At 49.1% G+C, this 57,671-nt stretch carries 49 protein-coding genes, 1 tRNA gene and 2 rRNA genes (2 of these 52 cut by a window edge); 25 read left to right on the plus strand and 27 right to left on the minus strand.

The annotated features are described in order from the left end of the window. The 9 genes from KMZ15_RS01585 to KMZ15_RS01625 form a co-directional block, all read left to right on the plus strand. Window positions 1-1,954: ribosomal RNA gene (locus tag KMZ15_RS01585) — 23S ribosomal RNA — on the plus strand (it extends 927 nt beyond the left edge of the window). An 88-nt stretch (window positions 1,955-2,042) separates the two neighbouring features. Further along, window positions 2,043-2,156 (plus strand): 5S ribosomal RNA (gene rrf, locus KMZ15_RS01590). Between the two features lie 346 nt (window positions 2,157-2,502). Then, window positions 2,503-3,153: an SCP2 domain-containing protein gene (locus KMZ15_RS01595; RefSeq protein WP_223693463.1), complete on the plus strand. Its 651-nt coding sequence runs from the start codon at window positions 2,503-2,505 to the stop codon at window positions 3,151-3,153. Beyond that, entirely contained in the window at window positions 3,153-4,703 is a 1,551-nt protein-coding gene (gene ubiB / locus KMZ15_RS01600; RefSeq protein ID WP_223693466.1) for a ubiquinone biosynthesis regulatory protein kinase UbiB, read from the plus strand. Before KMZ15_RS01595 ends, ubiB begins: the two co-directional genes overlap by 1 nt. Before the next feature lie 28 nt (window positions 4,704-4,731). Next, on the plus strand, window positions 4,732-5,088 hold the full coding sequence (locus tag KMZ15_RS01605) for an FmdB family zinc ribbon protein (RefSeq protein WP_223693468.1): 357 nt from the start codon (window positions 4,732-4,734) through the stop codon (window positions 5,086-5,088). Then, window positions 5,088-5,726 carry a DUF502 domain-containing protein gene (locus KMZ15_RS01610; protein WP_223694635.1) on the plus strand — a complete coding sequence of 213 codons (639 nt, stop codon included), beginning with the start codon at window positions 5,088-5,090 and terminating at the stop codon, window positions 5,724-5,726. The genes KMZ15_RS01605 and KMZ15_RS01610 overlap by 1 nt, the downstream gene beginning before the upstream one ends. Window positions 5,727-5,835: 109 nt before the next feature. Beyond that, window positions 5,836-7,638 (plus strand): aspartate--tRNA ligase, encoded by a 1,803-nt coding sequence (aspS, locus tag KMZ15_RS01615; protein ID WP_223694637.1) that lies wholly within the window; start codon window positions 5,836-5,838, stop codon window positions 7,636-7,638. Window positions 7,639-7,659: 21 nt separating this feature from the next. Further along, complete coding sequence (nudB, locus tag KMZ15_RS01620; RefSeq protein WP_223693472.1) at window positions 7,660-8,136, plus strand: dihydroneopterin triphosphate diphosphatase; 477 nt, start codon at window positions 7,660-7,662, stop codon at window positions 8,134-8,136. A 37-nt stretch (window positions 8,137-8,173) separates the two neighbouring features. Further along, entirely contained in the window at window positions 8,174-9,958 is a 1,785-nt protein-coding gene (locus KMZ15_RS01625) for an acyl-CoA dehydrogenase C-terminal domain-containing protein (RefSeq protein ID WP_223693474.1), read from the plus strand. A gap of 109 nt (window positions 9,959-10,067) precedes the next feature. Here the strand turns inward: KMZ15_RS01625 and KMZ15_RS01630 are convergent, their stop codons facing one another. Further along, window positions 10,068-11,048 (minus strand): hypothetical protein, encoded by a 981-nt coding sequence (locus tag KMZ15_RS01630; RefSeq protein ID WP_223693477.1) that lies wholly within the window; start codon window positions 11,046-11,048, stop codon window positions 10,068-10,070. 614 nt (window positions 11,049-11,662) lie between these two features. Here KMZ15_RS01630 and KMZ15_RS01635 point away from each other — a divergent pair. Continuing rightward, on the plus strand, window positions 11,663-14,083 hold the full coding sequence (locus KMZ15_RS01635) for a 3-hydroxyacyl-CoA dehydrogenase/enoyl-CoA hydratase family protein (protein ID WP_223693479.1): 2,421 nt from the start codon (window positions 11,663-11,665) through the stop codon (window positions 14,081-14,083). Window positions 14,084-14,096: 13 nt separating this feature from the next. Then, window positions 14,097-15,296, plus strand: coding sequence for an acetyl-CoA C-acyltransferase (locus KMZ15_RS01640; RefSeq protein WP_223693481.1), 1,200 nt, complete (start codon window positions 14,097-14,099; stop codon window positions 15,294-15,296). A gap of 41 nt (window positions 15,297-15,337) precedes the next feature. Here the strand turns inward: KMZ15_RS01640 and KMZ15_RS01645 are convergent, their stop codons facing one another. After that, window positions 15,338-15,736, minus strand: a complete 399-nt coding sequence (locus KMZ15_RS01645; RefSeq protein ID WP_223693483.1) for an acyl-CoA thioesterase — start codon at window positions 15,734-15,736, stop codon at window positions 15,338-15,340. Between the two features lie 187 nt (window positions 15,737-15,923). Here KMZ15_RS01645 and KMZ15_RS01650 point away from each other — a divergent pair, with 187 nt between their 5' ends. From KMZ15_RS01650 to KMZ15_RS01670, 5 genes are all read left to right on the plus strand, one after another. After that, on the plus strand, window positions 15,924-17,207 hold the full coding sequence (locus KMZ15_RS01650; RefSeq protein ID WP_223693485.1) for a Glu/Leu/Phe/Val dehydrogenase: 1,284 nt from the start codon (window positions 15,924-15,926) through the stop codon (window positions 17,205-17,207). 75 nt (window positions 17,208-17,282) lie between these two features. Further along, window positions 17,283-18,188, plus strand: a complete 906-nt coding sequence (locus tag KMZ15_RS01655; protein WP_223693488.1) for a glutamate/aspartate ABC transporter substrate-binding protein — start codon at window positions 17,283-17,285, stop codon at window positions 18,186-18,188. Between the two features lie 178 nt (window positions 18,189-18,366). Continuing rightward, window positions 18,367-19,107 (plus strand): amino acid ABC transporter permease, encoded by a 741-nt coding sequence (locus KMZ15_RS01660; protein ID WP_223693490.1) that lies wholly within the window; start codon window positions 18,367-18,369, stop codon window positions 19,105-19,107. Further along, complete coding sequence (gltK, locus tag KMZ15_RS01665) at window positions 19,107-19,784, plus strand: glutamate/aspartate ABC transporter permease GltK (RefSeq protein ID WP_223693493.1); 678 nt, start codon at window positions 19,107-19,109, stop codon at window positions 19,782-19,784. The genes KMZ15_RS01660 and gltK overlap by 1 nt, the downstream gene beginning before the upstream one ends. Beyond that, entirely contained in the window at window positions 19,781-20,506 is a 726-nt protein-coding gene (locus KMZ15_RS01670; protein ID WP_223693495.1) for an amino acid ABC transporter ATP-binding protein, read from the plus strand. The genes gltK and KMZ15_RS01670 overlap by 4 nt, the downstream gene beginning before the upstream one ends. A gap of 162 nt (window positions 20,507-20,668) precedes the next feature. On the opposite strand, the gene KMZ15_RS01675 is transcribed toward KMZ15_RS01670, so the two are convergent. Continuing rightward, window positions 20,669-21,856, minus strand: a complete 1,188-nt coding sequence (locus KMZ15_RS01675; RefSeq protein ID WP_223693497.1) for an acetylornithine transaminase — start codon at window positions 21,854-21,856, stop codon at window positions 20,669-20,671. 24 nt (window positions 21,857-21,880) lie between these two features. Next, window positions 21,881-22,915, minus strand: a complete 1,035-nt coding sequence (locus tag KMZ15_RS01680; protein WP_223693499.1) for a CDP-6-deoxy-delta-3,4-glucoseen reductase — start codon at window positions 22,913-22,915, stop codon at window positions 21,881-21,883. 56 nt (window positions 22,916-22,971) lie between these two features. Between KMZ15_RS01680 and KMZ15_RS01685 the strand changes: the two genes are divergently transcribed. The 3 genes from KMZ15_RS01685 (at window position 22,972) to KMZ15_RS01695 (ending at window position 24,873) form a co-directional block, all read left to right on the plus strand. Continuing rightward, window positions 22,972-23,895, plus strand: a complete 924-nt coding sequence (locus KMZ15_RS01685) for an NAD-binding protein (RefSeq protein ID WP_223693501.1) — start codon at window positions 22,972-22,974, stop codon at window positions 23,893-23,895. A gap of 61 nt (window positions 23,896-23,956) precedes the next feature. Then, window positions 23,957-24,268, plus strand: coding sequence for a Grx4 family monothiol glutaredoxin (grxD, locus tag KMZ15_RS01690; protein WP_223693504.1), 312 nt, complete (start codon window positions 23,957-23,959; stop codon window positions 24,266-24,268). Window positions 24,269-24,273: 5 nt separating this feature from the next. Further along, window positions 24,274-24,873, plus strand: coding sequence for a UbiX family flavin prenyltransferase (locus KMZ15_RS01695; protein ID WP_223693507.1), 600 nt, complete (start codon window positions 24,274-24,276; stop codon window positions 24,871-24,873). A gap of 117 nt (window positions 24,874-24,990) precedes the next feature. On the opposite strand, the gene KMZ15_RS01700 is transcribed toward KMZ15_RS01695, so the two are convergent. The 4 genes from KMZ15_RS01700 to fdxA form a co-directional block, all read right to left on the minus strand. Next, window positions 24,991-26,511, minus strand: a complete 1,521-nt coding sequence (locus tag KMZ15_RS01700; protein ID WP_223693510.1) for an amino acid permease — start codon at window positions 26,509-26,511, stop codon at window positions 24,991-24,993. Window positions 26,512-26,837: 326 nt separating this feature from the next. Next, window positions 26,838-28,517, minus strand: coding sequence for an IS1634 family transposase (locus KMZ15_RS01705; RefSeq protein ID WP_223691866.1), 1,680 nt, complete (start codon window positions 28,515-28,517; stop codon window positions 26,838-26,840). 259 nt (window positions 28,518-28,776) lie between these two features. After that, window positions 28,777-28,852, minus strand: a tRNA-Asn gene (locus tag KMZ15_RS01710). Between the two features lie 154 nt (window positions 28,853-29,006). Then, window positions 29,007-29,330 (minus strand): ferredoxin FdxA, encoded by a 324-nt coding sequence (gene fdxA, locus KMZ15_RS01715; RefSeq protein ID WP_223693513.1) that lies wholly within the window; start codon window positions 29,328-29,330, stop codon window positions 29,007-29,009. Between the two features lie 163 nt (window positions 29,331-29,493). On the opposite strand from fdxA, the gene KMZ15_RS01720 reads away from it, so the two are divergent. Continuing rightward, window positions 29,494-30,855, plus strand: a complete 1,362-nt coding sequence (locus tag KMZ15_RS01720) for a sodium:proton antiporter (protein ID WP_223693515.1) — start codon at window positions 29,494-29,496, stop codon at window positions 30,853-30,855. A gap of 102 nt (window positions 30,856-30,957) precedes the next feature. Beyond that, window positions 30,958-32,355: a DNA recombination protein RmuC gene (locus tag KMZ15_RS01725; protein ID WP_223694639.1), complete on the plus strand. Its 1,398-nt coding sequence runs from the start codon at window positions 30,958-30,960 to the stop codon at window positions 32,353-32,355. Window positions 32,356-32,357: 2 nt separating this feature from the next. Here the strand turns inward: KMZ15_RS01725 and KMZ15_RS01730 are convergent, their stop codons facing one another. From KMZ15_RS01730 to pyrF, 15 genes are all read right to left on the minus strand, one after another. Next, the gene (locus tag KMZ15_RS01730) at window positions 32,358-32,627 is read right to left on the minus strand and encodes a DUF3566 domain-containing protein (protein WP_223693517.1); all 270 of its coding nucleotides are present in this window, start codon (window positions 32,625-32,627) and stop codon (window positions 32,358-32,360) included. A 66-nt stretch (window positions 32,628-32,693) separates the two neighbouring features. Further along, the gene (prmC, locus tag KMZ15_RS01735; RefSeq protein WP_223693519.1) at window positions 32,694-33,548 is read right to left on the minus strand and encodes a peptide chain release factor N(5)-glutamine methyltransferase; all 855 of its coding nucleotides are present in this window, start codon (window positions 33,546-33,548) and stop codon (window positions 32,694-32,696) included. Then, window positions 33,548-34,630: a peptide chain release factor 1 gene (gene prfA / locus KMZ15_RS01740; protein WP_223693521.1), complete on the minus strand. Its 1,083-nt coding sequence runs from the start codon at window positions 34,628-34,630 to the stop codon at window positions 33,548-33,550. The genes prmC and prfA overlap by 1 nt, the downstream gene beginning before the upstream one ends. A 75-nt stretch (window positions 34,631-34,705) precedes the next feature. Continuing rightward, complete coding sequence (locus KMZ15_RS01745) at window positions 34,706-36,358, minus strand: PhoH family protein (RefSeq protein ID WP_223693524.1); 1,653 nt, start codon at window positions 36,356-36,358, stop codon at window positions 34,706-34,708. 29 nt (window positions 36,359-36,387) lie between these two features. After that, window positions 36,388-36,879: a peroxiredoxin gene (locus KMZ15_RS01750; RefSeq protein ID WP_223693526.1), complete on the minus strand. Its 492-nt coding sequence runs from the start codon at window positions 36,877-36,879 to the stop codon at window positions 36,388-36,390. A 44-nt stretch (window positions 36,880-36,923) separates the two neighbouring features. Further along, window positions 36,924-37,829 carry a polysaccharide deacetylase family protein gene (locus tag KMZ15_RS01755; RefSeq protein WP_223693528.1) on the minus strand — a complete coding sequence of 302 codons (906 nt, stop codon included), beginning with the start codon at window positions 37,827-37,829 and terminating at the stop codon, window positions 36,924-36,926. An 11-nt stretch (window positions 37,830-37,840) separates the two neighbouring features. Continuing rightward, window positions 37,841-38,884: a bifunctional UDP-4-keto-pentose/UDP-xylose synthase gene (locus KMZ15_RS01760; protein ID WP_223693530.1), complete on the minus strand. Its 1,044-nt coding sequence runs from the start codon at window positions 38,882-38,884 to the stop codon at window positions 37,841-37,843. A gap of 51 nt (window positions 38,885-38,935) precedes the next feature. Continuing rightward, on the minus strand, window positions 38,936-39,850 hold the full coding sequence (locus KMZ15_RS01765) for a formyltransferase (protein WP_223693533.1): 915 nt from the start codon (window positions 39,848-39,850) through the stop codon (window positions 38,936-38,938). Beyond that, complete coding sequence (locus KMZ15_RS01770; protein WP_223693536.1) at window positions 39,847-40,812, minus strand: glycosyltransferase; 966 nt, start codon at window positions 40,810-40,812, stop codon at window positions 39,847-39,849. The genes KMZ15_RS01765 and KMZ15_RS01770 overlap by 4 nt, the downstream gene beginning before the upstream one ends. Then, window positions 40,809-41,963, minus strand: coding sequence for a DegT/DnrJ/EryC1/StrS aminotransferase family protein (locus tag KMZ15_RS01775; RefSeq protein WP_223693538.1), 1,155 nt, complete (start codon window positions 41,961-41,963; stop codon window positions 40,809-40,811). The genes KMZ15_RS01770 and KMZ15_RS01775 overlap by 4 nt, the downstream gene beginning before the upstream one ends. 65 nt (window positions 41,964-42,028) lie before the next feature. Further along, window positions 42,029-42,400 (minus strand): SMR family transporter, encoded by a 372-nt coding sequence (locus KMZ15_RS01780; protein ID WP_223693540.1) that lies wholly within the window; start codon window positions 42,398-42,400, stop codon window positions 42,029-42,031. A 189-nt stretch (window positions 42,401-42,589) separates the two neighbouring features. Beyond that, window positions 42,590-43,441, minus strand: a complete 852-nt coding sequence (locus KMZ15_RS01785) for a hypothetical protein (protein ID WP_223693542.1) — start codon at window positions 43,439-43,441, stop codon at window positions 42,590-42,592. A 31-nt stretch (window positions 43,442-43,472) separates the two neighbouring features. Beyond that, the gene (locus tag KMZ15_RS01790) at window positions 43,473-45,155 is read right to left on the minus strand and encodes a glycosyltransferase family 39 protein (protein WP_223693544.1); all 1,683 of its coding nucleotides are present in this window, start codon (window positions 45,153-45,155) and stop codon (window positions 43,473-43,475) included. 102 nt (window positions 45,156-45,257) lie between these two features. Next, window positions 45,258-45,647: an Mth938-like domain-containing protein gene (locus KMZ15_RS01795; RefSeq protein WP_223693547.1), complete on the minus strand. Its 390-nt coding sequence runs from the start codon at window positions 45,645-45,647 to the stop codon at window positions 45,258-45,260. An 89-nt stretch (window positions 45,648-45,736) separates the two neighbouring features. Further along, complete coding sequence (gene pyrF, locus KMZ15_RS01800; RefSeq protein WP_223693550.1) at window positions 45,737-46,549, minus strand: orotidine-5'-phosphate decarboxylase; 813 nt, start codon at window positions 46,547-46,549, stop codon at window positions 45,737-45,739. A gap of 146 nt (window positions 46,550-46,695) precedes the next feature. Here pyrF and KMZ15_RS01805 point away from each other — a divergent pair, with 146 nt between their 5' ends. Next, a complete protein-coding gene (locus KMZ15_RS01805; protein ID WP_258134753.1) occupies window positions 46,696-46,839 on the plus strand; it encodes a hypothetical protein in 144 nt (47 codons plus the stop codon). Between the two features lie 43 nt (window positions 46,840-46,882). On the opposite strand, the gene KMZ15_RS01810 is transcribed toward KMZ15_RS01805, so the two are convergent. Together KMZ15_RS01810 and KMZ15_RS01815 are read right to left on the minus strand one after the other, a co-directional pair. After that, window positions 46,883-47,968 (minus strand): ABC transporter substrate-binding protein, encoded by a 1,086-nt coding sequence (locus KMZ15_RS01810; protein WP_223693552.1) that lies wholly within the window; start codon window positions 47,966-47,968, stop codon window positions 46,883-46,885. A 356-nt stretch (window positions 47,969-48,324) separates the two neighbouring features. Continuing rightward, a complete protein-coding gene (locus KMZ15_RS01815; protein WP_223693554.1) occupies window positions 48,325-49,584 on the minus strand; it encodes a 2-hydroxycarboxylate transporter family protein in 1,260 nt (419 codons plus the stop codon). A gap of 258 nt (window positions 49,585-49,842) precedes the next feature. Between KMZ15_RS01815 and KMZ15_RS01820 the strand changes: the two genes are divergently transcribed. Next, the gene (locus tag KMZ15_RS01820; RefSeq protein ID WP_223693556.1) at window positions 49,843-50,787 is read left to right on the plus strand and encodes a LysR family transcriptional regulator; all 945 of its coding nucleotides are present in this window, start codon (window positions 49,843-49,845) and stop codon (window positions 50,785-50,787) included. A gap of 4 nt (window positions 50,788-50,791) precedes the next feature. On the opposite strand, the gene KMZ15_RS01825 is transcribed toward KMZ15_RS01820, so the two are convergent. Both KMZ15_RS01825 and KMZ15_RS01830 read right to left on the minus strand, forming a co-directional pair. Next, window positions 50,792-52,081 (minus strand): MFS transporter, encoded by a 1,290-nt coding sequence (locus KMZ15_RS01825; RefSeq protein ID WP_223693558.1) that lies wholly within the window; start codon window positions 52,079-52,081, stop codon window positions 50,792-50,794. Between the two features lie 310 nt (window positions 52,082-52,391). Further along, window positions 52,392-53,618 carry an L-fuconate dehydratase gene (locus KMZ15_RS01830; protein ID WP_223693561.1) on the minus strand — a complete coding sequence of 409 codons (1,227 nt, stop codon included), beginning with the start codon at window positions 53,616-53,618 and terminating at the stop codon, window positions 52,392-52,394. Window positions 53,619-54,045: 427 nt separating this feature from the next. On the opposite strand from KMZ15_RS01830, the gene KMZ15_RS01835 reads away from it, so the two are divergent. Both KMZ15_RS01835 and KMZ15_RS01840 read left to right on the plus strand, forming a co-directional pair. Next, window positions 54,046-55,962 (plus strand): ATP-binding cassette domain-containing protein, encoded by a 1,917-nt coding sequence (locus tag KMZ15_RS01835; RefSeq protein ID WP_223693564.1) that lies wholly within the window; start codon window positions 54,046-54,048, stop codon window positions 55,960-55,962. A 128-nt stretch (window positions 55,963-56,090) separates the two neighbouring features. Then, window positions 56,091-57,671, plus strand: partial view of a DNA topoisomerase IV subunit B gene (locus KMZ15_RS01840; RefSeq protein WP_223693567.1) — the 5' portion only. The gene runs 405 nt beyond the window's last position; the window shows 1,581 of its 1,986 coding nt (coding positions 1-1,581); it begins with the start codon at window positions 56,091-56,093; its stop codon lies off the right edge, out of view.

Here is a 57,671-nt window from a genome sequence, read left to right on the forward strand (position 1 = left end):
ATCACGGGAGACAGACGCCGGGTGCTAACGTCCGACGTCAAGAGGGAAACAACCCAGACCGCCAGCTAAGGTCCCCAAGATTGGCTAAGTGGGAAACGAAGTGGGAAGGCTAAAACAGTCAGGAGGTTGGCTTAGAAGCAGCCATCCTTTAAAGAAAGCGTAATAGCTCACTGATCGAGTCGTCCTGCGCGGAAGATGTAACGGGGCTCAAGCCAGTCACCGAAGCTGCGGATGCATAGTAATATGCATGGTAGGAGAGCGTTCTGTAAGCCTGTGAAGGTGTATCGAAAGGTATGCTGGAGGTATCAGAAGTGCGAATGCTGACATGAGTAGCGATAAAGGGGGTGAAAAGCCCCCTCGCCGAAAGCCCAAGGTTTCCTACGCAACGTTCATCGGCGTAGGGTGAGTCGGCCCCTAAGGTGAGGCAGAAATGCGTAGCTGATGGGAAGCAGGTTAATATTCCTGCACCGTCGTTAGATGCGATGGGGGGACGGATCGCTAAAGGTTGTCCGGGTGTTGGATGTCCCGGTCCCTACATTAGAGAAGGCGCTTAGGCAAATCCGGGCGCGGAATTCAAGGATGTGGGGCGAGCAAACGTGAGTTTGCGAAGCAATTGGAAGTGGTTCCAAGAAAAGCCTCTAAGCTTCAGTCTAATGACGACCGTACCGCAAACCGACACAGGTGGGCGAGATGAGTATTCTAAGGCGCTTGAGAGAACTCGGGAGAAGGAACTCGGCAAATTGGTACCGTAACTTCGGGATAAGGTACGCCCTGGTATCTTGACTGGCCTGCGCCAGAAGGGAGAAAGGGTTGCAAAAAATTGGTGGCTGCGACTGTTTAATAAAAACACAGCACTCTGCAAACACGAAAGTGGACGTATAGGGTGTGACGCCTGCCCGGTGCCGGAAGATTAAATGATGGGGTGCAAGCTCTTGATTGAAGTCCCGGTAAACGGCGGCCGTAACTATAACGGTCCTAAGGTAGCGAAATTCCTTGTCGGGTAAGTTCCGACCTGCACGAATGGCGTAACGATGGCCACACTGTCTCCTCCCGAGACTCAGCGAAGTTGAAATGTTTGTGATGATGCAATCTACCCGCGGCTAGACGGAAAGACCCCATGAACCTTTACTGTAGCTTTGTATTGAACTGTGAACCGGTCTGTGTAGGATAGGTGGGAGGCTTTGAAGCGTGAACGCTAGTTTGCGTGGAGCCAACCTTGAAATACCACCCTGGTTTGTTTGCGGTTCTAACCTTGGCCCGTAATCCGGGTCGGGAACAGTGCATGGTGGGCAGTTTGACTGGGGCGGTCTCCTCCCAAAGCGTAACGGAGGAGTACGAAGGTACGCTAGGTACGGTCGGAAATCGTACTGATAGTGCAATGGCATAAGCGTGCTTAACTGTGAGACTGACACGTCGAACAGGTGCGAAAGCAGGTCATAGTGATCCGGTGGTTCTGTATGGAAGGGCCATCGCTCAACGGATAAAAGGTACTCTGGGGATAACAGGCTGATACCGCCCAAGAGTTCATATCGACGGCGGTGTTTGGCACCTCGATGTCGGCTCATCTCATCCTGGGGCTGTAGCCGGTCCCAAGGGTATGGCTGTTCGCCATTTAAAGAGGTACGTGAGCTGGGTTTAAAACGTCGTGAGACAGTTTGGTCCCTATCTGCCGTGGGCGCTGGAAATTTGAGAGGACCTGCTCCTAGTACGAGAGGACCGGAGTGGACGAACCTCTGGTGTACCGGTTGTCACGCCAGTGGCATCGCCGGGTAGCTATGTTCGGAAGAGATAACCGCTGAAAGCATCTAAGCGGGAAACTCGCCTCGAGATGAGATTTCCCGGGAATTCGATTCCCCTGAAGGGTCGTTCGAGACCAGGACGTCGATAGGCTGGGTGTGTACGCACAGTAATGTGCTTAGCTAACCAGTACTAATCGCCCGTGAGGCTTGACCCTATAACTTGTGTGTCTTATCTATTACCTAATTACTTCTTCCCCCCTTTTTGATGAATTGAGATCACTCTCAGTTCTTCTACCCTTTACGCCTGATGACCATAGCGTGTTGGAACCACCCCTTCCCATCTCGAACAGGACCGTGAAACAACTCCACGCCGATGATAGTGCGGATTACCCGTGTGAAAGTAGGACATCGTCAGGCTTCTCTCTTTAAGCAAAAAGCCTCCCAACAAGGGAGGCTTTTTGTGTTTTATACGTTTCCTTTTGATGCGTTTTCCTTTCTATATAATCTCAACAATATTTATCCGCCTTTTTACATTCATCAGACATTCCCTTCACGCGCCACAATCACATTTAGAATAACGCGCGTCTTTTCGGTCTTCAACCTAGAAAATTTAAACGAAATATCGAGTCAATAATTGAGGTTCATCTAGGCTCTTTAAAATTAAGCAGAGGGTTTTCACGGTTAACTTCATGAGTCTCTTAGCCATGGGCTACAATACTGCCTCGGAGTGCGTTTTAAGGTTTGTTATATCGCTTTTTTCTTTATGTCTATCGTTGCACATTCGGTCGCTACTGCCATTAATTACTTGCTAAGCCATGAAGCATGGGCACGTGCGCGCCTGATGCCTTATGCTGGCCGTAAAGCTTGTGTGGCTACGCCGCCGCTGCTGATGGTCCTGACCGTGCAAGGAGATGGACGCGTGAGTGTAGATGAACTAAACGAGCAAATGGCACTCGAAGCGCCACCCTGTGATGTTTCTATTACTTTGCCGTCTGCTGCGCTTTTTGCTTCTTTATTTAAAGGGCGTGCGGCCATGATGAAACAAGTGAAAATAAAGGGCGATGCTGAATTTGCCGCACTCTTGGCACAGCTTGCCGGGCATCTGCGTTGGGAACCTGAAGAGACATTAGCGCAACTGATCGGCGATGCTCCTGCATATCGCCTGATGCGAACGACACGGATGTTGCAGCAGCAGTTACGGAATAGCGGGCGCAATTTGCTTGAAGCTGTGACTGAATATCTGCTTGATGAAGACCCGAAACTGGTGCGCGATGTAATGCTCAATAGTTTTGAAGTGGATATCGTTAACTTGAATGATGATGCGGCCCGTCTTGAAAAACGCGTAATCCAAATTGAGAAAAAAATGAAAGTACGGACGCCAATCGATACGTTCCCTCATAGGGTTTCTAACTAATGCAACTGCTGCGTTCTTGGAAAATTATTTTCACCTGCTTGCGCTTTGGCTTAGACCAAGTTGCGTTGTCGCATTTTAAATATCGCTGGGTCAAATTTACGCTTCGGGTCCTGACTGTAGGGCGTAAATTTGATCTGCCGCGTGGTGTACGCTTGCGGCTTGCGCTTGAGACTCTTGGTCCGATTTTTGTTAAATTCGGACAAATTTTGTCGACGCGGCGTGATTTACTCGCACCCGATATTGCGTATGAACTTGCTAAATTGCAAGACCAGGTGCCGCCCTTTGATTCACAGCGTGCAATCGAACTCATCGAGAAAGCGCTCGGCCAATCAATCGATACTGTTTTTGATCAATTTGAGCGTGTTCCAGTGGCCAGCGCATCTATCGCTCAAGTCCATTTTGCAAAGCTGAAAACCGGTAAACATGCGGGCCAGGAAGTTGCTGTGAAAGTGCTGCGGCCCGGCATGTTAACGGTAATAGAAAGCGATCTTGCATTATTAAATAAACTGGCTCGCTGGATCGAGCGTTTATGGACGGATGGCAAACGGCTTAAGCCGCGCGAAGTGGTCGCCGAAGTCGATAAACACTTACACGATGAGCTTGACCTGATGCGAGAGGCCGCCAATGCAAGCCAGTTGCGGCGCAATTTTGCCGGCAGTGGCTTATTGCTTGTGCCTGAAATGTATTGGGATTTTTGCCGCTCAAATGTGCTGGTGATGGAGCGGATGACCGGGGTGCCAATTAGTCAGGTCGAAAAATTGCGCGCAGCGGGTGTCGATATTCCTAAGCTTGCGCGAGAGGGCGTTGAAATTTTCTTTACGCAAGTTTTTCGGGATGGTTTTTTTCACGCAGATATGCATCCGGGCAATATTCAGGTGAGTCTTGATCGCGCTGATTTCGGACGCTATATCGCGCTTGACTTTGGGATTGTGGGCGCTTTATCTGATTTTGATAAAAATTATTTTGCGCAGAATCTCCTGGCATTTTTTAAGCGTGACTATCATCGCGTTGCCATGCTTCACCTTGAGTCTGGTTGGGTGCCACCCGCGACGCGCGTAGAGGAACTGGAGGGCGCGATTCGTGCAGTCTGTGAGCCTTATTTTGATCGGCCATTAAAAGATCTCTCGCTTGGGCAAGTTTTGTTACGTCTTTTCCAGACATCACGGCGCTTTCACGTAGAAATACAGCCGCAACTGGTATTGCTGCAGAAAACCTTGTTAAATGTCGAAGGACTTGGACGCGAGCTAGATCCAGAGCTTGATTTATGGCAAACCGCAAAACCTTATTTAGAACGTTGGATGAAGGAGCAAATCGGCTGGCGTGGCTGGCTGGAGCGTCTCCAATATGAGACGCCTCAATGGAGTAAAACATTACCGCAACTGCCGCGCCTGGTGCACCAAGTTTTGGCATCAGCGGCTAAGACACCGCAACATACACATACTCATGAGCTTGTGCAGCAGCTATTGATTGAGCAAAAGCGCACAAATCGTTTGTTATGGATAGGGCTGCTGACAGGGGTAGTGGGCCTGACAGCATGCTTTTGGCTATAATCTATACATTAAATACCGAATACACATTATGCCTATTTACGCTTACCTTTGTGAGTCGTGTCATCAGCCCCATGAAGCGCTGCAAAAAGTCAGTGCTGCGCCTTTAACCGAATGTCCTGCTTGTGGACAAGCTACGTTGCGTAAGCAGCTAACCGCGGCCGGCTTTCAATTGAAAGGATCTGGCTGGTATGTCACTGATTTTCGTGATAAAGGCAAAGCTTCTGAAGCCAAGCAAAAAAGTGAAACAAAGCCAAGCGGAGAATCGAGTGAACCTGCTAAGGCGGCGGCTGGCCTAGCCGAAAGTGCAGCCACACCAGCTAGCGTGAGCGCTCCAATTGTAGATAAAGCAACTCAACCTCCACCTGCGTTGACAAAGCCATCATGATGATCAAAAAAGCCGCACTGAAAACTTATTTTTTAACCGGGTTACTGGTTTTAGTTCCACTTGCCATCACGTTATGGCTGCTGGGTTTGGTCATTGGGACTTTGGATCAAACCCTGACCTTATTACCCGAGGCGTGGCGACCGGAGCGCCTGTTGGGCTTTTATCTGCCTGGTATTGGAGCGGTTTTGAGCATAGGCTTTATTTTGAGCGTGGGTATTTTCACGCAAAATTTTATTGGCCAGACTTTAGTTCAATGGTGGGAAGGACTGCTACGCCATATCCCGGTGGTCGGGCCGCTCTATACGAGCGTTAAACAGGTCTCTGATACTCTCTTGTCGAGCAATGGCAATGCGTTTCGCAAAACGCTTTTAATTGAATACCCGCGTAAGGGCGTGTACACAATAGCCTTTCTCACCGGTACCCCGGGCGGAGATATCGTCAATCATATCAAAGGCGATTACGCGAGTGTGTATGTGCCGACCACGCCCAACCCAACTTCGGGCTTTTTTCTTATAGTGCCGCGTGCGGATGTAGTTGAACTTGATATGACAGTTGATGCCGCATTGAAATACATCGTCTCAATGGGGGTGGTTGCGCCACTGGTGCCGCACCACCGTGCAATCGAGCCGACGGTATAAGGCTAGCCATCGCTTAGGGTGAGTCAGCGTTTGATATTTTGCATAAAGTTCAATCTTTTTGCGTAGGCAAAGTGATTTTTGCTTACGTTCCTTTTATTTCTAATATTTCCTGTTGATGAGAACTGAATATTGCGGTTTGTTAACCGAAGCCTGGTTGGGCAAAACCGTTTCACTCTGTGGTTGGGTGCAACGCCGTCGCGATCATGGCGGGGTAATTTTTATTGACCTGCGTGATCGAGAAGGTTTAGTACAGGTCGTTTGTGATCCCGATAGCCCGGCTATGTTTGAAATTGCCGAAAGCATTCGGAACGAATATTGTGTGCAGGTGCACGGCGCTGTGCGGGCTCGGCCTGAAGGGGCAGAAAATACTGACCTTATTAGCGGTAAAATCGAAGTGGTTTGTCAGCAATTGACCGTGCTCAATGCGTCCGCCACACCGCCTTTTCAGTTGGATGACGATACGCTATCGGAGACCACTCGTCTGACCCACCGTGTGCTTGATTTGCGTCGCCCGCAGATGCAGCACAATCTAAAATTGCGCTATCGCGTTGCAATGGAAGTGCGCCGTTATCTTGATGAGCATGGCTTTATCGATATTGAAACCCCAATGCTGACTAAAAGTACACCTGAAGGGGCTCGAGATTATTTAGTGCCTTCACGCGTGCATGCTGGTCATTTCTTTGCACTGCCTCAATCGCCGCAACTTTTTAAGCAGTTGCTAATGGTCGCGGGGTTTGATCGTTACTATCAGATTGTTAAATGCTTTCGTGATGAAGACTTAAGAGCGGATCGTCAGCCTGAATTCACGCAGATTGATTGCGAAACATCGTTTCTAAATGAGCAAGAAATTCGTGATTTATTTGAGGTGATGATCCGTACGGTCTTCAAAAACTCAATTGGGGTTGCGCTCGCTGAGTCATTCCCGGTGATGAGTTATGCTGAAGCAATGCGGCGTTTCGGCTCGGATAAACCTGATTTACGCGTTAAGCTTGAATTCACTGAGTTGACCGATGTGATGAAAGACGTTGATTTTAAAGTTTTCAGCGCACCTGCCAACATGGCCGCGGGCCGCGTGGCCGCTCTCTGTATACCGCAAGGTGGTCAGTTATCGCGCGGCGAAATTGACGGTTACACTGAGTTTGTGCGCATTTATGGAGCGAAAGGGCTCGCTTGGATTAAAGTCAATGAAGCCGCAAAAGGCCGCGAAGGTCTACAAAGTCCGATTGTAAAAAATCTGCATGATGCGGCGTTAGCTGCCATCCTTGAGCGTACGGGTGCGCAAGGCGGTGATTTGATTTTCTTTGGCGCGGATCGTGCAAAGATCGTCAATGATAGTTTGGGTGCCTTGCGGTTAAAAATCGGCTACACCCCTTTTGGCACAGAGAAAGGGTTCTTCGAGCCTGGCTGGCAACCGTTGTGGGTGGTTGATTTTCCGATGTTTGAATATGATGACGAAGCAGCGCGCTGGGTCGCTTGTCACCATCCATTCACTAGTCCAAAAGATGAGCACCTTGATTTATTGGCGACGGACCCAGGCCGTTGTACCGCAAAAGCGTATGATATGGTGATGAATGGCTGGGAGCTGGGAGGGGGCTCGGTGCGGATTCATCGCGAAGAAATCCAGCGCAAAGTCTTCGAGGCATTGGCCATTGATGCGGATGAGGCGCAGCAAAAGTTTGGTTTCTTGCTTGAGGCGTTGCAGTACGGTGCGCCACCACATGGTGGCATTGCGTTTGGCCTAGACCGGGTGGTCACGATGATGGCCGGTGCTGACTCAATTCGAGATGTTATCGCTTTTCCAAAAACGCAACGCGCTCAATGTCTACTGACGCAAGCGCCAAGTGAAGTGGATGAACGCCAGCTACGCGAGTTGCATATCCGGCTGCGCTCGACGGAGACGCTTAAAGCTTAAAGTAAAAAATGCACGCTCAGCATGGACTCTTACAAGCTACCGGAATCTGCACTCATTGTTATCTACACCGCTGAGCTTGAGGTGCTGCTTATCGAGCGTACCGACTACCCAGGTTTCTGGCAGTCGGTGACTGGCTCGAAAGATCATCAGCAAGAAACACTCGATGAAACTGCCAGACGTGAAGTGCTTGAGGAAACGGGTATTGTCATCGGCAGTTCGCCAGTGCCACTTGATGCGTTGGTTAATTGGCACTGGCAAGTTGCATATCCAATTTACCCGATCTGGCGCCATCGCTACGCGAAAGATGTCACGCATAACACCGAGCATTGGTTTGGACTTTTAGTGCCGCGTGATATAGAAATCATACTCGCGCCGCGCGAGCACACCGCTTATACTTGGTTGCCGTATCTCGAGGCCGCTGCACGCTGTTTCTCGCCATCGAATCGGGCCGCAATTTTACAGCTGCCAGCGCGCTCGATGCCAAAAATTTCCATATAATGACTTAATAAATAAGCACTTCATACAGGAGAAAAAAATGGGACAGTACACCGCACCTTTGCGTGATATGCAGTTCGTCTTACATGAATTGCTTGATGTGCAAGCTGAGTTGGCGCATTTGCCCACCCATGCTGGGCTTGATACTGACACCATTGATCAGGTGCTCGCTGAAGCGGGAAAGTTTTGTGAAGAAGTGTTATTTCCGTTGAACCATAGTGGCGATCAACAAGGTTGTCATTATAGCGACGGTGTTGTCACCACTCCTGTAGGATTTAAAGCGGCTTATCAAAATTACATAAAAGCAGGGTGGCCGGCGCTTGCCTGTGACCCTGAGCATGGCGGCCAAGGTTTGCCAATGTTTGTAAATAATGCGCTCTATGAAATGCTTAACGCGGCTAATCAAGCGTGGACGATGTACCCAGGTCTCTCGCATGGCGCTTATGAATGCCTACATGCGCATGGCACGCCAGAGCAGAAAAAAAACTACTTACCCAAGCTGGCTGAAGGGGTTTGGACAGGTACGATGTGTTTGACGGAGCCGCATTGTGGCACAGATCTTGGCCTACTTTATACCAAAGCAGACCCTCAAGTAGATGGTTCATATCGGATCAGCGGCACTAAAATTTTTATTTCGAGCGGTGAGCATGACCTGGCTGAAAACATTATCCATTTGGTGCTTGCGCGCTTGCCAGGTGCACCCGCTGGCACCAAAGGCATTTCTCTATTCGTAGTCCCCAAGTTTGTGCCTGATGCCAATGGTGAGGTGGGTGAGCGTAATGGCGTAAGCTGTGCTTCAATCGAACATAAAATGGGTATTCATGCCAATGCGACCTGTGTCATTAACTTCGATAACGCTCGCGGCTGGTTGGCTGGAGAGCCGCACAAAGGGCTCAATGCGATGTTTGTGATGATGAATGCAGCACGGCTTGGGATTGGTATGCAAGGGCTGGGCCTAACCGAGGTTGCTTATCAAAATTCACTTGCTTATGCGCGGCAGCGGCTGCAAATGCGTGCGTTAAATGGCCCTAAAGCGCCAGATAAACCGGCTGATCCGATCATTGTGCATCCCGATGTACGCCGTATGCTACTCACACAAAAAGCCTATGTCGAAGGCGGTCGCGCTTTTGCATACTGGACTGCGCTTTTAATTGATAAAGAGCGGTCACATCACAATAAAGCAGTGCGGACTGAGTCTGCAGAATTAGTGGCCTTATTGACCCCAATTGTTAAAGCGTTTTTAACCGACAATGCTTGCGAGGCCACTAATTTGGGTATGCAGATATTTGGCGGACATGGCTATATCAGTGAATGGGGCAGCGAGCAATACGTGCGTGATGCGCGGATAGGTACAATTTATGAAGGCACGAATACCATTCAGTCGCTTGATTTACTGGGTCGAAAAGTCTTGGCAGATATGGGTGCTAAGCTGAAGAAATTTGGTGCGTTGGTGCAGGATTTTATTGAGCAAGAAGGGGTTAAGCCAGAAATGCAAGAGTTCGTGAATCCATTAGCCGAGCTCGGCGATAAAGTACAAAAACTCACGATGGAAATTGGCATGAAGGCAATCACTGATCGCGATGAAATAGGGGCTGCAGCCACGCCTTATTTACGCGTTGTGGGCCATTTGATTTTTGCCTACTTTTGGGCGCGCAGCGCTCGGATTGCGCTGGACAAACAAGCGACTGGCGATCCCTTTTATCAAGCTAAGCTTGCTACGGCACGTTTTTATTTTGCCAAACTATTACCCGAAACAGCTTGGCAAATCCGTTCTGCGCGTGCCGGGGCAAAGTCGCTGATGGAGTTGGATGAAGCATGGTTTTAATGATGCGGACTGTTTGGGTTGCTGATATATCCAATAGGCTTTACAGCCTATCGGATGATTGGCGATATTTGCTGGTTAGTTTCGGTGAGATTCGCTTTACAGCATAGCCTTAAAATACCTCGTCAAGCGTTTTCGCCATAAAAATACGTTCGCCCCACTGGCGCAAGGTTTCTACATCTGCTTCGTCTAATTGTTGCTGATACTGTTCAGCTAACACGCCAAATTTGCCTTTTAAAATGCTTTTTAAAAGAGCGAGCAGGGCTTGTCTGCCTTTTTCAAGCCCTTCCTTAAGGCCTTCCCTAAGCCCTTTTTCAAGGCCTTGCTCCATACCGATACGCTCAGCGCTTGTAATATATTCCATCTCAGACTCCTTCTCTAACTGTTTAATTGAACTATTGTAGCGAATTTCAAACTCTTCGGGTAAAGTCAAGATGGCATCAATAAATCGATAAAGATTAAAAATCCTCTCTCGCGCTAAACCTTTTTCGTAAAGAAAACGTGTTAGGCCGTATTTATGCTGGTAACGCGCGTTTGGATCTGTACGTGTTTGCAACGCAGCAAGATGCGCTGCAACCATCATGCCAAAAGGGTTAGCTTGTTCCAGTAAAGCCTTTTCTTGACCTCGATAATCGAGAAGCTTGCTGGTGAGAAACTGGAAGCGATTCACTTGAAAGCCGCACACTTGGATTGAAAAATTTTTAGGATGCCATCCGGTGCGATCATCGGCCAATATCACAAGCGTCAAAGCCCACTGCCCATAACGTTCATGCAAGCGATAAAAGTACTCGAATAGCCTTTGCGAAAAACCTGCTTCATAATTGCCTTGCACTTCAATATGCAACAGCAAAAAACACTCCACTCCATTTTTCAGGCGCACTTTAATCAACTTATCGACTAGACGTTTGCCCACTTTGCTTTCTTGAGTGAAGCGCTGCAATTCTTTATCGAGCGTTTCATAGTTCGCCTCCCAAGCAATTTTCTGAGCTAACTTTTGATAGAAAAATTGCATAAATTCTGGAAAATACGCATTCAATGCATTTTTCCACGCTGCATCAGCATGAAAGGGGGGGTTAGCTAATAGTGTTGTCATGACGATCCTTTCGAATTACAAATACAAATCACTGATGTATAGACAAATGCATCATGAGAGATATACATAACGCTCTTATCATTTGTTTGTCTTCTATAGTTTGAAGTGCTTGAGAAACTGTTGAACTCATGTCCTCAAGCACAGCAAACTGGGAGATATTTGCAACCCTAGCCTGTTGGATTGCGTGAGTTTCTTGGTAGATGATCTGTACTGTACACAATGCATACTTGATTGAATATATGTCAAAAGTTATAGCATCATGCAACGCTGTACACCTCAAAATCTTACAGAATTTTAAGCTCTAGCATAGATAGAAAAATGCTGGATGCGTATTTGATTTCATTAGAAAGGAGGTTGCTTGCGGCGGGTTAGCTATAGATTTAGGTTAGAGTCTCAAGAGGGCTGCGCGTGTGAGAGTGAAACGGTAAAATCTTGCCTTCTCAAGGCTATAAAATAAGCAAGCAACGTGCAGTCCCAGCGACTTGTTTAACGGATGCATCATCCGCGGGTGTAGAAAAGAGTGGACTTGTTGTTGAGTTAAACTGGCTGTCAACGCTATGTTTGACTGAGATAAAGAATTGCAAAAAACTGTACAACCTTTCCGGAGAAAAAACGTGAGTCATTTAAGCATTCGAAAAGTCGCTGTGCTTGGCGCGGGCGTAATGGGGAGCCAGATTGCCGCCCACTTAATCAATGCAAAAGTACCGGTAATACTTTTTGACTTGCCGGCTCAACAAGGACCTAAAAATTCAATTGCACAAAAGGCCATCGAGCATTTGCGCAAACTGAATCCGGCACCGCTTGGGGTGAGCCATGACGCTTCTTATATTGAGCCAGCCAACTACGAGGACGATCTCGCTAAACTCAACGAATGTGACTTGGTGATTGAAGCGATTGCTGAGCGTATTGATTGGAAACATGATTTATACAAAAAAGTAGCGCCGGCCATTCGTCATGATGCAATTTTTGTCTCCAATACTTCGGGGCTGTCGATTAACACGCTTGCTGAAGGCTTAGATGCTGAGCTGAAATTCCGTTTTTGTGGCGTGCATTTCTTTAATCCTCCGCGTTATATGCATTTGGTCGAGCTTATCCCCGCCCAACAGACACGTGCAGGTATTCTAGATGGCCTAGAAAGCTTTCTAACCAGCACCTTAGGCAAGGGTGTCATCCGTGCCAAAGATACGCCGAATTTCATCGCCAATCGGGTCGGTGTTTTTTCTGTGCTAGCCACAATCAAGGAAGCGGAAAAATTTGAGCTAGGTTTTGACCTGGTTGATGATCTTACCGGCCGCCGGCTCGGACGCGCTAAATCAGCGACCTTTCGCACCGCCGATGTGGTGGGTTTAGATACGGTGTCGCATGTGATTAAAACGATGCGAGATAATCTGCTTGATGATCCATTTTTTCCAATTTATAACGAACCTCCCGTGCTTAGCGCATTGGTTGCGCAAGGTGCGCTTGGCCAAAAAAGCGGGGCAGGGTTTTATAAAAAAGAAGGTAAATTAATTAAAGTACTGGACGCTAAACAGGGCGCATATATTGCAAGCGGCGCACGGGCAGATGCTTTAGTTGAGCGTATCTTAAAGCGACCTCCTGCTGAGCGTTTTAAATTGCTGCATGAATCTACCCATCCTCAAGCGCGTTTTTTGTGGGCGATTTTCCGTAATGTTTTCCATTACAGCGCCGTACATCTAGAGCACATTGCGGATAACGCGCGTGATCTTGATTTCGCGGTGCGCTGGGGGTTTGGTTGGAACGAGGGCCCCTTTGAGAGTTGGCAAGCAGCTGGCTGGCGCCAATTGGCCGAATGGGTGCAGGCCGATATTGATGCGGGAGCTGCTTTGTCGAAGGCGCCATTGCCGGCATGGGCGCTAGATGGACTCGTCGCCGAACAGGGGGGCGTGCATAACGCAGCCGGCTCATGGTCGCCTAAAGCGCGTACATTTGTGCCACGTAGCGCGCTCGCAGTCTATACCAAACAGGTATTTCGCGCACCCTTAAACGGAGAGGTTGCGGCCGATCCGCGCACGGCTGGCAAAACGTTGCATGAAAATGAAGCGGTGCGCATATGGGTTGACGCACGTGCTGGTCAGGATGATGTCGCGATTGTTTCGTTTAAGAGCAAGATGAATACAATTGGCCCAGCCGTCTTAGATGGCATAGTACAAGCTATTGAGCTCGCCGAACAAAACCATCGCGGTCTGGTGGTTTGGCAGCCCTCTGCACTGCAAGCGGGGCCGTTCTCAGCTGGGGCAAATTTGGAAGGGTTGGTACCATCGTTGATGGCGGGAGGAGCAAAAAAAGTTGAACCTTTCGTTGCTCAGTTCCAACAAACCATGCAGCGTGTGAAATATGCAGCTGTGCCGGTGGTCCCAGCAATCGCAGGAATTGCACTGGGCGGGGGGTGTGAACTGGTCATGCATGGCGCCAAGCGGGTGGCCTATTTTGAAAGCTATATCGGTCTGGTGGAGGCAGGGGTTGGCTTGCTGCCTGCGGGGGGAGGCTTGAAAGAAGGGGCGTTGCGTGCAGCTGAAACGGCTCGGTGCTTGGGCCAGAGAAATTTGCTTGAATTTCTAGTTAAACCGTTTGAGAATATTGCGCGGGCAAAGGTCTCTAGCTCAGCACTCGAAGCTATTGAGTTTGGCTATCTGTTGCCGTCAGATACGATTGTATTTAATCTGCACGAACTGCTGGCAACAGCTCTCAGCGAAGCGCGCGCATTGGCAAACGCGGGCTGGCGCGCGCCTTTGCCGGTACATGCCATTGCTGTGGCGGGGCGAGCCGGGATTGCCACGATTAAAGCGCAACTGGTGAATCTGCGCGATGGCGGTTTTATTTCAGTTCATGATTTCTTAATTAGCAGCAAAATTGCTGAAGTGCTGTGCGGCGGGGAGGTCGAAATGGGAAGTTTGGTTGATGAAGCGTGGTTGCTTAAACTTGAGCGCGCGGCTTTTGTCGAATTACTGGACATGAAGAAGACACAAGAACGGATTATAGGGATGCTGCAAACGGGTAAGCCTGTGCGTAATTGATGGAGTGAAAAAAATGAATAAACAAGTGCAAGACGCCTATATCGTTGCCGCTAACCGTACACCCATTGGCAAAGCGCCGCGTGGGATATTCAGGAATACGCGGCCAGAAGAATTATTGATTCACGCCATACGAGCGGTGGTGGCGCAAGTCCCCGAGCTTGATCTACACGTCATTGAAGATGTGATGATTGGCTGTGCGTTTCCAGAAGCTGAACAAGGGCTGAATATCGCGCGTGTCAGCGCATTGTTGGCAGGGTTGCCAGTCAGTGTAGGAGGTGTAACGGTGAACCGTTATTGTGCTTCTGGCGTAACTGCACTTGCCATGGCCGCAGATCGCATCCGCGTCGGTGAGGCGGAGGCATTGATTGCCGGCGGTGTGGAATCGATGAGCATGGTGCCGATGATGGGCAATACTCCATCCGTTTCGCCGCATATCTTTGAACGAGATGAACATCTTGGGCTGGCGTACGGCATGGGGTTGACGGCTGAAAGAGTTGCGCAACGCTGGAACATTAAACGCGATGCGCAGGACCTTTTTTCATTTGCATCTCATCAAAAAGCATTGCAGGCGCAAGCTGCCGGCGAATTCAATGACGAAGTGGCGCCGTTTGAGGTGATCGAGCGTTTCCCAGACCTTAATCGGCGCGAGCTTGATTTAAGAAAGCAACTCACGTCGCAGGATGAGGGGCCTCGTGCCGATACTTCGCTTGAGGCGCTTGCTAAGCTGAAACCCGTGTTTGCGAATGGTGGTTCAGTCACGGCTGGAAATAGCTCGCAAATGTCAGATGGCGCTGCTGCGCTGCTGGTGGTTTCGGAAAAAATACTTAAGCAATTCAATCTCACTCCGCTGGCGCGTTTTGTGAGTTTTGCGGTGCGGGGCGTACCGCCCGAGATTATGGGGATCGGCCCGAGAGAAGCCATTCCGGCTGCTTTAAAAGCAGCGGGGCTTAAGCAGGACCAACTCGACTGGATTGAGTTGAACGAGGCATTTGCTGCACAATCGCTGGCCGTCATAGAGGAGCTTAAGCTTGATCCTAAAAAAGTGAATCCACTCGGCGGGGCGATAGCGTTAGGTCATCCATTGGGCGCCACGGGTGCAATTCGCGCTACCACGGTTGTGCATGCACTGCGCCGACACTCCCTTAAATACGGTATGGTCACCATGTGCGTGGGCGCGGGCATGGGTGCCGCGGGCATTCTCGAGCGAGTTTGAGTGGATTTGCTGTGATCAAGCTCGAGCGAGCTTGTGATCACTCAATCTGGTGCTGGCAATGCGCGCGGTCGGCGGTCGCTATCTGTGGCGACATAGATGAGCGTAGCTTCTGCTACTTTGAAAATCTCTTCCGCAAAATTGAGCCGCTGCGCGTACACTTCGACCGATACCGTGACCGAGGTGTTGCCAGTTTTGGCGATGTCTGCGTAAAAGCTAAGCAAATCGTCAACAAACACCGGTTGCTTAAAAACCAAGGAATTGATGGCTACAGTGACCACCTGGCCTTGTGCGCGGCGCGTCGCTGGAATCGAGCCGGCAATATTCACTTGCTCCATAATCCAGCTGCCGAATATGTCACCATGTATAGTCGCGTTAGAAGATTGTGGCACCACGCGTAAAGCGAGGGTTTTGCCATGTGGGAGGTGAGGGAGTGAATGCATGTTTTATTTCCGTTGTTATTTACACTAATGTTTCAGTTTTCGGACTTAGTTTTCGCGTACTTCGGATAAATAGTCAATCATTCTGAGACAATATCAAAATTTTGAGCGTAAGCCGCAACTAAAGCGCAAGGTTTATAAACTTTTTTTTAACCAGCGCGCAACTTTTTTCCGGGGATTGAGGAAGTTTATGTCGCAACATCATGTATTACCATCTTACCTTCGGCAAGATGAACTTGGCCCATGGGGCACTTATTTACAACAGATTGACCGCGTTACACCTTATCTAGGTTCATTGTCGCGCTGGATCGAAACCCTTAAGCGGCCTAAGCGCGCGCTGATCGTTGATGTGCCTATCGAGCTTGATAATGGCACCGTTGCCCATTTTGAAGGGTATCGCGTGCAGCACAATACTTCAAGAGGTCCTGGCAAGGGCGGGTTACGCTACCACCAAGACGTGACGCTATCTGAAGTGATGGCGCTGTCTGCCTGGATGTCGATCAAGAATGCGGCAGTGAATGTCCCATACGGCGGCGCAAAAGGCGGAATCCGGGTTGATCCGCGGAGACTTTCACGCGGTGAACTCGAGCGGATGACCCGTCGCTACACCAGTGAAATCAATTTCATTATTGGTCCTAACACGGATATTCCAGCGCCTGATGTCAACACTAATGAGCAAGTGATGGCATGGATGATGGATACGTATTCGATGAATCAAGGACGTACCGCAACGGGTGTGGTAACAGGCAAGCCGATTGCGCTAGGCGGCAGTCTTGGGCGTAAAGAAGCGACTGCCCGCGGGGTTTTCGTCGTAGCCTGCGAGAGTGCGCGCCAAATTGGTTTGGACATCGCTGGAGCACGGATTGCAATTCAAGGTTTTGGTAACGTTGGCGGGATTGCTGCGCGGCTTTTTTCTGACGCGGGCGCCAAAATCATAGCAGTGCAAGACCATACGGGTACTCTTTACCGGCCGGCCGGGATTGAAGTGCTTAAATTGCTTGAACACGTTGCTCAAACGGGCGGCATTGTGGGTTTCACAGGCGCCGAGCCGCTGGCTGCGGATGAATTTTGGGGGCTTGAAACCGATATTTTGATTCCGGCTGCACTAGAAGGTCAAATCACTGAAAAAAATGCACCACGGATTCGCACTAGGATTGTGGTCGAAGGCGCAAATGGGCCAACGACACCGTTGGCTGACGATATTCTGAACGAGCATGGCATTCTTGTGATTCCTGACGTCATCGCAAATGCAGGTGGGGTGACCGTTTCATACTTTGAATGGGTGCAGGACTTCTCCAGTTTTTTCTGGAGCGAAGACGAAATTAATCACCGTCTTGAGCGTGTGATGCGTGAGGCGTTCGCATCTATATGGCAAGTTGCGCTTGAACACAAGGTCTCTGTGCGTACAGCGGCTTATATTGTTGCATGTACAAGAATTTTAATGGCCAGGGAGATGCGTGGACTGTATCCTTGAGATATATTTAAACTTTTTGCTTTATAAATAAACCATTTGGGATATATAATCTATTTTTCAGAAGGGGAACTTAGTATGAAGTTTAAAAAAATAGTAACGGCATTGATGACGGCAGGTACGCTAACGTTCTCTTATGCACAGGCGCAGAGTGCTAGTACGACGGGCACTTTGCAAAAAATTAGGGATACGGGCACGGTTTCATTGGGACATAGGGAATCGTCCATTCCTTTTTCCTATTATGCCGAGAACCAGCGGGTGGTGGGCTATGCGCACGAATACGCGATGCAGATTGTTAAGGCAATTGAGCAAGAGCTTAATAAACCGCATCTAGATGTGAAACTCACGCCGATCACGTCTCAAAACCGGATTCCATTGCTGCAAAACGGTACGATTGACCTTGAATGCGGTTCCACCACAAACAATCTTGAGCGGCAGCAGCAAGCTGCATTTTCCAACACGATTTTTGTCGTAAACACGCGGCTGCTCACACGTGTTGATTCAGGTGTCAAGGATTTTGCTGATTTGAAGGGTAAGACGGTAGCGACCACAGCGGGTACTACCTCTGAACGCATTTTGCGCGCAATGAATCAAGCAAAGAAGCTCGGCATGAATATCATTAGCGCAAAAGATCATAGCGAGGCGTTCTTGATGTTAGAAACGGGCCGTGCAGTAGCGTTTATGATAGATGATGCGTTACTTGCCGGAGAGCGTGCTAAAGCAAAAGACCCTAGCAAGTTTGTGATTGTGGGTACGCCGCAATCACAAGAAGCCTATGGTTGTATGTTGCGCAAAAATGACCCGGCATTCAAAAAGTTGGTTGATGACACCATTGCTAAACTGCAAACGTCAGGCGAAGCCATTAAGATTTATCAAAAATGGTTTCAAAAACCCATTCCTCCTCGCAATCTAAATTTGAGCTTCCCGCAAAGCGAAGAACTCAAAGCATTGTTCAAGAGTCCGAATGATCAGGCGAAAGGTTAAGCCAGTGTGTTCGTATAGTGGCTGGCAACCATCACTGCCCTACCCGTTATGAGACTTATCAGCAATGGTGGTGCTGCGTTCGAGAGGGCCTCGGACGCAGCTGGGAAAGTTAGGCCTGATAGTATGAAACAGGAAAAGAACTGTCTTAAAGTACTGTTTCTATAGCAATCTAAGGGTTATGAGTTATCAATGGAATTGGGGCATTTTGCTAAGTGCTGTGTCCACCGGCGAGCTAACGACGTATCTCGGTTGGTTCATTGATGGCCTGAAGGTCACTGTTACGCTCTCTTTAGCGGCCTGGATCATCGCGCTTATCGCTGGTTCTCTATTTGGCATATTGCGCACGTTACCCAATAAATGGTTAGCCAGCATCGGCGCTATTTACGTCGCGGTATTTCGCAACATCCCCTTGCTTGTGCAATTTTTTATCTGGTATTTTGTGCTGCCAGAGCTTGTGTCTCCGTCACTGGGCACTTGGTTCAAAGGATTGCCGCCCTCGATTCAATTTTTTTCGTCAGCGGTGATTTGCCTTGGCTTATTTACCGGCGCGCGGATTTGCGAGCAGGTGAGAACAGGTATTCATGCCCTGCCGCCCGGCCAAAAAAATGCTGCCCTCGCGCTCGGGTTTACACTGCCGCAAACCTATCGCTATGTTTTAGTACCGAATGCGTATCGAATTATTGTGCCGCCTTTAACGTCTGAATTTTTGAATATTTTTAAGAATTCAGCGGTTGCTGCCACCATTGGTTTACTCGAACTTTCTGCACAAGCGCGCCAACTCAGTGATTATACAGCGCATATCTACGAGTCTTTCATTGTAGTGACCGCTTCTTATGCTCTGATTAATGCGACCGTAATGCTTTTTATGCTTTGGGTTGAAAGGACCTCCAGGTTGCCAGGTCAAATTGGAGGGAAATAATGTATCAATTTAATTGGAGCGGAATTGCATCTTCTCTGCCTACCTTAGCGCAGGGCATGCTCATCACAGTCCAAATCACAGTCGCAGCTGTTATTGTTGGCATTGTTTGGGGAACCATCCTGGCGTTATTGAGACTTTCACCAATCAAGCCGCTTGCTTGGTTTGCGCAACTATACGTGACGATTTTCCGCTCGATTCCGTTAGTGATGGTGCTTTTATGGTTTTTCCTATTGGTGCCGCAATTGCTCAAATCTTTGCTTGATTTGCCGCCTGATATCGATATCCGCTTTGCTTCAGCAATTATTGCATTTTCTTTGTTTGAGGCGGCTTATTATTCGGAAATCATTCGCGCGGGCATTCAGAGTGTCCCGCGTGGGCAGGTCTATGCGGCTAATGCGCTCGGTATGACCTCTATGCAATCGATGCGTCTAGTGGTTTTGCCCCAGGCTTTTCGTGCCATGGTGCCGTTACTCTTAACGCAGGGCATTGTACTCTTTCAGGATACGGCTTTGGTCTATGTCATCGGCCTGGCAGATTTTTTCCGCACGGCGACCAATATTGGTGAACGCGATGGGCAACTGGTTGAGATGGTGCTCTTTGCGGGGGCATGTTATTTTGTTATTTGCTTGTTTGCCTCCACTCTCGTCGGGCGTTTTCAAAAAAGGTATGCAAGATGATTTCTCTTAAAAGCGTTTCTAAATGGTATGGTCCATTTCAGGTGCTAACTGATTGTAGTACTGAAGTGAATCAGGGCGAGGTCGTGGTGGTATGCGGACCCTCTGGCTCTGGCAAATCGACCCTGATTAAAACGGTTAATGGCCTTGAGCCATTCCAACAAGGTGAGATTTGGCTTGATGGTCAGTCAGTGAGAGCCAAGGAAACCAAGTTGTCTAAACTACGGGCCAAAGTCGGCATGGTTTTTCAGCATTTTGAACTGTTTCCACATTTATCGATCACGGAGAATCTAACGCTGGCACAGGTTAAGGTGCTCGGCCGCAGTGCAGAGGAGGCTAGGGCAAAAGGCATGAAGTTGCTGCAGCGAGTTGGCCTGAGCGCACATGCGGATAAATATCCGGGACAGCTATCGGGCGGTCAGCAACAGCGGGTGGCGATTGCTCGTGCGCTCTCCATGGACCCCATTGCGATGTTGTTTGATGAACCGACTTCCGCGCTTGATCCAGAGATGATCAATGAGGTGCTTGATGTGATGGTTGAGCTTGCACGTGAAGGGATGACCATGATGTGCGTCACGCACGAAATGGGATTTGCCAAAAAAGTTGCCCACCGCGTGATCTTTATGGACAAGGGCGCTATTGTTGAAGATGTGCCTAAAGAAGAATTCTTTGAACACCCAAAATCAGAGCGCACAAAGGAATTTTTAGCGAAGATTTTGCATTGAACTTAAACGTGTTTGCCCTATCACTTTGGGTCTATATTTAATTTGATCTGACATTTATATAGCGCAGGCATGATTCGCCAAGAAATAAAATGGCTGCGCTGACGAATGGCCCTTTATGCTCAGAGATTAGAAGGGCGGAAAATGATGCTGGCTGATCTCATTTTAAACAATTGAATCAAGCACTTTACGTAGCATCACAAGCATCAAATCAATTTCATCTTTAGTGACATTAAGCGCTGGCATAAAGCGTATTAGGTTAGGCCGCGGGGCATTGAGCAAAAGGCCTGCTGGCTCGAGTTCCCGAGCTTTTTCAACGATTTCATGACCAATCTCTTTACCCAGCAATAGTGCACGTAGCAGGCCCTCGCCGCGTTCGCCGGCAAAACCATACTCATTAGATAATTTCAGCAAGGCGTCACTAAAATAAGCAGCGCGTTCGCGCACGCCAGCCAAAAAATCCGCTTGACTGATATGTTCAAGTATAGCAACGCCTACAGCGCACATAAGAGGGTTGCCATTATAGGTGCCGCCCTGTTCTCCAGCCTCGAAACAAGCGACTTCATCACGCGCCAACAGCGCGGCAAGTGGCACACCGCCGCCGATGCCTTTACCTAATGTCATGATATCGGGTTCAATATCTGACCATTGGTAGGCAAAGAGTTGGCCGGTACGACCGCAGCCAGTTTGTACCTCATCGACAATTAACAGCAGATGGTGTTTTTGCGTGAGGGCGCGCAATTGCTGCATAAATTCGCGCGTGGCGCCAATCACGCCGGCTTCACCCTGCACGGGCTCTAGCATGATGGCAACGGTCTTGTCATGAATACAACGTGCAACCGATGCAATATCGTTGAGCTCAGCTTTTGGAAAGCCCGCTACTTGCGGAGCGTACATGGTGTCCCAGCCGGGTTTGCCGCTAGCAGACATGGTCGCCAATGTCCGGCCATGGAAGCTATGATTAAACGTGATAATTTCGTATGCGCCGTTTTTAAATTTACGCCCCCATTTGCGGGCTAATTTGATTGCGCCCTCATTCGCTTCAGCGCCGCTATTGGCAAAAAATACTTTCTGAAAGCAGCTAAAATCAGTCAGCAAGCCGGCAAGTTGCGCCGAGGGTGCGTTATAAAATGCTGGGCCTGGATTAATTAAGCTTTGCGCTTGTGTGGTGAGCGCGTGGATCATTGTTTTATGGCTATGGCCTAAGCAGTTCACGGCCCAACCTTGAATAAAATCGAGATAACGCTTACCTTCGCTATCGTATAACCAAGCGCCTTCGCCACGCGTAAAAACAAGCTCAGGCCGGTTAGTGATGGTCATCAGCGACTGCGTGGGGTAGTCATTAAAATGCATCTTCAAATTCCATTAAACACTGAGTTATGCGACTGGGTTCGCCAAATCTACTTCGCTGGTAAACGCATCGGCGTAAAACGCATCTTGAGGTAGGCGATGATGCGCGGTGAAATCGCGCAAAGCGCTTTCAACCATTACCGGTGCGCCGCACGCATAAACTTCATAGGCGGATAAATCGGGCAGATCTGCCACCACTGCCTGATGCACAAAGCCAGTTCGTCCGTGCCAATTGTCTTCGGCTGCCGGCTCGGATAAAACCGGCACAAAAGAAAAATTGGGCAGCGTATTGGCCCATTGCTGAGCCAGCTCAGCCAGATACAGATCTTGGCTACGGCGTGCGCCCCAATAGAGCGTGACGGGTCGCTCGATGCGCTTAAATATCATATGCTCGACGATCGCTTTGAGCGGAGCAAAGCCCGTGCCTGAGGCGAGTAAAATGATCGGCCGGGTGGTCTCTTCGCGTAAAAAGAAAGTCCCCAGCGGCCCCTCGAAGCGCAGCATATCGCGCTCCTTCATGGCGGTGAAAACATGATCAGTAAACACCCCTCCTGGCATGTGGCGAATATGTAATTCAAGCGGCCCATCATGATGCGGCGGTGTGGCAATTGAGTAGCTGCGCCGCTTACCGTCTTTTAAAATAAATTCAATATACTGGCCGGCGAAATACTGCAACTGCTGATTCGCCGGTAATTGCAAGCGCATAATCATGACATCATCAGCAATCCGCTCAAGCGCGTTGACGCGACAGGGGAGTTTTCTAGCCGGCATATCGGTTGCGCCAGCTACTTCACGCACTTCAAGTTCGAGGTCAGATTTGGGCGCCGAGCAACAAAAAAGCGCCATGCCTCGTAATTTTTCGTCATTGGACAAAGCTGAGGCTGAATGCGTTGCTTGTTCGATTTCGCCGCACAGCACTGTGCCTTTGCACGAACCGCACGCGCCGTTTTTACACCCATATGGCAAGCCAATGCCTTGCCGTAAGGCTGCTGCGAGCACGGGTTCATTAGGTTCTACTTGAAATTGCCGGCCGCTGGGCCGAAGAGTAATATTAAATGCCATAAAAAGACTGAATGTAACGAAACATTTCTAAGACCCGAATATATAATGATGCCACAATGATTCCAACCCGCAAACTTAAGCGTAAGCGAATTCTCATTATCGGCTGTGGCGATATTGGCTTGCGTTGCGCTAAGTTACTGTTGCCGCGCTACCGTGTGTTGGCCCTAACCCGTCACGCTGAGCGTTGCGTTAGTCTGCGCGCAATGGGTATTGTGCCTATCGTCGGTGACCTTGATCAACGTTCGAGTCTAAAGCGTCTTGCTGGCTTGGCAGATACCGTGCTGCAGCTAGCGCCACCCTTGCCACAAGGTAACGGTGACCCGCGTACGCGTTTCTTGCTGAGTGCCTTGGGCCGCTCATTGGCGCCGCCGGTATGGATTTATGCCAGCACAACCGGCGTTTATGGTGATTGCGACGGAGCACTGGTTGCTGAAACCCGGCCAGCGCAACCGGCCAATGCACGCTCGCTCAGGCGTATTTCAGCAGAGACTCAGCTGCGTGCAGCAGGCGCGCGCGCTGTGTTATCACTGCGTATTGTTCGCATTCCTGGCATCTATGCCGATAATCGGTTACCGCTTGCGCGCTTACAAAAAGGCATGTTCGCTCTTAATACCGAAGAAGACGTGTATACCAATCACATTCATGCTGATGATCTTGCGATGATTGTGTTGCGGATAAAGCGGCTTGGTTGCCCGCAGCGGATTATACACGCGGTGGATGATACGCAAATGAAATTAGGTGACTACTTTGATCTAGTGGCGGATGCGCACGGGTTGCCACGGCCTGCGCGGGTATCAAGCGCCCAAGCGCAGCAGTTGTTGGAACCCGGATTGCTGTCATTTATGCGTGAATCACGCCGCTTAATGAATACTAGGCTTAAAATAGAATTAGGTTATCAACTGCATTACCCGACGGTGCAGCATTTTCTGCTAGAACATATCAGCAATTCTTTTGCCGGCGGCAAACCCGAATCACGCTGATCTTTGCAGAATCGGCTATCATACTAAATTACTACTAGACTTATCATTCAGTACACTTCCTATGGATACTCAGCAGCATATCAAACAACTTGTCACCGAACATCCGGTGGTTCTTTTTATGAAAGGGAGCGCACAATTTCCAATGTGTGGCTTCTCTGGCCGTGCAGTACAGATACTTAAAGCATGCGGTGTTAGCCGTTTACATACAGTCGATGTCTTACGCGACGAAGCAATTCGGCAAGGCATCAAAGAATATTCGGATTGGCCGACGATTCCGCAGCTCTATGTCAATGGTGAATTTGTTGGCGGTTCGGACATTCTGGTAGAGATGTACCAGTCAGGTGAATTGCAACAATTATTCACAGCTGAATAGAGCTAGTGCTTAATACGGCATCTAACGCTACGTCGCGTCGCCTAGTCGTCGCCATAACAGGGGCTACGGGGGCGCTCTATGGCGTGCGTATTCTCCAAACAATACGTCGTATTGGCGGCGTCCAAACTCATTTGATTGTATCCAACGCAGGTTGGCTGAGCATTACGCATGAATTAGAACTGACCAAACCTGATCTAAACGCGCTGGCCGATGTGGTTCATAATATACGTGATGTGGGTGCCAGTATCGCGAGCGGATCATTTGCGACAGAGGGCATGATTGTTGCACCGTGTTCAATGAAAACGTTAGCAAGCATTGCTCATGGTTTTTCCGATAATTTAATTACCCGCGCGGCTGACGTGACTCTGAAAGAGCGCCGTCGTCTCTTGTTACTCGTGCGCGAAGCACCATTCAATTTGGCGCACCTACGCAATATGACGGCAGTAACTGAAATGGGTGGCGTGATTTTTCCGCCACTGCCGGCACTCTACAATAAGCCCACTACGCTTGATGAAATGGTTGACCATACCGTTGGACGGGTACTCAGTTTACTGGGTTTTGAGTCAACGCTAGCCCCAAGCTGGTCTGGCATACGTAACGCATAATACCTATCCGAACTTTTCAATAAAACTCAAAACCCTGGATTTTCTATTGACCGGGAAGAGGTCTATATAGGCTAGCGTTTACGGCAGCCTTAACAGGCTGCCATGCGTTATAGTGGCTTAGATTGAGTCAATCTCTGTAGGTTTATTTTCCAAACGGCGACGCAGGACACTATTGCGCTTACCATAACTAAAATAAATGATGAGCCCTAACGCCATCCAGATAAATAGCCGCATCCAGGTATCCGCAGGCAAACCCGCCATTAAAAATAGCGCGGCCAATGCTCCGCCTGGCGCTACTAGATAAACGGCTGGGGTTTTAAATACACGTTTGAGTTCTGGCTGGGTAATGCGCAGTACGAGCACCCCGACACAAACAATTAGAAAAGCAAATAGCGTACCAATACTCACTAATTCACTCACTAAATTAATCGGCAGTAGGCCAGCTAGCGTCATCACCACTGCGCCGGTAATCAGCGTTGTGATATAGGGGGTATGGAAACGCGGATGGATTTTCTTAGCAAAGCTTGGCAGTAAGCCATCTTTTGCTATCGTTTGAAAAATGCGCGGTTGGCTCATCAGTAAGACCAAGAGCACTGAGGTCAGCCCAAAAATCGCTCCAAGTTTGACCAGTGGCGATAACCATGGCATACCCAGCGCATCAATCCCTACAGCAATTGGATCAGGCACACTTAATTGGTCATAACGGACCACCCCGGTTAGAACATAAGCGACCAGTACATAGAGTGTGGTACAGATGACGAGCGAAGTCAGCAGTCCGAGCGGCAGATTACGGCGTGGATTTTTGGTCTCCTGCGCAACACAGGAAACCGAATCAAAACCAATATAAGCAAAAAATACCACGGCTGCACCGCGTAGCATGCCGCTCCAACCAAACTCTCCTGCTTGGCCGCTATTTGGTGGCATGAAATCACCATTAGGGTTAGCGGGCGTTATCCAGTTTGCGGTATCGACCAAGGCAAAGCCCGCCACGATAAAGGCGAGAATAATGGCTACCTTCACCACCACCATAATACTATTGACCCGTGCCGACTCTCGAATGCCAAAAATGAGCAGGAGTGTCATCAGGGCGACGACCAGAATGGCAGGCAAGTTGATCAGTGCGCCAGTATGTGTCCAGCCGGTTGCACTATCAAAGGCGAGCGGTGCTCTAGATAACACATCAGGAATATGAATGCCTAATGAATGCAGAAACCCTACGACATAACCTGACCAGCCAATGGCTACGGTAGTCGCGCCTAAACAATATTCGAGAATCAGATCCCAGCCGATGAGCCAGGCGATAAATTCACCCATGGTGGCGTAGGCATATGTATAAGCGCTACCTGCCACAGGCACCGTTGAAGCCATTTCTGCATAGCACAGGCCAGAAAAAGCGCAGACGATTGCCCCTAAAATAAAGGACAACATGATCGCTGGCCCAGCATGCGTTGCCGCTGCATGACCTGTCAATACAAAAATGCCGGCGCCGACAATGCAGCCAATACCGAGCATGGTTAAATCGAATCCAGATAAAGCTCGTTTTGGATAATGCGAGCTGCCACTGACTGCGTTGTCGTCACCCAAGGCTGCTTCAGCCTCTAACATGGCGATCGACTTTTTATTCCATAAAGTTTTCATTAAATTAGGCTAAAAGAATACTTTTGTGAGCGCTGTTTCTCTTGTGTAAAAAGGCGGATTAGAGATGATGGTTCTAACTCTATCCTAGACGATCAAATATTATACTGTATTGATTTCTCGATAGCCGGGCAAATGTTATTGCATGCTCTTGGCTTGTTAGAGTCTGACAGTGACCCGGTTTGACGAAAGCAGTTGTCAGGTCAGATTCAGTTGTTCAGTATCGATATTTGATCGAGCGCGCGGGGCTGCTGGGGGTCGACAAAGAAAATTTTCAACCTCAAAATTTGCGGGCTAAAGCAGGGATAGATACAGAAGCCGACATTCCGCTACTCCCTTTCCTCAATCTGATAGATTTTACAAGCGGTATCGCCAAACAACCGGATAATCTTGATTCTGACGTCATTAAGGTTGGAAACGGCTTCATGGATTAACGCGCGTTGATGATCGAAGATACGCACCAACGCAACGCCTTCCATTAACTGGAATATCCATCGCAAGGTAGGTGTACTGGTGGGTTTGCCCAGTTGATTGGGTAAGGTGTCAGCATAGGCCTCGAGCTTTGCACGCACTTGAAATTGTGCGAGGTTGTAGACCATGAGGCATAAGGTCATCACCATCATCAATGCAGCGATACGCTGTGGCGATTTTAAAAAGAGCGTATCCGCTAGGAAGTCAGGATTTTTCAAAAACCGAAAGCCATTCTCAACCGTTTGCTGAGCTTTGTAGTCGGCGAGAATGCGCTTGTCGGGGTAACCCTGCTTGTCACCCTCGTTGGTGGCCAGGATGAAACGCCCTTTAGTTTGCAGTAGCTTCTGGATCGCTTCGTCATTGCGCTGGATCTGAACCTGGATTTGATACCCCATACATTGTTTTGTTTCTCCCTTCTTGGGACGACCTGCTTTCTCATACTTTTCTACTGGCGCAACAGTCGGGGCCAAGATGAATAGCGGGTGCGACTTCTGTTCTCGCCTGAATGTTTTATGCGCGTCGGCTTCACACGCAAACAGCTCGGTGCTGAATTGTTTCATTTGTTTTTGCAGCGCTTGTTCTTGTTTGGTCAGGCGCTTTTGGAGAGACTGTGCTTCGCGTTGGTATGCCTGTTCTGAGAAGACGAGTAACCAGCGTTGTTGGATGCCGGCATAATCCATATCGAATGATGCATGTCGATAGCCGTCTTCCTGTTCACTCCAAGCTATTTCTTGCGTTGATTTGCTCACTAACTCCCGAGCTTCCAGGATTGTTTCTGGTACACGTGATACCCAAATGGTGTGCTCCATCTTTTTGAGGTTTTCAGCTGTGTAAAGCGCCGAATCGGCCACCCAACGCAGCGTACGGGTGCAATCAATTTCTTGGCGAAATGCATTGATGCGTTCTATTGTTTCTGGCAACACCGTCTTGTCTGAGGCGTTGCCATCGCAAGGCATCATCCATAACGGAATGCCTGAACCGCCTGCCACCGCCAATGACAGCACGACTTGTTTCAAATCAGGGCGATGGTCTTTGGAGTACCCATGAGTCACAGTAATTTCAACCGCCTCGCCTGCGTCCTCTCTTTGTTCGCTAACTCCCTCATCGCTTGCATATTTGCCATGCACAGAAAAACTCGTCGTATCCACATGCACCAACTCATCAAGAAGGTCATGTTCCAGTGCAATCTCAAAGGCCACTTCCCCGAATAGCTTGCTCGGCCCATACTGCGCTATCGCGTCCAATGCGTCTCCCAACGCATCATCATTCAAATGCCTGGCCTCAATCCCAGACCCTAATAAAGCTTCTAATGGTTTGCTTTCAAAAAACTGTGGCGTCAGATACAGTCGACGGTTCGTAAATCCCAGTCCATTCAGAATCATCGCAACGCAGGCTGTGCCATAGCTGACAATTCGCCCAGGGTGGCTAGTCAAATGCTTATCTATCCGCTGAGCAAGTTGCAAGTCCTGGCATTTCGATGCAACCAAGCCATGATGATCTAGTACATGTGTGATGATTGCTGGTGCACTTTGACCCATATTCCGCCCTCTGAAAAATCAAATGGCTATCTCAACATGATGTAAAGTGAAATTCAAGTTTTTTTGAAGGGGAGGTGGCGGAATGTCGGCAGAAGTAGGAAGCGGGAGAAATATTCGTGAGGTGCGAGCCCTAGGCCGTAGTAATGTTGCAATGGCAGAGCATTATGTGCGAAAGCGTGGGATGGTAGTAAAGTCTACAAAATAAATTTTTGTAGAACAAAAAGAGAGCAGCAAAAACTGCTGTAAGCCATAAGGTTTATGGCTCCCCGACCAGGGCTCGAACCTGGGACCTGCGGATTAACAGTCCGTCGCTCTACCGACTGAGCTATCGAGGAATAAAGAACCCGCTATTCTATTGATGGGTTCAGAAATTGTCAACTAAAACCCTGCAATTTAAGTGCAATAAGTTTCAACCTCAGTCTAATTTATGACGTTACATAATGACTACGAGCGAAGTGCAATGCCACTTATCTAGCGTGATTGCGCGTTTTATCGCTCGAGCAAGTCCAATTTATTGGGTTTATCTTTCCAATCATCCGCATCGGACAGCGGGGCTTTTGTTTTGGTAATGCTTGGCCAGTGCTTAGCGAGTTCTGCATTCAGCTCGATGAATTGCTGCTGTTCCCCAGGCAGGTCTTCTTCTGCGTAAATTGCGTTGGCTGGACACTCAGCAACACATACTGCGCAATCAATGCATTCTTCAGGATCGATCGCAAGAAAATTAGGTCCCTCACGGAAGCAATCGACCGGACACACATCAACGCAATCGGTATAGCGGCATTTGATACAATTTTCAGTTACTACATGAGTCATGCAACCCATCTCCTTGCAAAAAGAATAATGTCTTAAAGCTATTCAATCAATACAATGGCTAAAATTTATTGGTTCGCGCTCAATCTTAGCAGATTGGTAGAGCACGCCAGTATAATCTTTGTTTTAGTGTGGTTAAGTTATGAACGATTCTTCACCGTAAAACATGATTGATATTTCATCCTCTGCGCCCGTATTGTCTGGTGAGTGGAGCATACCGTTTGCCGGTATGCTCCTGTCGATTGCATTTTTGCCACTCCTCACCCCCGTTTTGTGGCACCGGCATTTTGGTAAAGTTGCTGCATTTTGGACCCTGGCATTTATTGTGCCTTATGCAGCTATATTTGGCGTACGCGCGGCCAGTCAGAGTGTCGTGCATGCCCTGGTTGCCGAATATATACCTTTTATTATATTGCTAGCGGCCCTTTATACCGTGGCTGGTGGTATTTGTGTGCGTGGTAATTTACACGGCTCACCGCGGATGAATACAGCGCTCCTGGCGCTTGGTACCGCGCTGGCTAGCTTTATGGGCACTACGGGGGCCGCGATGCTGTTGATTCGCCCCTTGCTGCGCGCTAACGATAATCGCCGGCATGTTGCGCACATTGTCATATTTTTTATATTCTTGGTCGCTAATGTGGGAGGCTCGCTCACGCCGCTTGGTGATCCGCCATTGTTCCTTGGTTTTCTGAATGGCGTCGGTTTTTTTTGGACGACGGCCCATCTCATTAAACCCATGTTGTTTGTCACCCTTTTATTGTTGGTGTTGTTCTACTTGCTTGAGCGGTATTACTTCTACCAGCGTGAAGAAGAGCGCTCGCTTTTTCTGGACCCGACACCTGATTCAGCTTCGCTTTCAATCGATGGCAAAATTAATTTTATATTGCTTGCGTTGATGCTTGGGCTGGTATTCATGAGCGGTGTTTGGAAGCCTGGTATCACTTTTAACCTCTTGGGTACGCCGGTTGCATTGCAAAATCTATTGCGTGATGCACTTTTGCTGATGGTGATTTTAGCTTCCTTGCGCTATACCCCAAAGTCAGCACGCGTGGGTAATGCCTTTGTGTGGGCGCCTATTACGGAAGTCGCAAAACTTTTTGCGAGCATATTTGTGACGATTGCACCGGTTATTGCGATTTTGCGCGCGGGTCAGACGGGTGCATTTGGTTTTGTCACGCGGCTGGTCAACGATGAGCAGGGACAGGCTATGAATGCAATGTACTTTTGGGTCACTGGGCTGCTGTCGTCTTTTCTTGATAATGCACCGACTTACTTGGTGCTATTTAATACGGCCGGCGGCGACGCCGCTCATCTGATGCAGGAAGGGGCCTCAACCTTAGCGGCCATTTCCGCCGGTGCAGTTTTTATGGGGGCGTATACCTATATTGGCAATGCCCCAAACTTTATGATCAAATCAATCGCTCAATCATCTGGCGTGCGCATGCCAAGCTTTTTAGGTTATATGGTTTGGTCAGGTGCTGTGCTGACGCCCATTTTTGCTCTAACGACATTACTTTTTTTCTGTTGAAACGATCAACTTTCACTTTATGCAGGTCAATATTTCCCGATGTCAATATTAATATTTGCGATTGCTGGTATAGGATTCGCCCTCGTGCTGATCGTTGTGTTGATGCTTTTTATGCGGCTCAGCATACGTGCTCAGTTGATCGCATTGCGCACGCGGCTGGACGATATATATAATGCACAATCCCATGCTAGTGAGTGCCTTGAGCGCGAATTACGTAGCGATGTGACTGAAACTGCACGCATGACGCGCGTAGAGTTAAATACGGGACTCGCTCAATTCCAGCAAAGTTTGTCTGCACAGTTGACCAGTATTGCTACCTTGCAAAACAATCAAATCGATTCTTTTGGGCAACAGCTCGCAAAGCTGACCGCGAGCAATACCACTCAGCTTGAAGCCATGCGATACAGCGTGCAGCAACAGGCCCAGCAGGCGCGTGAGGAACAAGGCGTAGCTCTTAAACGCTTTAGCGATACGCTTAATCAGCAGTTGTCACAACTCTCTGAAGAAAATAGCCGCCGCATCACCGAAATGCGCGCCACGCTTGAGCAAAAATTAAAAGATATCGAAACAAATAACGCGTTAAAGCTTGATGAAATGCGTCATGTGGTTGATGAAAAATTACACGCTACCCTTGAGCAGCGGTTAGGCGAGTCGTTCAAGCTGGTTGGCGAACAGCTTGAACAAGTGTATCGCGGGCTTGGTGAAATGCAAACGCTTGCAACCGGCGTTGGCGATCTGAAAAAAGTTCTGACCAATGTGAAAACACGCGGTACTTGGGGTGAAGTGCAGCTTGGCGCATTGCTTGAGCAGGTATTAACTCCTGAGCAATATGCTAAGAATGTGGTCACGGTGCCTGGTAGCAGTGAGCACGTGGAGTTTGCGCTACGCTTACCTGGCCGTTACGATAACGTAGCGGATGCGAGCGGTCTGACTACGCCGGTTTGGTTGCCGATTGATGCAAAATTTCCTCGTGCCGATTATGAGCGTTTAATCGATGCTCAAGAGTTCGCAGATCCGGTGGCACTTGAAGAAGCATCGCGCGCATTGGATGTATGCGTGCGCCAAGCGGCGCGAACGATTGCGCAAAAATACCTTGCGCCACCGCATACAACTGATTTTGGCATACTTTTTCTGCCGACAGAAGGACTCTATGCGGAAGTGCTGCGCCGTCCAGGGCTAAGCGATGCTTTACAGCGCGACTACCGGATCACTGTTGCGGGGCCTACTACCTTGACGGCATTACTGAACAGCTTGCAAATGGGGTTTCGTACCTTGGCCATAGAAAAGCGTTCGAGTGAGGTGTGGCGAGTGTTGGGGGCAGTGAAAACTGAATTTATGAAGTTTGGCGAAGTTTTGGCCAAGACGAAGTCACAATTAGAAACGGTCACGCGTTCAATTGAGGCGGCTGAAACACGTACCCGTGTTATGCATAAACAGCTACGTACGGTTGAGGCGCTACCGAGCGAGTCTGCGGCTCAGTTGTTGATGGACACTGAGTAAGCTTAGGCACTGATGTCATCCAGCGTGATCTCAATGCCGCCAACATACGAGGATACCCAGTTATAGATTTGGCACGCGAGCCATAAGAGCACAAAACCAACGGCAGCATTGATTAATAGTGCGCTAAGGAGCGTACTTATTTCAAATACGCCATAGCGCATGTAAGCTATTACCGCGCCCAATAAGACAATCGGTACCGAGAAAGTCAAGTAAATCAGGATCAAAGCTTTTGCAGCTTGGCCCGGTGCAATATAGGAGATTTGCTTTTTCATAGGGTATTTTGTCATATCAGGAAACTCCCCTTTAGGTTGAGAATTTTTTATATATTACCGAAATTTTTAGGCTTTGAGGCCGCCACTGGCCCGCTCGATTTGAGCCAGATCGCGCACTGAGCGAACCGTGCTAAAACCGTGCGCAATGAGTTGGATGCGTATCGCAGCCGCTTGATCATAGCCGTGCTCAAGCCATAGCATACCGTCGTTTGTAAGCCAGGCGCTGGCTTGGGCGATGATTGTGTGCAGGGCGGTGAGGCCGTTTGCTTGATCGGTCAGGGCCTGTCGAGGTTCAAAGCGTAGATCGCCTTGGGTTAAATGTGGGTCGTGAGCGGCGATATAGGGAGGATTGCTGACAATAACATTAAAACGCTCATGCTGTGGCAGCGCTTTATACCAGTCGCCAGCTGCAAAATGGAGAGGGCCGCCCGGCCGGTCAACGGGCAATAGGTGGTGGGCATTCCATTGGGCAATGGTCAGCGCTGCGTCTGAGCGGTCCGTGGCCGTGATGATCGCATCAGGCCGTTGGTGCGCAATGGCAATCGCAATCGCGCCGCTGCCGGTACCTAAATCGAGCACCCGTGGCGCATCGATTGATGCAATCGCGGCCAGGGCTAACTCAACCAGTAATTCTGTTTCTGGGCGTGGAATAAGCACCGCCGGGGTGATGCGAAAGTTCAATCCAAAGAATTCCCGCTGCTCAATGAGCTGTGCGATAGGTTCGCCGGCGATGCGGCGTTCTTCAAGTGCATGAAAGGCCACCACTTGGTCCACTAGCAGTCTCTGAGAGGCCCGCGTGATCAGTTCAGTGCGTTGCCAGCCAAGCACGTGAGCCAACAGGACACGTGCATCAATCGCATCAAGCGGCGACGCGCGTAGGAGTTGGCCTGGGGTGGTTGCCGGCGGGATTTTGGGCGGCATTAATTGGCGTCTCCCAGCGCGGCGAGCAAATCTGCCTGATGTTCGCTAATCAGCGTGTTAATGAGATCATCCAGATCCCCATCCATCAACGCTTCAAGTTTATGGAGCGTTAGATTAACCCGGTGATCGGTCATTCTGCCCTGTGGGAAATTATACGTGCGAATGCGTTCTGAGCGATCTCCCGAGCCAATCAAGCGCTTGCGCGTTGCCGCCTCTTTTGCTTGCTGCTCATGGTAGCGTTGGTCCTGAATGCGCGCAGCGAGCACTTTTAGGGCGCGGTCCTTATTTTTATGTTGTGAACGATCATCCTGGCACTCAACGACAATCCCGCTTGGTAGATGCGTGATGCGGACTGCTGAATCGGTTTTATTAATGTGCTGGCCGCCGGCGCCCGATGCGCGGTAAGTATCGATGCGTAGGTCAGCGGGATTGATTTCAACTTCGCCTAAGTCGTCGGCTTCTGGCATGACCGCTACCGTACAAGCAGAGGTGTGAATTCGTCCCTGCGCCTCGGTTTCTGGCACGCGTTGCACGCGATGTCCACCCGATTCAAATTTCAAACGTGAATAAGCGCCTTGACCGATGATCCGGATAATGACTTCTTTATAGCCTCCCAGTTCGGAGGGGTTTTCAGAGATGACTTCGACTTGCCAGCGTTTGCGTTCTGCATAGCGCAGATACATGCGCAGCAGCGTGCCAGCAAACAGCGCACTTTCATCACCGCCGGCTCCTGCGCGAAGTTCCAGAAAAATATTGCGCTCGTCGTTAGGGTCTTTAGGCAAGAGCATGGTTTGCAGTTCTGCCTCAAGCTGCGCCATGCGTGAGCGAGCATTGTGCAACTCGTCTTCAGCAAATGAGCGCATAGTCGCGTCCGCGAGCATTTCTTGCGCGGTTTGTTCATCAGTTAGGGCATGCTGCCATTGTGCATAATGTTCAACTAATGGCGCTAGCTCGGCATGCTCGCGCGTGAGTTTTCGGTATTGATCAAGGTCCGAAGTCACGCCTTCTTTGCTGAGTAATTGGTTTAATTCCTTAAGCCGCTGCGAGAGCTGCTCAAGTTTGTACTGCATACTTTGTTTCATAAAAATTAGGTGAGGGCAAGCGGGTGGTTTTTTATCATGAGGCTTTTATCTGCTTGGGTATCTCAATAAAATTGTTTAAAGGATTTCCGACGCATGGTCCGCTAGGCGAGATCGTTCGCCGCGTGCGAGCGTAACGTGACCGTTATGTTGCCAGCCTTTGAAGCGATCTACGACATAAGTCATGCCAGAACTGCCTTCAGTCAGATAAGGGGTGTCAATTTGTGCGATATTGCCTAGGCAAACAATTTTGGTGCCGGGTCCGGCGCGGGTGATGAGCGTTTTCATCTGCTTGGGCGTTAAATTTTGTGCTTCATCAATGATCAGGTATTTGCTGACAAAAGTGCGTCCCCGCATAAAACTCATACTCTTAAATTTTAGTCGTGAACGAATCAGATCTTGAGTTGCTGCTCGGCCCCATTCGCCCACACTGCTATCTGTTTTCTGGAGAACTTCCAGGTTGTCGTCAAAGGCGCCCATCCAGGGCAGCATTTTTTCTTCTTCAGTGCCTGGCAAAAAACCAATATCCTCACCTACTGGCACGGTCGCCCGGGTAACGATAATTTCGTTATAACGCTTGTCATCAAGCACCTGCACTAAACCCGCTGCCAGCGCGATTAAAGTCTTACCCGTACCTGCTTGACCTAACAAGGTGACAAAATCAACGTCTGGGTCCATCAGCAAATTTAAGGCAAAGTTTTGTTCGCGGTTGCGTGCCGTGATGCCCCACACATTATTTTTATAATGGTTATAGTCGCGCAAGGTTTGTAAAAGCGCAGTTTTGCCATTAATTTCACGTACCTGTGCGTGTAACCCTAGTTCGCCGTTATTGGGCTCAAAATAAACAAATTGGTTAATGAGGAATGATGCGCATTGTGGGCCGGTGATTCTGTAAAGCGTGGTGCCGGTCTTCGTATCTTGCCAGCTTTCCATGCCTTTACCATGGGTGCTCCAAAAGTCAGGCGCCAGCGCCAACATGCCGGAATACAGAAGATCTTTGTCTTCAAGCACCTGATCATTGAAATAATCTTCAGCCGGTAAGCCAAGTGCATGCGCTTTAATACGCATGTTGATGTCTTTTGACACCAAGATAACCTGTTGCTCAGGATGCTTATTTTGTAGAGCATAGACAACGCTAAGGATCTGATTATCTGCCTTACCAGGGGGTAAACCATCAATTGGGGCAAAGGGTTGCAGCTGCGTTTGGAAAAAAAGATGGCCGCCGGCTTCACGATGTCCAAGGCGTGCCAAAGGGATACCGGTAGTGAGCAAATTACTGGCATTGGCGACCAATGCGTCGAGCGTGCGGCTTGCTTGACGCGCGTTGCGGGCGACTTCCGACATGCCTTTTTTGTGGTCATCAAGCTCTTCGAGCGTCATCATTGGCAGATAAATGTCGTGCTCTTCGAAGCGAAATAGGCTTGAAGGATCGTGCATTAAGACATTGGTATCCAGCACAAAAAGTTTACGAGCAAGATTGGCTGACGTTTGCTGATGAGCCGGCTGAGCGCCACGCGTGCGGCGGCGGGGCGGCGTGTTGGCGGCAAGAGGCGCCGGCGTGCTGTTTGGGGGCCGTGGCACAGAGGCAACACTGGGCGCAGGCGCCGCTTTTTCTTTTTGGGGCTGTTTTACCGTATCTTTTTGGGGTTGTTTTACAGTACGAGCCTTGGCTTGATACGTGTCAAGCGGTAATTGGCTACCAAGTTTGGTTGGCGCGGTCGGCAAAGGCATGGTCTTCCTTGATATTCAGTACATAGATTTTACGCTTTTGCGAGCGCTTGCACAGCGTGTAATACTTCCTCAACGTGTCCCGGTACTTTGACGCCGCGCCATAAGTGGCGCAAGATGCCTTGCGTATCGAGCAAGAAGGTCGAGCGTTCGATGCCTCGCACTTCTTTACCATACATGTTTTTGAGCTTAATGACGTCAAACAGCGAGCAGAGTTCTTCTTGCGCATCTGAAATCAAGATAAAGGGCAAATTGTGCTGGGTTTTAAAATTCTGATGAGATTTTAAGCTGTCACGAGAAATGCCGATAATTTCGGTGTTTGCTTGGCTAAATTGGGCATAAGCATCCCGGAAATCCTGACTCTCGGTGGTACAGCCTGGGGTGTTGTCTTTAGGATAAAAGTACAGCACCAGATTTTTCCCACGTAGGCTGCTGAGCGAGAGTTCGCCGTCTAATCCGGTTAAGGTACTGCTAATAGCGGCTGCACTGAATTCTGGCACGGCTTGATGAAGAGCGACGGACATCAAAATTCTCCTGTTTTTACGTTGCGATAAGACAACAGTTTGGGTTAGGGCTGCACAATCAATTCGCCAGAGCGTCCAGGGACTTCCCCCCAACTGACAGGGTGCAAGGGTAATCTATCGAGCTTAAGCGTTGCATAATAATCAGCCAAGGCAACTAATGAGTGGCCTTGTGCGCGCCAACCAGCAAGCAGTTCGGCAAAAGCCGGCGCGAGTTTTTGCCCTTCTAATTCTGCATGTAGGGTGAAGACTTGAGCCGTATCCTGACCGGCTTGTTCTGGCTCAGTCAGCGCGAGCAATTGGCGCACGACTTCAGCCGCGCTGGCACCATTGACCCCTAATTTCTCATCGAAGGTGGGCAAGGTTGTTGGCAGTTGGACATGGGCTAGCGGCTGGCCACCCAGCGTTGGCCGGTATGGACTGTGGCCGCGGCCGTCGGACGCATAGGCCATCTGCCAAGCGTCAATTTGGGCAAAAGCAGATTCATTCATTTGCCAGCCGGCGGCGCCGTGAGTCGCTGGCGCTGAGCCAAAAATTTCTATAAAGCGCGCGTAGCTTTTTTGCATCTGGGCTAGCGTCCAGTCACGTTCGCGCTGACGCACATTGTCTTGCCAGCGGACATGATCCCAGGTGTGAATGCCACATTCAAAACCAGCATCGCGCACGGCGCGCATTTCAGCTGCTGCTCGGCGGCCAATATCTGGGCCGGGTAACAATACGCCATACAAGAGGGTTTTTAAACCATAGTGTTCGAGCACTGAAGTGCGTGATACTTTTTTTAAAAAGCCTGGGCGTAGCGCCCGACGCAATGCCCAGCCGGTATGATCCGGACCCAGGCTAAACAAGAAGGTCGCCCGCGCGTTAGCGCGCTCTAATAAACGAGCGAGCGCTGGCACGCCTTCACGCGTGCCGCGCAACGTATCAACGTCGATTTTGAGGGCGATCTGAGCCACTGAACGGTCAACTAGGCAGTTAGAGTGTGTGCTTCGGCAGCATGGCTGCGGTAGGCGTTGAAAATTTTGCGCAAGGCCGCATCCATGCCAATGGTGGGCTTCCAGTTAAGTTCAGCGCTGGTGTTATCAATGCTTGGCACGCGATTTTGTACATCTTGATAGCCGTCGCCATAGTATGCGCCTGACGAAGTTTCAACCAGCTTGACTTGCTCTGCGTTAGCCGCGTATTCGGGAAACTCAGCGGCGAGTTTGAGCATCATCTGCGCGAGTTCTCGCACTGAGAAATTGTTCTTAGGGTTGCCAATATTGTAGATTTTGCCAAGCGCCACGTCGGCCGGGTTCTCAATCATGCGCACGAGGGCGTCAATGCCATCATCAATATCCGTAAAAGCACGTTTTTGCAGGCCGCCATCGACTAGATTGATGGCCTCGCCACGCAAGATATGGCCGAGGAATTGAGTCACCACGCGTGAGCTACCTTCTTTCTGGGTGTGGATTGAGTCGAGTCCAGGGCCAATCCAGTTGAACGGCCGAAACAAAGTAAAGCGCAATCCTTCTTGCATACCGTAGGCCCAAATCACACGATCCATCAATTGCTTTGAGCAAGCATAGATCCACCGTGGTTTATTAATTGGACCATAGGTGAGAGCTGAGCTTTGCGGATCGAATTCGCTGTCCGCGCACATGCCATAGACTTCTGAGGTTGACGGAAAGACGAGATGTTTGCCGTATTTAACGGCTGAGCGAACGATGGGTAAATTGGCTTCAAAATCCAGCTCAAATACACGCAATGGCTGTTTGACATAAGTCGCAGGCGTAGCAATCGCAACCAGCGGCAGAATCACGTCGCATTTGCGGATATGGTATTCAACCCATTCTTTATTGATCGTGATATCGCCTTCAAAGAAATGCATTCTCTCGTGTTGAGTGAGATCCCCCAGGCGATCCGCCTGCATATCCATACCAAACACTTCCCAATCGGTTGTGCTGAGAATACGCTTAGATAAATGATGGCCAATGAAGCCATTGACACCCAAAATGAGAACTTTTTTCATGAAATCAAAAACAAGAAATATGGAGAGGCATCTAAAGAGAGCATCCGTAGGCTAAGTATTCGTCATCTCTGTGAGCTCAGCCGAGCTAATAGAGCGTCCTTGGTGCTGCAAATCGTGAATAGCAATAGCACGGCCATCGCCGCATATGCCAAATAGCGTATTATCCACTATCTGTAGGCCTGGCGGCAAATCAGGGCAGGTTAACTGATCAACTGCGACGAGCCGGGCGCGGGCAATGACGAGGCGTTTGCCATTTATTTCAGTAAAGGCGCCAGGGTAAGGCGGGGCCACCGCGCGAATTAAATTATAGACCGTCTGTGCGGGCTGGCGCCAGTCGATACGCCCGTCTTCGGGTTTACGGGCGCCGAAATAACTGCCATTGGCGAGAATGTTTGGCAGCCGAGGCGCTGTGCCTGAAAGTAATGCCGGTAAACTATTCCATAGCGTTTGCTCGGCGGCAACGGTGACTTTATCGAAGACTTGGGCTGCGGTGTCATCCGGTAAGATAGGCACAGCCGTTTGGGCCACGATCGCGCCCGCGTCAGGTTTGGCGGTCATTTCATGTAGTGTCGCGCCAGTTTGCGTTTCACCCTGCACGATGGCCCAGTTGACGGGTACGCGGCCGCGATATTTCGGTAAAAGTGAGCCATGCATATTAAATGCGCCTTGGCGCGCCAGTGCCAGCAGTTCAGGGCTTAGCATCTGCCGATAATAAAAAGAAAAAATAAAATCGGCGTTGGCGGCGCGTACCGCTGCGAGTAGTTCGTTGGCATGTCCATCTGTGGGCATGAGAGTGGGCAGTCGGTGTTCGGCTGCGAGCGCAGCAACGCTGTCAAACCAGATATTTTCAGCCGGATTATCTTGATGCGTTACGACCAAGGCCACTTCCACGCCGCGCGCCAGCAACACTTGCAAACAACGCACCCCAACTTGATGATAGGCGAAGACAACAGCGCGCACGGTCATGATTGGCTAGGGGTTGTATGCGTATGATGGTTCGTTTCAAGCATGGTTTGGACCAAATAACGCGGCCGTGCGCGCACTTGTTGATAGATGCGCCCGATATATTCGCCAAGCAACCCCAACGCAAGAATAATCACCCCAAATAGAAAGAACGTAATCGCAAATAGCGTGAATACGCCTTGTACTTCCGCGCCAACGATGAAGCGGCGCACCATCAGCAAGATAAAGAGTGCGGCCGAACCCAGCGACAGGAAGATGCCGATGAATGATAGCCATTGCAATGGCGCCACCGAGAAACCTGTGACTAGATCGAAATTAAGCCGCATCAGGCTATAAAATGAATATTTCGATGTGCCAGCAAAGCGCTCTTCATGCGCTACTTCGATTTCTACCGGGCGTTGTGCAAAAGTATAAGCGAGGGCCGGGATAAAAGTATTCAACTCACCGCAGCGATTAATGGTATCGACAATATGGCGGCTATAGGCGCGCATCATGCACCCTTGATCTGTCATGCGGATATGCGTGATACGCTCGCGCAGTTGATTCATCGCGCGTGAGGCTTTACGGCGCCACAGGCTATCTTGCCGCTGATGGCGGATAGTGCCAACATAATCGTGGCCTTCGCGCATTTTTTGCACGAGCTTGCCGATTTCTTCTGGCGGATTTTGTAAATCGGCATCAAGTGTCACAATGATTTCACCGCGCGCAGCCTCAAAGCCAGCAAGTATGGCCATATGCTGTCCATAGTTGCCGTTGAGTAAAATCACGCGCGTGTTATCGGGCTGTGCGCGAAACTGGTCAGCGAGTAAGGCTGCCGACTGATCTTGGCTGCCATCGTTCACAAAAATGACTTCATAGGGTAGCGCGAGCGCGTCCAGGGCTTTATATAGACGATCAAATAATGCGCTAAGCCCAGCTTCTTCGTTATAAACCGGGATAACAACGGATAATTCAGGTGTTTTCATGTGACTGGATGAGATGAATATTGTTCGCAAATTTCATTAACTGCGGCCACGACCCGTTTGACCTCATGCCGCGGCATGGATGGAAAAAGAGGCAAGGTCACAATTCCAGCGCCAATGCGCTCGGCATGTGGAAACATATTAACGGTGAAACCGCGTGCTCGATACAATTTGAAAAGGTGAATCGCGGGATAGTGCACGCCGCTGCCAATGCCTCGTGCGTGTAGTTCAGCCATAAAGCCAGCACGGTCAAGTGTGAGCGCTGACAGCGGCAGCACAATCTGAAACATATGCCAATTGGTATGCTCAAAATCATAGGGCGGTAACTCTACGCCGAGCGCCACTGCCGCCCCGTTAGCAAAGTGTTCAAAATACTCTCGAGCGAGCTCGCGCCGCTGCTCGGTAAAGCGTGCTAAATGCGGCATTTGTCCCAGGCCGACACGGGCGGCGACATCGCTCAGATTAAATTTGCCGCCAAGGACATCAACCTCCATGCCGTCAAAGCCGCTACGGGTCACGCCCTGTAGGCGGTACTTCTGTGCTAAAGATGCTTCGGCCTCATCATTGAGCACTAACGCGCCGCCTTCAATTGAAGTCAGATTTTTATTCGCATGAAAACTAAAGGACACCAAATCACCCATGGCGCCAATGCGTTGGCCGCCCCAGCTTGAGCCAAGCGCTTGAGCGGCGTCTTCAATCACCCGCAGCCCGTGTGCGCGCGCAATCGCGTATAGCCGATCCATATCGACTGGCAGCCCGGCGAGGTAAACTGGCATGAGCGCTTTAGTACGGGGCGTGATTGCTTGTTCGAGCAAATTAAGGTCAAGGTTGCGCGTGAGCGGGTCGATATCAACAAAAACAGGTGTTGCGCCAACTTCGATAATCGTATTACTGGTCGCCACCCAGGAGAGCGGAGTTGTGATGACTTCGTCACCTGGGCCTACTCCTGCGATGCGCAAGCCGATTGCAAGTGTTGCGGTGCCAGAATTGAAAGTCCGTACCGGACGTCCGCCGACATAATCGGATAAGGCTGCCTCAAAAGCGAGATTTTGGGGGCCAGTTGTAATCCAGCCGCTGCGCAAAACATCGGCAACGCCAGCGATTGTTTCTTCATCGATCGTTGGGCGAGTAAAAGGCAGAAACTCCTGACTCATCAAGATATCCTTTACGAATTAAGTAATGGGGCGTAGTGAGTAATGATCATTGCGTAGCCGGCGCATTAACCGCGTGCGAGGACATAAACGCCAAGCAAAATGATGCCTGTACCTACTAAGCGCTGTAACGTCAGCGTCTCACCGAAGAAATAAGCGGCCAGCAGTGCATTCAACACATAGCCAAGCGATAACATTGGATAGGCGATTGACACATCAACTCGTGATAAGCCAACGATCCACACTACGAGGCTGAAAGCATAACAGACCAGGCCGCCGATAATAGGCCATTGCGCCATCAACTGTAGCCCGACGGGTACAATATTTGCTCGGCTGAACTCGAATGGGCTGACGGCATTGACGCCGGCTTTAAGTAAGAGTTGGGCGCTGGTGTTGAGTAACACGCCGCCTAAAATGCAGGATAAAGCGATTCGATTCATGCGCAGGATTCAGGAAAAGGATTAAAGTCGGATTCTAATCCTTTTCTGAGGCAACGCGAGACGGTCGAAAGCAGATCAAGCAATGTGGCTGCATATTGCGCCGTACCTTGGTAATCAGTCTAAGGCTCATAATCATGCCATTACCTGGCTGCTCAGTATTCATTGCTAAAGCGGGCAGGGAGAGCACTCTTAGCTTGGATCTTGAAGAACGGCTGCAAAAAGTTTTTCAAAAGCGCTAGGGTTTGCATGCAATGCTTTTTTCGCTTGCTGAATTTCTGCTAAATCGAAGCCAACAATAGAGACAACACTCTCATTGCTCCCTATCATTTCCACTAGTCGATCGGTAAGATCGGTGTTTGAAAGAATTTCTGGGACTTGCGATTCACGACCCAATTTATACCCATTTTTTTTCGATAATGCGAAGAAATGGTCAGTCTGATGCACAATTAGGCTTTCATAGCCTTTAAAGTCGGATGAATCGTTTTTATTAAATGGTGTTAGAGCTAATGGGAGTTTTAGTTTGTAGACTTGATTGACTATGTCAATGACACGCATTACTTCTTTGAGCTCTCCTAGAATGCCATGGTGTTCTTTATATTCATGGAAATTCATTCTGTTAGCATCTTCCAATCTAGACTCATTGAATTCTTTTTCCAATTCCTTTAATTTGGCTTCTTTGTCTTTAGTCGATTTGTAAAACTTCAAAAATGCCTGGTACTGTTTTTCTGTAATATAGTGAGATTTGAATGCTCTAGCTTTAGCCGCTTTAGATTGTTCACTGTTATTAGGAGTTTTATCGTTCTTGGCAGCATAAATAAGCATCATATATTTTTCATAAGCCTCCGGTGTGATGAAAATTTCACCTAAAGCTTTATTGACTGCATCGATAGCGCAGTTGTTTCTGTTGGTTATATCTTCAAAGTAGGAGGGTGTTGTGATCTCAGAGTGTTGCGCTTCCCCTTCCCCAGCGCCACCTCCACCCCCACAAGCAACAATAAATAGTTGAAAAAATATTATTAAAGAAGATTTAAGGATTTTCATAAAAACCTCATCAGATCTAATCTATTTATCGTTATGCTGGCTTAGCAATAATCACGCGATGCGGATCACGCGCGATCACTCGCATTGGCACTCCGCGCGCAGCAAGTGACTCATAAAGTGACACAGGCAATAATGCAAACGCGTACCGCTCTTGTTGCCAGCGTTGAATCCAGAGTTCGAGTGTGGCTACCCATTTGTGCGGTTCTTGCTCAATGCCAAAACGTAGTTCATCTGGATGCTCAACCATGATCATGGTGCGGCGTAAATAAAACGGCATCGTGTGATCGAGCATCGTGACCGAATAAAACGGCGTATTAGCCGGCGCTTTTAAGAACTCGGCTTGTACGGTGCTGGCGAGTGGGGCGCCAGAGCTTATCCGGCCGAACACGTCATGGGCGTTGCCGGCAATGGTGGTGGCCGCTAACCAGCCGCAGGCATAAACGAATAGTGCCTGCATGGTTGCTGAGGGTTTATTGCGCGCGTTAATCCATGCAGATAGAGCAATGCCGATCAAGGCGGCGGCGAGCGCGAGGTAAACCCAGCTTTGATAATTGCGATAAAGTGCATTTTCGGCTGGTGTACTGCCTAAATGGCCCAAATATAATGCGCCGGCGCAGCCAAATATAATGAGTACGGTTTGGCCGATCAGATGACGGCGCCATTGCGTTTTCTCAATCAAAGGTAAATAGCGGCCAAGCAAAAGTGCTATCGCAGGCGCGATTGGCAAGATGTAGGAAATCAGCTTTGAATGCGAAGCACTAAAGAAAACAAAAATGAAAGTTGACCAAACCAGCAGCAGTTTGACTGGCGAGAAACCATTCGACTGCGGTGAGGATTTTAGTGCATGCCGTACACTTTGCCAAAGGATTGATAGCCATGGCAAAAAACCAATCATGAGCACTGGTACGAAATAATAAAATGCCCCAGGGCGGTTCTGTTCGGGTGTTAAGTAGCGGCGAAATTGCTGAACAATAAAGAAAAACTCGAAAAATGCAGGATGGCGTTGTTGAATCAGCACGAACCATGGCACTGTAATGGCCGCAAAGATCAAGCCGCCGCTTATCAAATGAAGCCGCTTCCAGAGGGCCCAATCGCGCGTGATTAGGGTATATAAAACGAGTACCGCACTGGGTAAGACCGCGCCAATTAATCCCTTACTTAATACCGCCAGTGCGATTGACGCCCAGCACAACCACATCCAATTGCGCATCGCAGTGGCTGAAATCCCTGGACGCTGCGCTAGCAATAACGCACATAAACCCGCTTGCATCCAAAATGCTAACCCCATGTCAAGCACATTGAAATGCCCAAGCAAATTCCAATAGGGCGCTGAGGCAAGTGCAAGTGCTGCAAAAAATCCCGCGCGCGCGCCAAAAATGCGTGCGCCAGTAAACCCTGCTAACAGCACGCCGCTAAAGCCACACAATGCTGTGTACAGGCGCGCTTGCCAATCGCCAATGCCGAACCAAGCGAACGTCGCGGCGTTAAACCAAGTTTGCAGTGGCGGTTTCTCAAAATAGAGGTAACCATTGTAGCGTGGCGTGACCCAATCGCCGCTTACTAACATTTCCCGCGCTATCTCGGCATAACGACCCTCATCGGACGGCACCAAATGGCGGATATTTAATTGCATAAACCAGATCAGTGCGAAGAGGACGCACAACACAAGCAAAGTCGTGCGGGAGAAGGGCTGTGATGAAGAAGTGTCATGCATAAATATATACGCGTAAGGGAGTTAGGATTTGGCTGTCTGAATATGTCGGCTTTTATTGTGTCTCATCGCGCGTTCACTGTAGGACTTACCTTGGCAAGCATCTTAAATCATTTCAATCAGCAGCGCGGCAACGACTTGGCGGCCTTCGGCAACTAAAATATTATAAGTACGGCAGGCTGCATAAAGATCCATCGTTTCAACGCCAATTCTGCGGGCCGTAAGTGTACGAATGAGTTCAGCGGAGGGGAAACGCAACTGTGCGCCACTGCCAAAAATGACGATCTCAATCTCTTCGGCAGGCGCCGCGGTCGTTAACATGCTGAAATGCTCGTTACTTAAGGCGCTGAATGACGATACTGGCCAGGTTTGTACAGGCGTTTTAGGCTGTACCAGTACGCTATGAGTGTAACGTTCTCGATTAATCTCAACGTATCCTGCACCATAGGCGGTGATAGTATTGTGCACCGATGATGGGTCTGGGTGTAATTTCAAGACGATATTTCCGAAAAGCCTAAAAAAATAAATACGAGCTACAATTTGTCTAAAGGTGCCAATGTGAAACGCCATTTAGGCGAGGCTGGTTAACGATATAGATTGATTGCATCACGCGTTTCCCGTGCAGCTTTGCCCGCTGCTGCCGCAAAATCATTGCCATTACTGGCATATAAGATTGCGCGTGAGGAATTGATTAACATACCCAAACCCTGTGCAGTACGCCCAGCTTTGATTGTGGCAGCGATATCGCCGCCTTGCGCGCCTATGCCTGGAATGAGCAATGGCATGTCGCCAACAATCTTGCGTACAGTGGCGATTTCATTAGGAAAAGTAGCGCCCACCACCAAACCAATCTGGCCGTTTGTATTCCATTTCTGGCTCGCATATTCGGCGACAATTTGATAAAGCGGGCGTCCATTGCTTTCAAGAAACTGTAAATCGGAGCCGCCTGGATTAGAGGTCCGGCAGAGCACAATGACGCCTTTATCTTGATAGGCGAGGTAAGGCTCAATCGAATCGAAACCCATATAAGGATTCACTGTAACTGCGTCTGCTTGATAGCGCTCAAAGGCTTCGCGTGCATATTGCTCAGCCGTACTACCGATGTCGCCGCGCTTTGCATCAAGAATGACTGGTAAACCAGGATATTCGGCGTGAATATACGCAATGAGCTGCTCGAGCTGAGCTTCGGCACGGTGCGCGGCAAAATAAGCAATTTGTGGCTTGAAGGCACACGCATAAGTAGCGCTTGCATCGACAATCGTGCGGCAAAATTCAAAAATCTTATCGGAGCTTCTCGTGAATGGAGCTGGAAAACGTGCCGGCTCGGGGTCAAGGCCGATACAGAGTAGCGAATCAGTGCGTTGCCAAGCGTGAGTTAGGGTTTGAATAAAGGACATAGCAAAAAGCTCTGGCGATTGCGTAGAAAAAATAATGGTTGCATACCAATATAAATTGGTTGTTAATTAACCTAATCAGTTAATTTGGTGGGTTGTGAGAAAACATGGCACAGGTGTTAAATTTAAACAAACTTAGGGAAATTGTAATGGCTATTGCTTTATTTGACACGTTAAAGTTTTGTAAGCGCTTGAAAGAAGCGGGGTTCCGAGTGCTCAAGCTCATTGGGTTGGCTATTGCGCAGAGTGGATTTTTAGCTGGCATATTGAAGTTTTGGCCGGCTAGTTTTTAGCCTATACAGAAAATTTTGCGGATATGTTTATGTTCGCAAAAGTTCAGGTGAGCAGCCAGTCGTCAAAACGCGTAATGACTTCCGCTTGGTGTTTCAGCCAATATGAACCATTATTATATAAACCTCGCTTGAGGCTGTCTGGAGATATTTGCAGTAACTTAGCGTGCTTAGGGTGAATATATTTAAGAGCATCAGGTTGAGTGGGCGTGATGGCGTAGGGTGCAAGTAGCGCTTGTCGCTTTGGATGTGAAGCAAATTGAATGAATTGACGACATAGTTCGGCGTGAGGTGTTCCCTTCAAAATGGCCCAACTCTCACAACTATAAATATGTTGATCCCATGCAATCGCAACGGGTGCGCCAGCGTCAATAATCGACTGCGCGCGGGCGGCCCAAACAGAGGTTAAATCTATCTCACCGGACTTTAGCATCTGCTCAGTCTGAGCTCCGCTTGTCCACCAGGCTGCAATGTGTGGTTTGATTTTTTCAAGGCTTTGAAATGCCTGTTCGAGATTGCATGGGTAGACTGTATTTGGATTGACGCCAGCAGCCATCAATGCTTGTTCAATGGTGTCAAAAGGATGCTTGCGAAGACTGCGCCGGCCAGGGAAATTCTGCACATCCCATAGATCCTTCCAGGATTGCGGCGGCTGGCGTTGCTTGAAGGCATCTGTACGGTAGGCAAGCACAGTGCTATATATATTTATCCCAACACCATGCGGCAGGATAAAGTGCGGCGGAATCGACGAAATGACAGGATCGTTTTTAAATTCATGCGGCTCTAAATAAGGTGTGTCAGCGGTTAATGACAAAATGGAGAACCGGCTGATAGCGGCCATATCCCATAGATAGCGCTTGGATTCGACCATTGTCCGAATCTGTGCGATAGGCTCGGCAAGTGATGAAACACTGACAATTTTAATGCCGGTTGCTTTTGTAAAAGGCTCGTAAAACGCTTTTTTATAGATCTCTGTGAAAATTCCTCCTGCATCGCGTATGACAATTTCCTTTGAGGTTACTCGAGATGCGGTCCAAATAAATGGAGCGGCAATGACCGCTGCGCCAAACGTCGCGGCTTTCATGACTTTGCGACGATGCAGGCTTTGGAGTGGGCTCTTATTATTAACCATATGTGTATTCTTAATGCGTGGCTGAGAATTCGGTAGCAGGCTGTATTTAAAGGCGCTGGGCGGCTGAGTTAAAGTGTAATCCTTGCGCCAGTTTTTAATAGAAGTGTGAGCCTCATGTCAGGTCAAGGACCTTTGATCATTGAGGCCTTCAACTTGAAGGTGCTGATTAAAGCTTACGGTTAAGCAAGCCGTTTGGTTTAACTGGTTGTGTAAAGGCTAGCCCTAAAAAAGGGGGCATTCGCTGCGAGCACTCAAAAATTCTGGTTTGATATTTTATCGTCTTGACTCGGTTTTGAGCAATCATTAAACGATTTTTGAGTGCTGGTATAGCGCAGCATTGTGTATGCAGATAGTCATTAACTTAAATTGCTTAACAACAAGAGAGCGATGGTAATGGTAAGCGCGCCTCCCAGCCGAGTCGCCATTTGCGCGAATGGCATAAGCTCTAGGCGATTAGCCGAAGTCAGAATGGCCACATCGCCAATGCCGCCCATGCCACTGTGGCACGCATTGAGAATCGCTCCTTCAATCGGGTATAGGCCCACCCAGCGGCCTACAAAAAAACCAACCGTAGTGAGGGTCAACACAGTCACAACAATAGTGATGATATTCGCTAAATTAAAAGCCGCTACTAAATCACTCCAGGGAGTAATGGTGACTCCAATCGCAAAAAGTAGAGGGTACGTGACGGTCGTCGAGAAAAAGCGGTAAACTGAGCGTGCGCCATCCTCTAATTTTGGAGAAACCGCATAAGTCAACTTAGCGAGCACTGCCAGAAAGAGCATCGTGACCGGAGCGGGTAAGCCAATCAGTTTATGTGTGAGGATACCTAAGATATAGAGCGTAATCGCGATCATGCCGGCTGCGGCAATATTTTCGACCGAGGCTAAACTTGTATTGTTTTGTTTTAATAATCCGCCATCATCGGCGGCATGCAAACGCCCATTGCCGGTATAACCGGGGCGGCGTTTACCGAGTTGGTTAAGCAAGCCAGCGCAGATAATGGCGGTTAAATTGCCGAGCATCACCGCAGGTAAAACCTGGGCAAAGAGCTGCTGTTGGGGCAGATTCATAATATCGGCATAACCTAGGGTAAGAGGAATCGCCCCTTCACCGATACCGCCAGCCATGATAGGGATGACAATATAAAAGAAAGTACGGTGTGCGTCCAGGCCGAAGGCCATGCCAGTGAGGGTACCTAGGATAGCCGCGGCAACTGAGCCGGCGGCAAGAGGGATAAAGATTTTAGCGAAACCTTTTACGATGGTTAAGCGGTTCATACTAAGAATACTGCCAACGACTACGGAGGCGATAAATAGGTACAGGATGTTGGTGGATTGCCAGAAATCGTTGATTGAGCTGACTAACTCGCCGGGCAAGAGTTTGTAGTAAACGAGGCAAGAAGGTAAAAATGTAGTGACAATGACGGGGCCGCCGATTCGGCGTAGAACAGGAATGCGGGCGCCCAATTCGGCACAAGTAAAGCCGAATACGGTGAGTACCGCGATCATGACCGAAATATCGTTTGGAATTTTGTTTAAAGCAAGCAGAACGCTCAGGCAAACAATGATGAGGCAATATACCGGCAGTGGGACAATACCGACGCGCTGTTCCATACAGTGGTGCCAACTGTCCGACCAGGATTTTTTGCTAGACCGGAGCAATTTTGATGCAGAGACACTAGTTAAGGAAGTATGTTGCATGTATGCGTCCCCTCGTAGGTGCTGCCTATTTTTTTTAACACCCTAATTTAAAAAATTTTAAGTTTTAGTTAACTTCAAGTTTCACACTGTAATTAGATAAATGTTATCAGTCTAATGATTTTTTCTTTAAGTCTGATTCCATTTTGTTATCAAAATTTCTGAGAAATAAATATGCGTACTGCCTCACTCACTTTCCAGGCGCTTAGCAAGCAACTCAAATTTCGGCATTTGATGTTGCTCGATGCCTTGGCGCACACGAAAAATATGCGTTTAGCTGCGGAGCAAATGAATGTGACGCAACCAGCGGCCACTAAAACTTTGCATGATCTCGAAGAGTTAATGGGGGCTTCGTTATTTGATAGATTGCCGCGCGAGATGCGGCCAACTGAATTGGGCGCATTGGTCATTAGCTATGCCCGGCGTGCGCTTAATGATCTCGAAAGATTTGTGAATGAAATCAATGTGAGGAAAGAGGGAGGTTACGGCCATCTCGTCATTGGAGCTATCCCTGCTTCATTTGGTAATATTGTGACCGCTGCCATCAAAGCTATCAAACAACGGCGCCCATTACTAACCATTAAGCTTTTTGAGCAAAGTAGTGATCAATTACTTATTGGGCTTGAGCAGAAAAAATTCGATTTCATTATTGGGCGTTTCACCGAAAACCGACAGAAAGAGATTTTTAATTTTGAGAGCCTTATTGATGAGACGCTGTGGGTTGTTGTCAATGGACAACATCCGCTTCTTAAGAAAAAGAAATTGAGCATAAATGAATTGGGAGATTGGCCATGGATTTTGCAGCCTGCTTCTAGTCCATCTCGTCAGCTGATGGAGGAAAGCTTCTCGCAAGCCGGTATGGCTATGCCAGCGAATCTGACTGAAACACCTTCGGCTTTCCCGATGCTGCAACTTTTACAGTCTAGTGAGATGGTTACCTTACAGCCGCGCTCAGCGGTGAGTGAATATGTTAAACGCGGAATATTAGGGCGCTTGCCGATCAAATTTGATCGTAAACTGAGCCCTTATGGGATAATCACTCACAAAGAAGATATCATGTCTGGCAGCGCACAGGAGTTTATTGTTACGCTGCATGAAATCGTGCGTAAAATGCATTAAGCACTTAGTTATTTTTGCTCACAATGGGGCTGATTAACAATAATACGCCAATGACTCCGGCAATGGCTAAGGCCAACAGGCCAGCACGTTGGCTTTCGAGTAGTATTTCAACTGCTGTTTTGAGATTTGGCGCAAGGAACCCGCCGAGGTTGCCTAGTGCATTAATCAGTGCAATCCCCCCTGCTGAAGGGATACCGCCAAGGTAGCGAGTGGGCAGGGTCCAGAATAGCGGTTGCACTGCAACAAAACCAGATACTGCAATGCAGGAAGCAATTAATGCCAGGATCAGGTTTGTGCTGAAAATTAAAGTTGTAATTCCCAGTACCATCATGATTAGCATACCAATAGCGAACTGCTGATGGCAATTAGTACGATCGGCGTATCTTATTGCAAAATACATCACGATGACCGCACATAACCAGGGAATTGCGGTTAGCAAACCGACTGCGGTACCAACGTTCGAATCGAGTAAACTGGCAATGTGTGTTGGTAGATAGAAAATAATGCCGTATACATTGAGTTGGATAATAGAATAAATGAGCGCCAACCGCAGTACGCGCATATCAGTGAATGCTGAAAATAATGTTTTTGGGCCAGACAAGAGTTTTTGTTGATTTTCATGCGCAAGTTTACTTTCAAGCACTTCTTTCTCGGCCTCAGTCAACCATTTTGCCTTGTGCGGTCGATCGACAAGATAAAAAAATGCAATCACGCCGATTACTACGGCAGCGAATCCTTCAACAAGGAACATCCATTGCCAGTTTTTGAGCCCAAACACATGACCCATGTCTAGTAACATTCCTGATATAGGGCTGCCAAATAGTAATGCGAGTGGTAATCCGAAATAGTAAATACTGAGTGCCCGCCCACGCTGTTGTGCAGGAAACCAATAGGTTAAATACAGGATCACGCCAGGAAAAAATCCCGCTTCTGCTACCCCGAGCATGAAGCGTAATGCGTAAAAAGTCATTTCATTCTGGACAAACATCATTGCGGCTGACACAAAACCCCAGACCACCATAATGCGGCTTAGCCATAAACGCGCGCCAACGCGATGCAAAATTAAATTACTCGGGATTTCAAAACAGGCGTAGCCGATGAAGAAAATACTTGCACCAAAGGCAAAAGCAGCGTTACTGATACCAACGTCGGCTTGCAATACATTTTTGACAAATCCAACGTTAGAGCGATCGATGATAGCAATTGCAAACATCAGAGCAACAAAAGGAACAAGCCTCATGCGGCTCTTTGCAATGGCGCTGGCTAAATGCTCGCCGTTATTTTTGTGGATCATTTTTACCCCTTTTACTAATTTTCCCGGAGGAAGGGAAGTCTCTATTTTTTACTGCTAATGCTACAGTCGACTGCTTCTAGCAAATCATTAACAATAGTTAATATAGATGATCTTACGTTTTTTGTTGTATTTTTCTTGGTGAGGGAGTCGTTATGCCGACCCGCTGAGCAACCCAGGCTGTTGCAAAGGGAGTCAGAATATAGGAAGCTGAAGCATGATGATCTCCTGATATCAACTTATAAAATAGCTAGCATCAAAACGATTAATTCGGTCTAAATTGGGGTGGGGGTCATCGCCGTGCTTTGTAGAATCACTTCTTCCATTCCGCCCCTTGCGGAAACTCAAAGCGATTAAGTGACTCTGTATGCATGGTGATGCTATAACCGGGTTTTTCTGGTGGCATATAATGCCCATTCTTGATTGCAACCGGCTCGATGAAATGCTCATGCAGGTGGTCTACATACTCTAGCATACGATTTTCGAGCGAGGCAGACACCCCGATGTAGTCAAATATTGAGATGTGTTGCACGTATTCACATAGCCCCACGCCACCCGCATGTGGACAGACTGGGACGCCAAATTTCGCAGCCATCAGAAGCACAATAAGTACTTCATTTAAACCGCCAAGCCGTGCTGCGTCAACCTGGCAGAAATCGATTGCACCGGCTTGTAACAATTGCTTAAACATTACGCGATTATGTGCATGTTCACCAGTGGCTACGCCAATGGGTGCAATGTTAGCGCGAATTCGAGCATGGCCGAGAATGTCATCCGGGCTAGTTGGCTCTTCAATCCACCATGGTTTAAATTCAGCTAAGCGACGCATATTCATAATAGCTTCATCGACATCCCACACTTGATTTGCATCCATCATGAGCGTACGTTGCCAGCCGATTTCTTCTCGTAACATACGTGCCCGTTTAATGTCTTCCTCAATGTCACCGCCGACTTTTTGTTTAAAATGTCTCCAGCCTTGTGCTATACCTTCACGTGCAAGATGACGTGTTTTTTCTTCAGAATAGCCAAGCCATCCGGCTGATGTTGTATAGGCTGGATAGCCGTTTTCACGCATTTCGCGTTCACGCGCAGCGCGGGTAGGGGCGTGGCGTTGCAGTATTGCCAACGCCTCGTCAGGTGTTATGGCATCTGTTACGAAGCGGAAGTCTAGACAGCGAATAAGCTCTTCCGGGCTTAGGTCCATTAATAATTTCCATACGGGTTTGCCTTGTGATTTAGCCCATAGATCCCATACAGCGTTAACCACGGCAGCTGTTGCAAGATGGATTGCGCCTTTTTCGGGCCCGATCCAACGTAGCTGGCTGTCGCTTGTGGTGATATGCCGCCAGAATTTGCCCATATTCGCTGTGATTTCTTCTAGTGTCAGTCCAACTATGAGCGGAGCGAGGGATTTGACGGCCGCCACGCAAATCTCATTGCCTCGGCCAATGGTGAACGTTAGCCCATGCCCTTCGAGACCTGCAGGACTATCCGTCTTAAGCACCACATAAGTCGCAGAATAGTCAGGAGCCTTATTCATGGCATCGGAGCCATCAAGCTCACGGGAAGTTGGGAAGCGAATGTCTCGGACGATAAGATTGTTGATGGTCGTATTGATAGCCGCACCTTTGAATCAGAAAACTAAAAAATTTCGCGCCTTTTGCGCCCAGCTGAAAAAGTACTAAGTGACTTTTCTTTTAAGCTGCTACGATAGCGCGCTGAGCATACATTGATGGCTTCAAACGTATGGGTGCCATATAAAATATGGTAACACGAGATCCTAATGGTTTTTATTAAAGACTTAACAGAGCGTATAGACATTGGCCCTGTACGTCATGGCTGCGGTGCTTTTCATGGTGGCTCTGCTCACGCTGATGGTGCCAGCGAAGCTGGTTAATCGCTAACAAACTTAGACCTGAGGAAAAGGCGGGCGGTACAATGTCTGTTTTATTGGAATTACCGCTGCTATGTCGCTCTTTTCTATTACCGGTGCGCAACTTGCGTTTGGCCATGTTGCGCTGCTGGACCGTACAGATTTCTCAATTGAAACTAATGAGCGCGTTGGCCTGATCGGTCGCAATGGGGCCGGTAAATCGTCGTTGCTGAAAATCGTAGCGCAGCTTATTGTGCCTGATGATGGTGTGAGCGCGCGGCAGCAGGGTCTAGTCACGGCGTATGTGCCGCAAGAACCTGTCTTCGCCGATGGCGAAACGGTGTTTGAGGCAGTGGCCTCAGGGCTTGCCGCTGGCCGTGCGTTGCTTGACGAATTTAATACTGTGACTGCGCAGTTGGCCGAAACACATGAACCGAGCCAATATGATGCACTGCTGGTGCAAATGACAAACCTGCAAGCCAAACTGGATGCAGCGGATACATGGCAGTGGTCTGCGCGGGTTGAGACTCTTTTGACTCAGTTGGCGTTGGATGGCAATGCGCTTGTGCAGACGCTCTCGGGAGGCGGGCAAAAACGCGTCGCGCTGGGTGCGGCGCTGGTGGCGCGCCCTGATTTATTATTGCTTGATGAGCCAACGAATCATCTTGATTTTGACGGCATGCGCTGGCTTGAAGAATTACTAATTTCACAACGCGCCAGTGTCTTGTTCATTACCCATGATCGGTCTTTTCTTGATCGGGTGGCGACCCGCATTGTTGAATTGGATCGCGGCCGCTTACTCTCTTTTCCAGGTAATTTTGGTGCTTATCAGGTCCAAAAAGCACAGCAGCTAGAAGTTGAGCGCATCGAGAACGCAAAATTCGACAAACTACTTGCGCAGGAAGAGGTTTGGATTCGTAAAGGGGTTGAGGCGCGTCGCACGCGTAGCGTAAGCCGGATTGGGCGCTTAGTTGAAATGCGCACAGAACGCTCCCAGCGGCGCTCAGTGCAAGGCAATCTCAAACTGAATGCCAGCCAAGCAGAAAAGTCAGGCAAGTTGGTGGCGGAACTCAATGAAGTGTCAAAGAGCTATGACGCGCGTGTGCTGATTAAAGACTTTTCAGTGACAGTGACGCGCAGCGACAGGATTGGTTTAATAGGTCCGAACGGGGCCGGCAAAACAACGCTATTGAAGCTTATCCTTGGTACTGTGCCACCAGATCAAGGCCAGGCGCGTACCGGCACCCAGTTACATATTGCGTATTTTGATCAGATGAGAGCGCGACTCGATCCTGAGCAAACCCTGCTTGAGACAATTAGCCCAGGCAGTGAGTGGGTCGAGATCAATGGGAAAAAAAAGCATGTAATGAGTTACCTAGGTGATTTTCTATTTGCGCCTGAGCGCGCGCGCTCACCTGTAAAGTCCCTATCAGGCGGCGAACGTAACCGGCTGTTGCTGGCACAGCTTTTTGCCCGCCCATCGAATGTGCTCGTATTGGATGAGCCGACTAATGATCTGGACATTCCGGCGCTTGAGTTGCTTGAGGAATTACTCGCCGAGTATGATGGCACGGTGTTATTGGTGAGTCACGACCGGACTTTTCTCGACAATGTTGTAACCTCAGTCATTGTGGCTGAAGGGGGCGGCAAGTGGCGCGAATATGTGGGCAGTTTTACAGATTGGCAGATTCAACATGCGCGCGCAGCGCAAAGTGCACCAGCCGGAGCGACCAAGAATACGGGTACTCCCGCATCCAAAGACCGTGCGGCAGATCGTCCTATACAGCGTGCGCTTAAACTGTCTTACAAGCAGCAACAAGAGTTGAGTGCCTTGCCTGCTAAGATCGCTGCGCTTGAAGCCGAACAAAAGGCAATCAATGAACAACTTGTAGAAGGCTCGATTTTTATGCAAGATGCGCAACAAGGCGCGCGACTGGCCGAGCGTCATGCGGAGATAGAAGATGAATTACTCGCTGCACTCGAACGCTGGCAGGCGTTGGAAGCAAAATAGAAAAGCGAGGATCTCACTTAAACTCTAAGCCAAGTGTTGTTTAATGAATGACAAACTTTTGCGAATCCAACGATAAAGTTTGCTTAAACATTTGTAAAAAATACGCTACATTTTTATCCTTTTTCCTCATGGCTATTAAAAGAAATCTCCCTGCATATAGCGAAGCGTCGATTAAAGTATTGAAGGGCTTGGAGCCGGTCAAACAGCGGCCAGGCATGTATACCCGTACTGAGAACCCTTTGCACATTGTGCAAGAGGTGGTCGATAACGCCTCCGATGAAGCGCTTGGCGGTTATAGCCGGCAAATTATTGTCACTTTGCATATCGATGGTGCGGTGAGCGTTGAGGATGATGGGCGGGGTATTCCATTTGGCTTGCATCCTGAAGAAGGCACGCCGGTGGTTGAACTCGTCTTTACACGGCTTCATGCGGGCGGGAAGTTCGATAAAGCGGCAGGCGGCGCCTACACTTTCTCGGGGGGGCTGCATGGCGTCGGCGTGTCAGTGACCAATGCATTATCGACGCGGCTAGACGTCACTGTATGGCGAGAAGGTAAAGTTGCACAAATTGGTTTTGTGCATGGTGAACTCGCGCAGCCGTTAACTGTGCGCTCAGTTGGTCGCGGTGAAAAAAAATGCGGCACGCGAGTCACCGCATGGCCGGACCCGAAATACTTTGATGCTGCACATTTGCCAGTAGGAGAGCTGCAACGATTACTACGTTCAAAAGCAGTTTTATTACCAGGTGTTGAGGTTTGCCTCGTCATTGAAAAAAACGGCGAGCGGCAACGCTGGCAATATGAAGATGGCTTTCGCAGTTATTTACAAGAGGGGCTAGCGGGCGCTGAGCTACTCATCCCCCTTTTTGAAGATGAGCGTTTTGTTGGCGCAAACCGTAACGGTGACGAGAATTTCGCTGAAGGGGAGGGCGCCGCCTGGGTGGTTGCTTGGAGCGAGGAAGGTCCGCTGGTGCGTGAGTCCTACGTCAATCTGATACCGACTTCCGCCGGCGGCACTCATGAAGCTGGCTTGCGCGATGGCCTGTTTCAGGCAATTAAGGGTTTTATCGAGCTGCATAGCCTGCTACCAAAGGGGATTAAATTACTGCCGGACGATGTGTTTTCGCGCGTTTCATTTTTGCTCTCAGCCAAAATCCTTGATCCACAATTCCAGGGGCAGATTAAAGAGCGTTTAAATAGCCGCGATGCGGTGCGTTTAGTTTCATCTTTTGTGCGTCCTGCGCTTGAATTATGGTTGCACCAACATGTTGAGTACGGCCGTAAACTGGCCGAATTAGTCATTCGACAGGCACAGGCTCGTACGCGTGCTAGCCAGAAAGTAGAAAAACGTAAAAGCTCTGGGGTGGCGGTGCTGCCAGGCAAGCTCACGGATTGCGAATCGACAGAGATCGCGCGCAACGAGTTGTTTCTGGTTGAGGGAGATTCTGCTGGCGGCTCCGCTAAAATGGGGCGCGATAAAGAATTCCAGGCGATTTTGCCCTTGCGTGGCAAAGTGCTGAATACTTGGGAAATGGAGCGCGAGCGGCTCTTTGCGAATAATGAAGTGCACGATATTGCGGTCGCCATTGGGGTGGACCCGCATGGGCCGGCTGATACGCCAGATTTATCGGGCTTGCGCTATGGCAAGATCTGTATTCTGTCCGATGCAGATGTGGATGGCTCACATATCCAAGTATTATTGATTACTCTT

This window comes from Mycoavidus sp. HKI (genome assembly GCF_020023735.2).
Classification (GTDB): Bacteria; Pseudomonadota; Gammaproteobacteria; order Burkholderiales; family Burkholderiaceae; genus Mycoavidus.

Excerpts from the sequence above, each read along its gene's own strand:
- KMZ15_RS01595 (WP_223693463.1), top strand. The coding sequence starts at position 2,503 with ATGTCTATCGTTGCACATTCGGTCGCTACTGCCATTAATTACTTGCTA.
- ubiB (WP_223693466.1), top strand. The coding sequence starts at position 3,153 with ATGCAACTGCTGCGTTCTTGGAAAATTATTTTCACCTGCTTGCGCTTT.
- KMZ15_RS01605 (WP_223693468.1), top strand. The coding sequence starts at position 4,732 with ATGCCTATTTACGCTTACCTTTGTGAGTCGTGTCATCAGCCCCATGAA.
- KMZ15_RS01610 (WP_223694635.1), top strand. The coding sequence starts at position 5,088 with ATGATCAAAAAAGCCGCACTGAAAACTTATTTTTTAACCGGGTTACTG.
- nudB (WP_223693472.1), top strand. The coding sequence starts at position 7,660 with ATGGACTCTTACAAGCTACCGGAATCTGCACTCATTGTTATCTACACC.
- KMZ15_RS01625 (WP_223693474.1), top strand. The coding sequence starts at position 8,174 with ATGGGACAGTACACCGCACCTTTGCGTGATATGCAGTTCGTCTTACAT.
- KMZ15_RS01630 (WP_223693477.1), bottom strand. The coding sequence starts at position 11,048 with ATGACAACACTATTAGCTAACCCCCCCTTTCATGCTGATGCAGCGTGG.
- KMZ15_RS01640 (WP_223693481.1), top strand. The coding sequence starts at position 14,097 with ATGAATAAACAAGTGCAAGACGCCTATATCGTTGCCGCTAACCGTACA.
- KMZ15_RS01645 (WP_223693483.1), bottom strand. The coding sequence starts at position 15,736 with ATGCATTCACTCCCTCACCTCCCACATGGCAAAACCCTCGCTTTACGC.
- KMZ15_RS01650 (WP_223693485.1), top strand. The coding sequence starts at position 15,924 with ATGTCGCAACATCATGTATTACCATCTTACCTTCGGCAAGATGAACTT.
- KMZ15_RS01655 (WP_223693488.1), top strand. The coding sequence starts at position 17,283 with ATGAAGTTTAAAAAAATAGTAACGGCATTGATGACGGCAGGTACGCTA.
- KMZ15_RS01660 (WP_223693490.1), top strand. The coding sequence starts at position 18,367 with ATGAGTTATCAATGGAATTGGGGCATTTTGCTAAGTGCTGTGTCCACC.
- gltK (WP_223693493.1), top strand. The coding sequence starts at position 19,107 with ATGTATCAATTTAATTGGAGCGGAATTGCATCTTCTCTGCCTACCTTA.
- KMZ15_RS01670 (WP_223693495.1), top strand. The coding sequence starts at position 19,781 with ATGATTTCTCTTAAAAGCGTTTCTAAATGGTATGGTCCATTTCAGGTG.
- KMZ15_RS01675 (WP_223693497.1), bottom strand. The coding sequence starts at position 21,856 with ATGCATTTTAATGACTACCCCACGCAGTCGCTGATGACCATCACTAAC.
- KMZ15_RS01680 (WP_223693499.1), bottom strand. The coding sequence starts at position 22,915 with ATGGCATTTAATATTACTCTTCGGCCCAGCGGCCGGCAATTTCAAGTA.
- KMZ15_RS01685 (WP_223693501.1), top strand. The coding sequence starts at position 22,972 with ATGATTCCAACCCGCAAACTTAAGCGTAAGCGAATTCTCATTATCGGC.
- grxD (WP_223693504.1), top strand. The coding sequence starts at position 23,957 with ATGGATACTCAGCAGCATATCAAACAACTTGTCACCGAACATCCGGTG.
- KMZ15_RS01700 (WP_223693510.1), bottom strand. The coding sequence starts at position 26,511 with ATGAAAACTTTATGGAATAAAAAGTCGATCGCCATGTTAGAGGCTGAA.
- KMZ15_RS01705 (WP_223691866.1), bottom strand. The coding sequence starts at position 28,517 with ATGGGTCAAAGTGCACCAGCAATCATCACACATGTACTAGATCATCAT.
- fdxA (WP_223693513.1), bottom strand. The coding sequence starts at position 29,330 with ATGACTCATGTAGTAACTGAAAATTGTATCAAATGCCGCTATACCGAT.
- KMZ15_RS01720 (WP_223693515.1), top strand. The coding sequence starts at position 29,494 with ATGATTGATATTTCATCCTCTGCGCCCGTATTGTCTGGTGAGTGGAGC.
- KMZ15_RS01725 (WP_223694639.1), top strand. The coding sequence starts at position 30,958 with ATGCTTTTTATGCGGCTCAGCATACGTGCTCAGTTGATCGCATTGCGC.
- KMZ15_RS01730 (WP_223693517.1), bottom strand. The coding sequence starts at position 32,627 with ATGAAAAAGCAAATCTCCTATATTGCACCGGGCCAAGCTGCAAAAGCT.
- prmC (WP_223693519.1), bottom strand. The coding sequence starts at position 33,548 with ATGCCGCCCAAAATCCCGCCGGCAACCACCCCAGGCCAACTCCTACGC.
- prfA (WP_223693521.1), bottom strand. The coding sequence starts at position 34,630 with ATGAAACAAAGTATGCAGTACAAACTTGAGCAGCTCTCGCAGCGGCTT.
- KMZ15_RS01745 (WP_223693524.1), bottom strand. The coding sequence starts at position 36,358 with ATGCCTTTGCCGACCGCGCCAACCAAACTTGGTAGCCAATTACCGCTT.
- KMZ15_RS01750 (WP_223693526.1), bottom strand. The coding sequence starts at position 36,879 with ATGTCCGTCGCTCTTCATCAAGCCGTGCCAGAATTCAGTGCAGCCGCT.
- KMZ15_RS01760 (WP_223693530.1), bottom strand. The coding sequence starts at position 38,884 with ATGAAAAAAGTTCTCATTTTGGGTGTCAATGGCTTCATTGGCCATCAT.
- KMZ15_RS01765 (WP_223693533.1), bottom strand. The coding sequence starts at position 39,850 with ATGACCGTGCGCGCTGTTGTCTTCGCCTATCATCAAGTTGGGGTGCGT.
- KMZ15_RS01770 (WP_223693536.1), bottom strand. The coding sequence starts at position 40,812 with ATGAAAACACCTGAATTATCCGTTGTTATCCCGGTTTATAACGAAGAA.
- KMZ15_RS01775 (WP_223693538.1), bottom strand. The coding sequence starts at position 41,963 with ATGAGTCAGGAGTTTCTGCCTTTTACTCGCCCAACGATCGATGAAGAA.
- KMZ15_RS01780 (WP_223693540.1), bottom strand. The coding sequence starts at position 42,400 with ATGAATCGAATCGCTTTATCCTGCATTTTAGGCGGCGTGTTACTCAAC.
- KMZ15_RS01785 (WP_223693542.1), bottom strand. The coding sequence starts at position 43,441 with ATGAAAATCCTTAAATCTTCTTTAATAATATTTTTTCAACTATTTATT.
- KMZ15_RS01790 (WP_223693544.1), bottom strand. The coding sequence starts at position 45,155 with ATGCATGACACTTCTTCATCACAGCCCTTCTCCCGCACGACTTTGCTT.
- pyrF (WP_223693550.1), bottom strand. The coding sequence starts at position 46,549 with ATGTCCTTTATTCAAACCCTAACTCACGCTTGGCAACGCACTGATTCG.
- KMZ15_RS01805 (WP_258134753.1), top strand. The coding sequence starts at position 46,696 with ATGGCTATTGCTTTATTTGACACGTTAAAGTTTTGTAAGCGCTTGAAA.
- KMZ15_RS01810 (WP_223693552.1), bottom strand. The coding sequence starts at position 47,968 with ATGGTTAATAATAAGAGCCCACTCCAAAGCCTGCATCGTCGCAAAGTC.
- KMZ15_RS01815 (WP_223693554.1), bottom strand. The coding sequence starts at position 49,584 with ATGGAACAGCGCGTCGGTATTGTCCCACTGCCGGTATATTGCCTCATC.
- KMZ15_RS01820 (WP_223693556.1), top strand. The coding sequence starts at position 49,843 with ATGCGTACTGCCTCACTCACTTTCCAGGCGCTTAGCAAGCAACTCAAA.
- KMZ15_RS01825 (WP_223693558.1), bottom strand. The coding sequence starts at position 52,081 with ATGATCCACAAAAATAACGGCGAGCATTTAGCCAGCGCCATTGCAAAG.
- KMZ15_RS01830 (WP_223693561.1), bottom strand. The coding sequence starts at position 53,618 with ATGAATAAGGCTCCTGACTATTCTGCGACTTATGTGGTGCTTAAGACG.
- KMZ15_RS01835 (WP_223693564.1), top strand. The coding sequence starts at position 54,046 with ATGTCGCTCTTTTCTATTACCGGTGCGCAACTTGCGTTTGGCCATGTT.